General features: G+C 35.8%; 50 protein-coding genes, 1 tRNA gene, 1 pseudogene and 1 other annotated feature (2 of these 53 running past the window's edge). Of the genes and pseudogenes, 17 read left to right on the top strand and 35 right to left on the bottom strand.

Annotated elements, in window-relative coordinates; all coding sequences use genetic code 11:
* The 14 genes from DRZ96_RS04180 to DRZ96_RS04115 form a co-directional block, all read right to left on the bottom strand.
* Nucleotides 1-519: the start of a phosphoribosylformylglycinamidine synthase gene (locus tag DRZ96_RS04180; protein WP_112889691.1), read on the bottom strand. 3,150 nt of this gene lie to the left of the window's left edge; 519 of the gene's 3,669 nt are visible here — the first part of the coding sequence; it begins with the start codon at nucleotides 517-519; its stop codon lies off the left edge, out of view.
* Entirely contained in the window at nucleotides 509-1,870 is a 1,362-nt protein-coding gene (gene purF / locus DRZ96_RS04175; protein ID WP_112889690.1) for an amidophosphoribosyltransferase, read from the bottom strand. Before purF ends, DRZ96_RS04180 begins: the two co-directional genes overlap by 11 nt.
* Before the next feature lie 399 nt (nucleotides 1,871-2,269).
* Nucleotides 2,270-4,921, bottom strand: coding sequence for an S-layer homology domain-containing protein (locus DRZ96_RS04170; RefSeq protein WP_112889689.1), 2,652 nt, complete (start codon nucleotides 4,919-4,921; stop codon nucleotides 2,270-2,272).
* 166 nt (nucleotides 4,922-5,087) lie between these two features.
* On the bottom strand, nucleotides 5,088-6,410 hold the full coding sequence (locus tag DRZ96_RS04165; RefSeq protein WP_112889688.1) for a M18 family aminopeptidase: 1,323 nt from the start codon (nucleotides 6,408-6,410) through the stop codon (nucleotides 5,088-5,090).
* 18 nt (nucleotides 6,411-6,428) lie between these two features.
* Nucleotides 6,429-7,865 (bottom strand): APC family permease, encoded by a 1,437-nt coding sequence (locus tag DRZ96_RS04160; protein ID WP_112889687.1) that lies wholly within the window; start codon nucleotides 7,863-7,865, stop codon nucleotides 6,429-6,431.
* A 751-nt stretch (nucleotides 7,866-8,616) separates the two neighbouring features.
* On the bottom strand, nucleotides 8,617-9,729 hold the full coding sequence (locus DRZ96_RS04155) for a 5-methyltetrahydropteroyltriglutamate--homocysteine S-methyltransferase (protein WP_112889686.1): 1,113 nt from the start codon (nucleotides 9,727-9,729) through the stop codon (nucleotides 8,617-8,619).
* A 70-nt stretch (nucleotides 9,730-9,799) separates the two neighbouring features.
* Nucleotides 9,800-10,022: a binding site (T-box leader), on the bottom strand.
* Nucleotides 10,023-10,068: 46 nt separating this feature from the next.
* The gene (locus DRZ96_RS04150; RefSeq protein WP_112889685.1) at nucleotides 10,069-10,473 is read right to left on the bottom strand and encodes a hypothetical protein; all 405 of its coding nucleotides are present in this window, start codon (nucleotides 10,471-10,473) and stop codon (nucleotides 10,069-10,071) included.
* 22 nt (nucleotides 10,474-10,495) lie between these two features.
* A complete protein-coding gene (locus DRZ96_RS04145; protein ID WP_112889684.1) occupies nucleotides 10,496-12,100 on the bottom strand; it encodes a potassium/proton antiporter in 1,605 nt (534 codons plus the stop codon).
* A gap of 148 nt (nucleotides 12,101-12,248) precedes the next feature.
* Nucleotides 12,249-12,704 (bottom strand): IS200/IS605 family transposase, encoded by a 456-nt coding sequence (gene tnpA, locus DRZ96_RS04140; protein ID WP_112889683.1) that lies wholly within the window; start codon nucleotides 12,702-12,704, stop codon nucleotides 12,249-12,251.
* 214 nt (nucleotides 12,705-12,918) lie between these two features.
* Complete coding sequence (locus tag DRZ96_RS04135) at nucleotides 12,919-13,200, bottom strand: hypothetical protein (protein WP_112889682.1); 282 nt, start codon at nucleotides 13,198-13,200, stop codon at nucleotides 12,919-12,921.
* Nucleotides 13,193-14,389 carry a pyridoxal phosphate-dependent aminotransferase gene (locus DRZ96_RS04130; RefSeq protein WP_112889681.1) on the bottom strand — a complete coding sequence of 399 codons (1,197 nt, stop codon included), beginning with the start codon at nucleotides 14,387-14,389 and terminating at the stop codon, nucleotides 13,193-13,195. Before DRZ96_RS04130 ends, DRZ96_RS04135 begins: the two co-directional genes overlap by 8 nt.
* Nucleotides 14,390-14,414: 25 nt before the next feature.
* Nucleotides 14,415-15,371: an ATP-binding protein gene (locus tag DRZ96_RS04125; RefSeq protein WP_112889680.1), complete on the bottom strand. Its 957-nt coding sequence runs from the start codon at nucleotides 15,369-15,371 to the stop codon at nucleotides 14,415-14,417.
* Nucleotides 15,346-16,359 carry a DnaD domain protein gene (locus tag DRZ96_RS04120; RefSeq protein ID WP_112889679.1) on the bottom strand — a complete coding sequence of 338 codons (1,014 nt, stop codon included), beginning with the start codon at nucleotides 16,357-16,359 and terminating at the stop codon, nucleotides 15,346-15,348. The genes DRZ96_RS04125 and DRZ96_RS04120 overlap by 26 nt, the downstream gene beginning before the upstream one ends.
* 3 nt (nucleotides 16,360-16,362) lie before the next feature.
* Nucleotides 16,363-16,935: a GNAT family N-acetyltransferase gene (locus DRZ96_RS04115; RefSeq protein ID WP_112889678.1), complete on the bottom strand. Its 573-nt coding sequence runs from the start codon at nucleotides 16,933-16,935 to the stop codon at nucleotides 16,363-16,365.
* Between the two features lie 212 nt (nucleotides 16,936-17,147).
* Here DRZ96_RS04115 and DRZ96_RS04110 point away from each other — a divergent pair, with 212 nt between their 5' ends.
* The 8 genes from DRZ96_RS04110 (at nucleotide 17,148) to DRZ96_RS04075 (ending at nucleotide 24,582) form a co-directional block, all read left to right on the top strand.
* The gene (locus DRZ96_RS04110; protein ID WP_070701557.1) at nucleotides 17,148-17,633 is read left to right on the top strand and encodes an Lrp/AsnC family transcriptional regulator; all 486 of its coding nucleotides are present in this window, start codon (nucleotides 17,148-17,150) and stop codon (nucleotides 17,631-17,633) included.
* 22 nt (nucleotides 17,634-17,655) lie between these two features.
* A complete protein-coding gene (locus DRZ96_RS04105) occupies nucleotides 17,656-18,357 on the top strand; it encodes a response regulator transcription factor (RefSeq protein WP_070701555.1) in 702 nt (233 codons plus the stop codon).
* Entirely contained in the window at nucleotides 18,357-20,165 is a 1,809-nt protein-coding gene (locus DRZ96_RS04100) for a HAMP domain-containing sensor histidine kinase (protein ID WP_112889677.1), read from the top strand. Before DRZ96_RS04105 ends, DRZ96_RS04100 begins: the two co-directional genes overlap by 1 nt.
* A complete protein-coding gene (locus DRZ96_RS04095) occupies nucleotides 20,146-21,486 on the top strand; it encodes a hypothetical protein (protein ID WP_112889676.1) in 1,341 nt (446 codons plus the stop codon). The genes DRZ96_RS04100 and DRZ96_RS04095 overlap by 20 nt, the downstream gene beginning before the upstream one ends.
* Before the next feature lies 1 nt (nucleotide 21,487).
* On the top strand, nucleotides 21,488-22,336 hold the full coding sequence (locus tag DRZ96_RS04090; RefSeq protein WP_112889675.1) for a hypothetical protein: 849 nt from the start codon (nucleotides 21,488-21,490) through the stop codon (nucleotides 22,334-22,336).
* Between the two features lie 57 nt (nucleotides 22,337-22,393).
* On the top strand, nucleotides 22,394-23,179 hold the full coding sequence (locus DRZ96_RS04085; protein WP_112889674.1) for an MBL fold metallo-hydrolase: 786 nt from the start codon (nucleotides 22,394-22,396) through the stop codon (nucleotides 23,177-23,179).
* Between the two features lie 16 nt (nucleotides 23,180-23,195).
* Complete coding sequence (surE, locus tag DRZ96_RS04080; protein WP_112889673.1) at nucleotides 23,196-23,942, top strand: 5'/3'-nucleotidase SurE; 747 nt, start codon at nucleotides 23,196-23,198, stop codon at nucleotides 23,940-23,942.
* 160 nt (nucleotides 23,943-24,102) lie between these two features.
* Nucleotides 24,103-24,582 carry a DUF4825 domain-containing protein gene (locus DRZ96_RS04075; RefSeq protein WP_112889672.1) on the top strand — a complete coding sequence of 160 codons (480 nt, stop codon included), beginning with the start codon at nucleotides 24,103-24,105 and terminating at the stop codon, nucleotides 24,580-24,582.
* A gap of 183 nt (nucleotides 24,583-24,765) precedes the next feature.
* On the opposite strand, the gene mgtE is transcribed toward DRZ96_RS04075, so the two are convergent.
* Nucleotides 24,766-26,088: a magnesium transporter gene (gene mgtE, locus DRZ96_RS04070; RefSeq protein WP_112889671.1), complete on the bottom strand. Its 1,323-nt coding sequence runs from the start codon at nucleotides 26,086-26,088 to the stop codon at nucleotides 24,766-24,768.
* A gap of 330 nt (nucleotides 26,089-26,418) precedes the next feature.
* Between mgtE and DRZ96_RS04065 the strand changes: the two genes are divergently transcribed.
* Complete coding sequence (locus tag DRZ96_RS04065; protein WP_112889670.1) at nucleotides 26,419-27,732, top strand: NCS2 family permease; 1,314 nt, start codon at nucleotides 26,419-26,421, stop codon at nucleotides 27,730-27,732.
* Nucleotides 27,733-27,820: 88 nt separating this feature from the next.
* Here the strand turns inward: DRZ96_RS04065 and DRZ96_RS04060 are convergent, their stop codons facing one another.
* The 4 genes and pseudogenes from DRZ96_RS04060 to msrB all read right to left on the bottom strand — a co-directional run bounded on the left by DRZ96_RS04060 (nucleotide 27,821) and on the right by msrB (nucleotide 32,227).
* Nucleotides 27,821-28,402: a helix-turn-helix domain-containing protein gene (locus DRZ96_RS04060; RefSeq protein ID WP_172605458.1), complete on the bottom strand. Its 582-nt coding sequence runs from the start codon at nucleotides 28,400-28,402 to the stop codon at nucleotides 27,821-27,823.
* A 285-nt stretch (nucleotides 28,403-28,687) separates the two neighbouring features.
* A pseudogene (locus DRZ96_RS04055) lies at nucleotides 28,688-30,092 on the bottom strand (alanine/glycine:cation symporter family protein).
* Between the two features lie 11 nt (nucleotides 30,093-30,103).
* The gene (glsA, locus tag DRZ96_RS04050) at nucleotides 30,104-31,027 is read right to left on the bottom strand and encodes a glutaminase A (protein ID WP_112889668.1); all 924 of its coding nucleotides are present in this window, start codon (nucleotides 31,025-31,027) and stop codon (nucleotides 30,104-30,106) included.
* A 258-nt stretch (nucleotides 31,028-31,285) separates the two neighbouring features.
* Nucleotides 31,286-32,227 carry a peptide-methionine (R)-S-oxide reductase MsrB gene (gene msrB, locus DRZ96_RS04045; RefSeq protein ID WP_112889667.1) on the bottom strand — a complete coding sequence of 314 codons (942 nt, stop codon included), beginning with the start codon at nucleotides 32,225-32,227 and terminating at the stop codon, nucleotides 31,286-31,288.
* 393 nt (nucleotides 32,228-32,620) lie between these two features.
* Here msrB and DRZ96_RS04040 point away from each other — a divergent pair, with 393 nt between their 5' ends.
* From DRZ96_RS04040 to DRZ96_RS04020, 5 genes are all read left to right on the top strand, one after another.
* On the top strand, nucleotides 32,621-33,256 hold the full coding sequence (locus DRZ96_RS04040; RefSeq protein ID WP_112889666.1) for a ZinT/AdcA family metal-binding protein: 636 nt from the start codon (nucleotides 32,621-32,623) through the stop codon (nucleotides 33,254-33,256).
* A gap of 66 nt (nucleotides 33,257-33,322) precedes the next feature.
* Nucleotides 33,323-34,618: a metal ABC transporter substrate-binding protein gene (locus tag DRZ96_RS04035; protein WP_112889665.1), complete on the top strand. Its 1,296-nt coding sequence runs from the start codon at nucleotides 33,323-33,325 to the stop codon at nucleotides 34,616-34,618.
* A 3-nt stretch (nucleotides 34,619-34,621) separates the two neighbouring features.
* Nucleotides 34,622-35,296, top strand: coding sequence for a metal ABC transporter ATP-binding protein (locus DRZ96_RS04030; RefSeq protein WP_112889664.1), 675 nt, complete (start codon nucleotides 34,622-34,624; stop codon nucleotides 35,294-35,296).
* Nucleotides 35,283-36,080: a metal ABC transporter permease gene (locus DRZ96_RS04025; protein ID WP_112889663.1), complete on the top strand. Its 798-nt coding sequence runs from the start codon at nucleotides 35,283-35,285 to the stop codon at nucleotides 36,078-36,080. The genes DRZ96_RS04030 and DRZ96_RS04025 overlap by 14 nt, the downstream gene beginning before the upstream one ends.
* Before the next feature lie 188 nt (nucleotides 36,081-36,268).
* On the top strand, nucleotides 36,269-38,272 hold the full coding sequence (locus DRZ96_RS04020) for a C69 family dipeptidase (protein ID WP_112889662.1): 2,004 nt from the start codon (nucleotides 36,269-36,271) through the stop codon (nucleotides 38,270-38,272).
* 106 nt (nucleotides 38,273-38,378) lie between these two features.
* On the opposite strand, the gene DRZ96_RS04015 is transcribed toward DRZ96_RS04020, so the two are convergent.
* The 11 genes from DRZ96_RS04015 to folE form a co-directional block, all read right to left on the bottom strand.
* Nucleotides 38,379-39,335, bottom strand: coding sequence for a glutathione S-transferase family protein (locus DRZ96_RS04015; protein WP_112890570.1), 957 nt, complete (start codon nucleotides 39,333-39,335; stop codon nucleotides 38,379-38,381).
* A 109-nt stretch (nucleotides 39,336-39,444) separates the two neighbouring features.
* Nucleotides 39,445-41,277, bottom strand: coding sequence for an ATP-dependent zinc metalloprotease FtsH (ftsH, locus tag DRZ96_RS04010; RefSeq protein ID WP_112889661.1), 1,833 nt, complete (start codon nucleotides 41,275-41,277; stop codon nucleotides 39,445-39,447).
* Nucleotides 41,278-41,352: 75 nt separating this feature from the next.
* Nucleotides 41,353-42,393 carry a ribonucleotide-diphosphate reductase subunit beta gene (locus DRZ96_RS04005; protein WP_070701517.1) on the bottom strand — a complete coding sequence of 347 codons (1,041 nt, stop codon included), beginning with the start codon at nucleotides 42,391-42,393 and terminating at the stop codon, nucleotides 41,353-41,355.
* Between the two features lie 218 nt (nucleotides 42,394-42,611).
* Nucleotides 42,612-45,140: a ribonucleoside-diphosphate reductase subunit alpha gene (locus DRZ96_RS04000; RefSeq protein ID WP_112889660.1), complete on the bottom strand. Its 2,529-nt coding sequence runs from the start codon at nucleotides 45,138-45,140 to the stop codon at nucleotides 42,612-42,614.
* Between the two features lie 287 nt (nucleotides 45,141-45,427).
* Entirely contained in the window at nucleotides 45,428-47,185 is a 1,758-nt protein-coding gene (locus DRZ96_RS03995) for a copper amine oxidase N-terminal domain-containing protein (RefSeq protein ID WP_112889659.1), read from the bottom strand.
* Nucleotides 47,186-48,404: 1,219 nt separating this feature from the next.
* On the bottom strand, nucleotides 48,405-49,124 hold the full coding sequence (locus tag DRZ96_RS03990; RefSeq protein ID WP_112889658.1) for a hypothetical protein: 720 nt from the start codon (nucleotides 49,122-49,124) through the stop codon (nucleotides 48,405-48,407).
* Nucleotides 49,125-49,139: 15 nt separating this feature from the next.
* Nucleotides 49,140-49,637: a hypothetical protein gene (locus DRZ96_RS10505; RefSeq protein WP_112889657.1), complete on the bottom strand. Its 498-nt coding sequence runs from the start codon at nucleotides 49,635-49,637 to the stop codon at nucleotides 49,140-49,142.
* Complete coding sequence (locus tag DRZ96_RS03980; protein WP_112889656.1) at nucleotides 49,634-50,212, bottom strand: glycoside hydrolase family 73 protein; 579 nt, start codon at nucleotides 50,210-50,212, stop codon at nucleotides 49,634-49,636. The genes DRZ96_RS10505 and DRZ96_RS03980 overlap by 4 nt, the downstream gene beginning before the upstream one ends.
* The gene (gene folK, locus DRZ96_RS03975; RefSeq protein ID WP_112889655.1) at nucleotides 50,202-51,020 is read right to left on the bottom strand and encodes a 2-amino-4-hydroxy-6-hydroxymethyldihydropteridine diphosphokinase; all 819 of its coding nucleotides are present in this window, start codon (nucleotides 51,018-51,020) and stop codon (nucleotides 50,202-50,204) included. The genes DRZ96_RS03980 and folK overlap by 11 nt, the downstream gene beginning before the upstream one ends.
* A 10-nt stretch (nucleotides 51,021-51,030) precedes the next feature.
* Nucleotides 51,031-51,510 carry an HD domain-containing protein gene (locus DRZ96_RS03970; protein WP_112889654.1) on the bottom strand — a complete coding sequence of 160 codons (480 nt, stop codon included), beginning with the start codon at nucleotides 51,508-51,510 and terminating at the stop codon, nucleotides 51,031-51,033.
* A gap of 10 nt (nucleotides 51,511-51,520) precedes the next feature.
* On the bottom strand, nucleotides 51,521-52,075 hold the full coding sequence (gene folE / locus DRZ96_RS03965; RefSeq protein ID WP_070701494.1) for a GTP cyclohydrolase I FolE: 555 nt from the start codon (nucleotides 52,073-52,075) through the stop codon (nucleotides 51,521-51,523).
* A gap of 165 nt (nucleotides 52,076-52,240) precedes the next feature.
* Between folE and DRZ96_RS03960 the strand changes: the two genes are divergently transcribed.
* Both DRZ96_RS03960 and DRZ96_RS03955 read left to right on the top strand, forming a co-directional pair.
* Nucleotides 52,241-53,611 (top strand): D-alanyl-D-alanine carboxypeptidase family protein, encoded by a 1,371-nt coding sequence (locus tag DRZ96_RS03960; RefSeq protein WP_112889653.1) that lies wholly within the window; start codon nucleotides 52,241-52,243, stop codon nucleotides 53,609-53,611.
* A 78-nt stretch (nucleotides 53,612-53,689) separates the two neighbouring features.
* Nucleotides 53,690-53,766, top strand: a tRNA-Arg gene (locus DRZ96_RS03955).
* A 204-nt stretch (nucleotides 53,767-53,970) separates the two neighbouring features.
* Here the strand turns inward: DRZ96_RS03955 and cutA are convergent.
* Nucleotides 53,971-54,300 (bottom strand): divalent cation tolerance protein CutA, encoded by a 330-nt coding sequence (cutA, locus tag DRZ96_RS03950; protein ID WP_070701491.1) that lies wholly within the window; start codon nucleotides 54,298-54,300, stop codon nucleotides 53,971-53,973.
* Between the two features lie 114 nt (nucleotides 54,301-54,414).
* On the opposite strand from cutA, the gene DRZ96_RS03945 reads away from it, so the two are divergent.
* Nucleotides 54,415-54,747, top strand: coding sequence for a phage holin family protein (locus DRZ96_RS03945; protein ID WP_070701489.1), 333 nt, complete (start codon nucleotides 54,415-54,417; stop codon nucleotides 54,745-54,747).
* Between the two features lie 350 nt (nucleotides 54,748-55,097).
* Here DRZ96_RS03945 and DRZ96_RS03940 read toward each other — a convergent pair whose 3' ends face one another.
* The 4 genes in view from DRZ96_RS03940 to DRZ96_RS03925 are tightly spaced (at most 2 nt apart) and all read right to left on the bottom strand, a layout consistent with a single transcriptional unit that may run on beyond the window.
* Nucleotides 55,098-55,514, bottom strand: a complete 417-nt coding sequence (locus tag DRZ96_RS03940) for a hypothetical protein (RefSeq protein ID WP_070701487.1) — start codon at nucleotides 55,512-55,514, stop codon at nucleotides 55,098-55,100.
* A complete protein-coding gene (locus DRZ96_RS03935) occupies nucleotides 55,514-56,404 on the bottom strand; it encodes a PhzF family phenazine biosynthesis protein (RefSeq protein WP_070701485.1) in 891 nt (296 codons plus the stop codon). Before DRZ96_RS03935 ends, DRZ96_RS03940 begins: the two co-directional genes overlap by 1 nt.
* Nucleotides 56,405-56,406: 2 nt before the next feature.
* Complete coding sequence (locus DRZ96_RS03930) at nucleotides 56,407-57,258, bottom strand: ParB/RepB/Spo0J family partition protein (protein WP_112889652.1); 852 nt, start codon at nucleotides 57,256-57,258, stop codon at nucleotides 56,407-56,409.
* Nucleotides 57,251-57,671, bottom strand: partial view of a ParA family protein gene (locus tag DRZ96_RS03925; protein ID WP_070701482.1) — the 3' portion only. It continues 335 nt past the right edge of the window; 421 of the gene's 756 nt are visible here — the last part of the coding sequence; its start codon lies off the right edge, out of view; the stop codon is at nucleotides 57,251-57,253. The genes DRZ96_RS03930 and DRZ96_RS03925 overlap by 8 nt, the downstream gene beginning before the upstream one ends.

The following is a 57,671-nucleotide window of genomic DNA, read 5'->3' as shown; positions in this document are numbered from 1 at the left end:
CTTGTTAAAACCATCATAAACTAGGTTTTCGTGGTTTTCTTGTGCCTCTTCTCTAAGTTCAGTTTCCTTATAAACATCAACTTCTTGAGAGTCAACTGGGTTGATTAAGAAGGCCTTAATCTTTTCAAGGTCAGCCTGGCTCACTCCTCCAATGTCATAAACTTCTGTGACCTTGGCCCTTAGTTTTTCGTCAGTGAAAAGGGCAAGGGTTTGGATAAGTCCGTCTTCCCTGTTGTCAAATTGGCCTGGTTGGTATTGGATTCCAATTGGGTTTTCAAAAGATTCTTCTAACTTTTTGTAGTCTTCATAATAAACTTCTTCTACTGGAGCTTCATAAAAAACACTGGCCAAAGTTTTTTCTAGGCTTTCATCCTTTATGTCTATGTCGTATCTTCTATAAGTTTTTATATAAGTAGCTTCGATTCCAAGAGAATTTTTGATTTCTTCTCTTAGGGCCTTTGATTGGTGGTCAAATTCATTTTTCTTGCAGATATAAATTCTCTTAACATTATTTTTCATCTTCAATTAACTCCTTTGGCTCTACTGCGTAAGATCCATTAAAGCAGGCTTCGCAGAATTTATTTTCTTTCATCAAAGTTGCATCTAGCATTCCCTCCATGGATATGAAGGCAAGGGAATCTGCTCCTATCCTTTCTCTCATTTCTTCCACAGAATAATTTGCGGCAATAAGTTTTTGCCTAGATGGGGTGTTTATTCCATAATAGCAAGGGAATTTTACTGGAGGAGAAACTACCCTCATGTGAACTTCCTTGGCACCAGCCTTTTTCATCCTCTTAATAAGATTTTTGGAAGTTGTTCCCCTTACAACAGAGTCGTCAACAAGAACAATTCTCTTTCCCTTTAAAACTGTTTCAAGAGGATTAAGTTTTAACTTTACAGAAAGTTCTCTTTCTTCAGCAGTTGGCTTGATAAAAGTCCTGCCCATATACCTGTTCTTAACAAGACCTTCTGCAAAAGGAATCCCTGATTCTTGGGCATAACCCATGGCTCCCGGTGTACCAGAGTCTGGAACTGCAATGACAAGGTCAGCATCAACTGGAGCTTCCTTTGATAAAATTTCTCCACATCTTCTCCTAAAATTGTAGGAGTTAACTCCGTCTAAGTTGGCATCAGTTCTTGCAAAGTAAACATATTCAAAGATGCAGTGCTTCTTGTCGTCCTTTTCATAAAAGTCTGAGTGGATTCCATCCTTATCAACAACAATAATTTCTGAAGGCTCAACATTTCTTATGGCGTCAGTTCCAATAATTTCAAGAGGAGCATTTTCAGATGCAATTATAACTTCACCGTTTTTTGCCCTGCCAATTAAAAGTGGTCTAAAACCATTTGGGTCTCTAAAAGCAATAAGCTTATCTTCAAAAAGCATTACAACACTGTAGGCTCCCTTGATCCTTGCCATGGTCTTTTTAACTGCTTCCACAATGTCGCCTTGGTAGTATTTTGCAACTAGTGAAAGGATAACCTCTGTGTCAATGGCAGTTTGAAAAAGCATGCCTTCGTCTTCAAGCTCTTCCCTAATGGACTTGTGGTTAACAAGGTTTCCATTGTGAGCAAGGGCAAACTCCTTGTTCTTTGAGAAGGCAAGTAGGGGTTGAGAGTTGTATCTATAAGATCCCCCTGCTGTTGCATAACGAACGTGTCCAATCCCAACATTTCCCTTTAACTTCAAAAAGCTTTCATCATCAAAATGATCGTAAACAAGTCCCATACCCTTGTCCAGTATCAAGTCCTCCCCATTAAAAACACAAATACCTGATGCTTCTTGTCCCCTGTGTTGAAGGGAATTAAGTCCATAAAATAATTTTTTGCTTACGTCTTTTTGTGAGTAAATGCCTATAACTCCACACATTAGTCTGCCACCTCATTCTTCCAAAAATAAAAATCTTCCATTCTTCCTCCAATTAAAAAAGCCCATCAAAAAGATGAGCTAATAATACCTATAAAAAATTAGTCGCAAATATAGAGTCAATTGGGCCGTGAGCTTTATCTGTAAATTTTCTTGAATACATTAGGCCTAAAAACATAATAACAATCCTCCATAAATGTGATGACTTCATTATAACATATAATTTTTGTAAATTAGAAATTCCTTTTAAATTTTAAAAATTTTATTAATATTGCAATTAGTAGAAGATTTTAGATATTATAATTAATATTTTCCTTTCAATTTATTCATAAATTCTCCAAAGAAAAAAGATGCCTTCTTAAGCATCTTTTTTGGTCTATTTATTAAACTAAGAAAATTAATTTATGAAAGTAAATTTACAATTACTCTCGCAATTTCTCCTCTTGTTATATTTTCTTTAGGGTCAAAGCTTCCATCATCTCTTCCAGTAAATAGACCTCTACTTACTGCCTTCTTTACTTCATTCTTTGCCCAAGAAGATATCTTTGCTTCATCTTTAAAATTAATATCTTCAGCTTCTTTTCTTTCAATTCCAAGTTTTTCCACATATCTATTTAAGATAGCTGCAACTTCTTCTCTTGAAATTTCTCTATTTCCCTTAAATTCTCCATCTTCATATCCATATACTATGCCCTTCTTGCTTGCCCATACAATATAGCCACTTTCTTCTGAATCTTTATTTAAATCCTTATAAATATTTTCAGTGTACTCTTTAGGATTTACATTTTGCATCTTTGCAAGTGCTTTTACAAGTTCAAATCTTGTTGCCTTTCTATCTGGGAAGAATTTCCCATTTATTAAGTCCATAAGATCCTTATCTAAAACTTTTTCTATAAATTCTTTTGCCCAGTGGCCTTCATAATCTGTTACATCAGCTTTTTTGCCTTCTGTTTTCTTGTCTACTTCTTTTTCAAGATTTTTGTTTTCAGAAAATATTGAAGTGCCAACATAGACTGGATAAGTTTTTTCATGATGTTTTCTGTGGGTTAAATTATCATTCCAATTTTCTTCCACATCATTATCAATTACTTGGGCATTATCCTCTATTTCAGTCCAAGGAATTACATTCTTGTCATCTTTTTCAACTTCTCTTGGATATTTTTTTGCAAAATCAAATCTATTGTCGAAGTTTAAATCAAGTACATCGTCATTTCCCTTTCCAAGCATATAATTTACATCAAAGAAAGTTTTTTCAGAATCAGAAAGACTTGCAGCATAAGGTGAATAAGTCTTTAAGAAAATTTTATTTGCATCTTCGTCAAATTCTGCATATTTGAAAAATCCATTTCCACCATTATAGGAAAATTGATAATCAGCTAGAATTGTTATAACTGGTTTATTCTTGTCGTTCATATAAACTTTATTCCCAGCTCCATGATAGTGACCAGACACTGTCATAAATACTTGATCATATTTTTTAATTATATTCCAGATTTCATCTCCAACGCCAGAAAATTGAACTGAAGATGGTTCTGTATCTGAACAGTCAACTATGTTGTGAGCCACAATTATTGTTGGATTTTCTCTGTTTTCTTTTAAAATATTTTCAAACCAATCCTTATCGCGTCCAAGGTCATACCAAGATAGACCCACCATTAAATATTCATAGGAACCTGCCCTTACCTTCATGTAAGATGATCTGCCAGAAGGAGAATCATTTACTACATATGTGGCCTTTTTAGTAAAATCTGAGCCTTTTCCATAATAATCTTTATAAAACATATCAAGAGGATTGTTGTTTGGATTCATGTAAAATTCTTTATCATTATATCCATATCCTTCTTCTGGCCAGTAATCGTGATTACCTGGAATAATCAAGGTTTTTATTTTAGAATCAGCAAGTTTATAAAATGTATTTTTAGAATTTTCAAACTGTGTCTTATCATCAAAGTCTTCAACAATATCTCCAAGATGTGAAACTGCTTTAATGTTGCCTTTGTCTGCATCATTAACTAGACCTCTAATGGCACTGTCCATTACATCTGGTTTGAATTTTACAGTGTTTTGTGTATCTGGTAAAAATACAAAATTGTAATTATTTTTGTTCTCCAAGGCAAATTCCTTATTTGTACCAAAATCTCCTGCTAGACTTTCTGGATTTGGAATTAACCACTCACTTTTAGAAAGTGCTCCCTTAGAAATTCTTATTGTTTCAATATTTCCATTTAAAAACTTATCAAGAGTTTGACTTCCTTCTTTCCACCAAGATGAACCAACTCTAAATCTTCCGTCTGCTGGGTCAGCAAAAATTCCTCTCATAGCTCCACCATCACTTGATTTATAATTCCTAAAAGACTCCGCTCCATTTAAGAAAGACTTTATATTTCCTTGGTTATCACAAGTTATGGCTATGTGATACCATTGACCGCCCTTATCCATGGCAACAGACCATACAGCAGATTTCATAAGATGAGAATCATCTTCGTTCACAGTTAAGTATTGAACTTCTTTACAATTTGAAACTGCAATAGAAGTTGAACCAAGTTCAGGCTCGTCCATTGTCTTTACATTCTTTGTGTCGGCAACTTGTCTTGCAAGCATTCCCATCCATTTATCATTATTAGTCCAGTCCTTTGGCAAATAATACAAGATTTCAATTGTATAGCCATCACTAAATGTTTCTTTGTTTATTGGCGCGTCATTTACTGTTACAAAATCGGCACCCTTATCCTTTGCAAGTCCAGCAAATTCAATTGAGCCCTTTCCATTTATAGATTCACTCGAAAACTTTAGATAATCTTCCCAATTTTCACTAGACTTATCATCAGTTAAATGTCCACCTGTGTAAGTTTGCATTTCCAAGTCATTATTATTTCCACTTGTATCTTTAATCTTTAAAGTTCCATCACCAATGGAACCAGTAGAATTTTCTTTACTAAAATCCCACTCTGCAACTACTTTTGATTGTGCAAATATTCCACTTGGAATAAGTGATACAAACAATGCAACAAGTAAAAATAATGACAAAAAACTTCTTTTCAAATTATTTTTCACTTTTTTAACCTCCTAAATTTTCCTTTGATAAGTATAAAAAAATTTTGTTTAAATTGAGATTATTAAAAGTAAATCCTCTGTAAAAATTTTTATTTCAACAAAAAAAGAGCAGGCCTAAGCCCACCCTAAAAAAGTATTTATTTAAATTTAGAATTTAAATCTTATTTTATTCTTCAACAGAGATTTTTGATGCTCCATCGATTTTTATATTTGTGTTGTAGTATTTTGTAAGGGCCTTAACCATGTAAGCTGGGTCCTTTGCTCCTGCAGTTTCGTAGTTGGAGTGCATTGCTAGTTGAGGTAGTCCAATGTCAACTGCGTGAAGGGACACTTGTGTGTTTGATAAGTTTCCAAGAGTTGAGCCACCTTGCATGTTAGATCTGTTGGCAAAGTGTTGAACTGGTACCTCAGCAAGGGCACAAATCTTTTTGAAAACTGCTTGTGAAAAGGCATCTGATGTGTACTTTTGGTTAGCAGCTTCCTTGATTACAATTCCTTCATTCATGAAAGTTCTGTTTTCGTCATCAGTTAACTCCTTGTGGTTTGGATGAACTGCGTGAGCATTGTCAGCACTTACTAGGAAGGATTTTGCAACAGCCTTGTGGTATTCTTCTTCTTCAAAACCAAGACCTGCGTTAAGTCTCTTTAATGTGTCGTGAAGAAGGGTAGACATAGCACCTTGTTTTGTGTTTGATCCAACTTCTTCGTTGTCGAAGCAGCAGTAAACATTTACTGCCTTGTCGTTTTTACCTTCAATAAAGGCCTTAAGTGAAGTGAAGGCACATTCTAGGTCATCAAGTTTTGGTGATGAAACAAATTCATCCTTGTAGCCCCAGATCTTTCCTTCTTGTCTATTTACTAAGAATAGGTCCTTAGAAATAATTTGGTCTTCACTAACTCCAAGTTCTTCAGCTATCATCTTGTTGTAGTCGCCTTTTTTCATTTCACCATTTGTAAATAGTGGAAGAAGGTCAACTTGTCTATTGTATTCATAACCCTTGTTTACATCCCTGTTCATATGGATGGCAACATTTGGGATAATTAAAATATCCTTGTCAATGTGAAGTAGCTTTGAAACTATGGCGCCATCTTCTTCTACTAGGACTCTTCCTGCAAGAGTAAGTGGCTTGTCGAACCAAACTGAATCAATTGGTCCACCATAAACTTCTACATTTAGTTTTACATAGTCTCCTGGGCCATCTAGCTCTGGCATACTTTTCACCTTGTAAGTTGGTGAGTCAGAGTGAGAAGCCACTAGTTGGTAGTGATAATCTGAAAGGTCACTACCTACCTTAAAGGCAATAATACTTGAGTCGTTTCTTGTAGTGTAATAATTTTTGCCTTTTTCAATAGTCCAGCTTTCGCCTTCCTTTAATTCAATAAAATTTTCCTTGTCAAGATATGTCTTCACAGTGTCAATTGTGTGGAACATACTTGCAGATTTTCTAATAAATTCTAACAATTCCTTTGAAGTTTCTAAATAATTCATACTTCCTCCTTTTAGAATTTAGCTAAGTTTTTGATCTTCCTTTGCCCTAATCATTGGTAAGATTACTCCAAGTGCAACAAGTACAAGTGGTGTAATTATGTTAAGTGCCATTTGCATTGGGTCATCTGAAATCATTCCTAGGATACAGCAAGCAGCTGTAACTACGAAGCACCAGAATCCAAAGAATAGAGCAAGACCTTGCTTACGAGTGAAGTAGAAGTCTCTTTCTACATCGCCCCTGTTCTTTCTCAAGAAGATATATGCCAAGAATACCCATAGGTAACGAAGTGGCATTGTAATTGAGTTAAGCTTTGTTAATTGTCTTAATACAGTTGCGGCACCTGGCACAAGGATTTGTGCAAGGATAATAGAACCTGCAAGAACAATTATAAGTTTAATACCGTTGATGTAAGCTCCATATTTATTTTTCTTAAGAAGCTTTCTTGGTATATATTTATTTGTCTTATCATCATCAAGTAGCATTCTAAGTGGTGCGTCAATACTTACAACAAGTGTAGAGAATTGACCAATAGTGTTACATAAAGCGTAGATGATCATAATAGAATTTCCAAGACCATAGTATTCTCCAACTTTTTGGAAGGCCCAGTAAGCACCGTTAGCTGCATAAGAGTCAAAAGTTGCAGGATCTGAATTAATAATAGCAGGATCAAACATCATACCCATGGCAATAGTACCAAAGATAGCAGAAATAATTACCATTACAGCAGCGAAAATCATTGCCTTAGGGAATTCTTTTGAAGAGTTACCTTCCATGTTGTTTACGTAAGGACTCATCTTTTCAATACCACCAACAGCAAATACAAGAATTGATAAAGAAGTGAAATACTTCATATCAAATGTTGGGATTAAATTATTAAGAGACCAGTCCATAGCTTGGTAACCACCATTAGGGTTGATTTTTGGTGCAGCTAGCATCATTAAGATGTAAAGAATACCCATAACAAACATACTTGAACCTGCAATAGTTGCAAGGTTTTTAAGTGGGTTAAGTCCCCTACTTGCTACCCAGCAGAAAATTAAAAATACTGCTAGAGTTGCGATTTGTACATAAACAGTTGGTAGTGAGTCATAAACTTCTGCGTTTTGGAAGAACATCCAAGACATAGCCTTTAGTCCACCAGAACCCTTAGAAGCAATGTAGGTAATGTGACATGCCCAATAAGTCCAACCTGCGTAATAAGCTAGCTTATCGCTAGAAGTTGATCTTATCCATGATGTAACTCCACCACCCTCGTCCTTGAAGGCTGAACCAAGTTCTCCAACCATTAGAGCGTTTGGAATAAAATAAAGTGCGAACATTAGGATCCATGAAAATATTACTTGGATTCCGTTAAAGAATACGAAACCGTTAACAACATTTCCAAAACCCCATAAAGTGGAGAAGGCCATGAAAGCCAGGGCATTCCACTTAATTTTCTTTTGTGAATCTTGCATATAAAGTCTCCTCTCATAAAAATAATTGCATGATTAAATTAATTATAACCTTAACAAAAATCCTAGTCTAGTGAATTTAATAAATAAGAAAAACATTTTTCCCTCCCCATCTTTGACCTATTCCACTTTAAATTGATTTATAATTAAAGTCTTGACCCTTTACAAATACAAATCTCTATCTCTTTTAAGTAAAATAGAATTTTAGATTTGTAAAAATTTTATCTCAAGACTCTTCCCTAAAAATACAATTTTATAGAGAATTTAAAAATGTATTTTTTCTTTGTTTTCTTATTAAAAATTTTGTTTTATCCAATAAAAAAATCTCCAAAACTGGAGATCTTTTTGTAATATTTTTAATCAATTTAGGAGGAGTTTTCTTTTAGGAAAATATTTTTATAAACTTAATTAAAATACTAGGGTGGTCATAACCCTTAATTTTAATTTAAATAATAAAATCTTTTCTAATTATAAACTTGAAATTTTTGTTACTTTGTTGTTTTTTATAAGTCTGTAATTTTTTATGAGTCTATACTTTTTTACAACTTTATATCTATTTACCAGTCTACATTTCTTTATGATCTTATATTTTTTTATGACTTCCTGCTTTTTTATTAACCTATACTTATTTGCAAGCTTATAGTTTTTTATCAAGTCATAATTTTATGATACTTTGTATTTTTTGGTCAGTTAATATTTCTTTATGACTTCCTAGTCTTTTGTAGTTTATAAAATTTACATAGTTTGCAAAATTTTAAATTAAAACTTCTTCTGCTACTTCTTTTAAAAGAGCTATCTTCTTCCATTGGTCTTCTTCTGTCACTGCGTTGCCTTCTTCTGTTGATGAGAAACCGCATTGGGGTGATATGCAGATATTTTCTAGAGGAATATATCTTGCCGCTTCTTTTATTCTCTTTATTAGTTCTTCTTTATCTTCAAGTTCTGGTCTTTTTGATGTAACTATCCCAAGGACAACTTTCTTGCCTGCTGGAATTTTGGCAAGGGCCTTAAAGTCTCCAGATCTTTCGTCGTCGTATTCTAGATAAAAGGCTGATACATTTTCTCTTGCTAGGACATAATCTGCAACTGCGTCGTAGGCTCCCTTGAAGTGAAAGGATGACTTGTAATTGCCCTTGCAAATATGAGTTGTTATATTTAGTCCTTCTGGTGCTTTTTCTATTGCCTTGTTATTTATTTCTAAGTAAATCTTCTTAAGGTCTTCAATATTCTTTCCATCAGCTTCATAAAGTTTTGTGGCATCATCATCTACTAAGGCACCCCAAGTGCAATCGTCTATTTGCAAGTTTCTGCAACCTAATTCATAAATTTCTTGGAAAAATTCTCCATAAGCCTTGGCTACATCTTCTACAAATTCATTTTCATCTTCATAAATTTTTCCTTCTCCAATTTGTTTATAGACAGTTCTTAGGAGTTGGGCAGGTGATGGAATTGTTTGTTTTGCCACTGTGTTTTCATCTTCAAATCCTTTTACAAACTTGTAGTGGTCTAGGAAGGGGTGGTTTTTACCTCCAATTTTTCCGACAATTTTTACTCCGTCAGGTCTTAGGGTTTCTCCATGGAAGTGAATTAGTTCATCTTCAGCCAAAGTGTACTTTTCTATTCCTTCAAGTCCCCAGAAGAAGTCAAAGTGCCACCAGGATCTTCTAAACTCTCCATCAGATATAATTTTTAGTCCTGCTTCCTTTTGCTTTTTCACTAACTTTTCTATTTCTTTGTCTTCAACTTTTCTAAGTTCTTCTCCTGAAATTTCCCCCTTAGAAAACTTTTCTCTTGCGATTTTTAAATCTCTTGGTCTCAAAAAAGATCCTACAACGTCGAACTTACTTGGTGCTAAAATTTTTGTCATTTTCTTTCTCCTTTTTCTAAAATCTATCTTGAGAATGTATAAAAAAAAGTCCTTACTGTTTATAAAAAACAATAAGGACGAATTATTTCCGCGTTACCACCTATTTTGCATAAGGAATGCCACTCTCAAGTACCAACATACTCTATCTCTATAACGGGAGCTCCCGGAAAAGTCTAATATCGACTAATCCCATCAGAGGCCATGTTCATCCACATCTTCCTTTGACCCTCTCAGCAAAACGGGCTTCTCTGTAAAATTCCAAGATGGATTACTCTTCTCTTCAAATGGTTTAAATTTTCTATAATGTTAGCATCATTAATTTTACCTGTCAAGACTTTTTTAATTAATTTTATTTAGAAGTTCGTCAACCCTGTCAGATAAGTCTTCTAGATTTCCTCTGATTTCTTTTATTTCCCTGTTTACACGAAGGTCTGTAAAGATGTTGTCAAAAATTACATCTACAAAAAAATCATAAGTCGAATCAGAAATTTCATCATCAAGATCAATCCTAATATCATTTAATTCATTTTTTGCCACTAATAATTTTTCTCTCACACGGTCAAGGCCTCTGTTGATATCTTTTATCTTGCCCCTCTTTACCATGCCAACTATTCCAGAGTCTGCAAAAAGGTCAAAGATTCCCCACCTTGATGCACTTTCTGTGAGTTTAATTGTCTTGTCGATTTCATCCTTAAGGTCTAATAAGCTTTCTCTCGCTTCTCTAAGTTCTTTTTCTCGTGACATATTTTCTCCTTTATAAATTCTTTTACTTAGCCGGATCTTCTATTTCATTTATCTCCCTAGAGATTATTGCCCTGTCGCCCGGATTTAGAAGGGTATCTCCCCTTGGGACAATTATCTCTCCACCTGGTCTTTGGACCATAATTATAAGTTCATCTTTTCTTATGTGGAGGTCCTTCACCCTCTTGCCTGCCCAATCATGAGTTTCGGAAATTTTTATCTCAAGAAGGTCTTCTCCTGTGTAGTCAAAGTAAGTTTCTCCTCCAAGGACAAGTATATCTCCATCTCTTAGGTAGGTGTTACCTCTAGGGACTATACTCTTATTGTCTCTTTCTATTTTTGCAATTATGACGTTAAAGGCAAGTTCAATGTCTGATATTTTTTTATTTACCCAAGGCGATATTTTTGTAACCTGGGTCTTGATAAATCCAATATCTGTCTTGTCTGAATAATAATTAAAGGTCCTTAGGACTGAGTCGTCTGGATCATACATGTCCACCTTCTTAGTCGCAAAGGGAAGGGCTGTTCCTTGGATAAGAAGTGAAAAAATACAAATTACAAAAACTATGTGGAAGATGTCTATAGATAAGTTTACCCCACTGTTTACCACCATTATGGCAAAGGCAATGGCAGCTGCTCCCCTTAGTCCTGCCAAGGAAATTATTGTAAGTTGGTTCTTCTTAAGCTTAAAGGGTGCCATAAGTCCAAATACTGAAAGTGGTCTTGCCACTATTAGCATAAAGATTGCAAGTATAAAACCAATAGGAAGGGCCTGGCCAATTAAGTGGATATCTGATAATAGTCCCAATAGGAAGAACATGGCAATTTGAAAAATTGTTGAAAGGCCGTCAAAGAAGAATACAACGTCTCTCTTTTTCTTAAATTCGTGGTTACCAATGTAAATTCCAAGAACGTAAAGGGCCAAGAATCCATTTCCTCCAAGTGTTTGAGTTAGGGCATAAGTCCCTATCATAAGTGTGGCTATAAAAACTGAAAAAAGTCCATCTTCGTCAAGAGATAATTTTTCTATAAGTTTCATAAATACAAAGCCCAATAGGAAACCACCAGCAAGTCCAAAGACAACTTGCTTTAATACCATCATTGGAACTGAAAGGTCGCTGCCAAGTAGCATGGATAAGAAAACCATAGTCATTGTGTAGGCTGTGGGGTCGTTGGATCCACTTTCGATTTCTAATAGGGATGCCGTCTTGTATTTTAAGTTTAGGTTTTTAGATACAAGTATATTTGATACAGATGCGTAGTCTGTTGATGCCACAACTGAACCCAGTAACATGGACTCTAAGAAGCCAAACTTCAAGACATAGTGGCAAAAGACTCCTGTTATAATTGCAGTTGCAAGGACTCCAAGGCTTGCAAGTATAATTGACTCCCTTGCCCTCTCACGTCCCATATTCCAATTGGTACCAAAACCCCCATAAAAAATTATTATCATAAGGGCTATTGTGGCAATATTTTCTGCAATCCTATAATTGTTAAAATCATATCCCAAGGCTGAGAAGATAACTCCCAATGCCAAGAAAAGTAGTAGGGCAGGAAGACCCGACTTGTTGGATATTTTTGTGGCAATCATAGCCAATAAAAGAATCACTGTTATTAATAATAGATTCATAAATTCTCCTCTTTCTAATTTGAAAAATCTATTTTTAATAAAAAATCCACCGGCGTAGCCGGTGGTTTTGCTTTTGCGGTCCAAAGGACCTTTTTTACTAGCTGCGCCTCAAGGACGCTTGTGGTTTACCACTTGCAATCTCTACTTGCTAACCCCTAAAGGGGTCTGTATTGTCCATGGTTATCTGACCACTTAATTCATCTTCTTTAAGTTGGTTGTGAATATACTCTTTTATTGCTTTTGTATTTTTGCCTGCTGTATCTACATAGTATCCTCTGCACCAAAATTGCCTTCCCCTATATTTGTATTTTAAGCTACCCCATTTGTCATATATCATTATGCTGCTTTTCCCTTTTAAAAATCCCATAAAACTAGACACACTCAATTTTGGTGGTATCTCTAGCAACATGTGTACATGATCTGGACAAACTTCTGCTTCTATTATGTTAACACCCTTCCAGTTGCAAAGCTCTCTTAATATTGCACCTATTTCCAATCTTTTACTTCCGTAAAATACTTTCCTTCTATATTTTGGAGCGAACACTACATGGTATTTACAATTCCATTTTGTGTGTGATAAACTATGTGTATGATTTAAATTCATAAAAAACCTCCTGTTATTTTTGTGTTCTGGTAAACCACAAATTTATTTTAACACGGAGGTCTTTTTATTTTTTGTTATTCATCGCTAAAGCTAAATTGAACCCCCGGTCCAACCGGGGGTATTCTAATTACAAAAAGGAACTGCCAAAAGGCAGTCCCCTCTTAATGTGATTATAACATTTTTATCTTGTTAAAGTGAAAAATAATTTCATTTTTTAAATTCTGTTTGCCGATTTAAATATATAGAAGAGGGCTCCAGTCAAAATATAAAATCCAACTAGGACAAAGAAAAGCTTCTTGTTCTTTGTAAGGCCAGCCATAATTAAAGTAAGGATAACTATGGCAATTGATAAAACAATTTGTGCCATCCTAAGCCCATCATTTATGGCTCCCTGACTTACTCTTATATAGTTATTGGCGAGGACAGAAATCATTATAAGGGTAACTAAAAATATTATTATTTTCTCTAAAATCTTTAAAATCTTATCCCTATTCATTTTCCCTCGCATAGGCTTCCATGCCCTCTCTTAAAATTCTCATACTCTTTCTTATGTCGTCTACATTTAGGACAAAGGCAAGTCTAACCATTTGCCTTCCCTCTTCCTTGTTCTTGAAGAAACCTGCAGCCGGTGCAAACATAAGAGTTTCTCCATCAATTTGGAAGTTCTCAATTAGCCAAATTGCAAATTTTTCTGTGTCGTCAACAGGAAGCTTAGGCATAACATAAAAGGCTCCCTTTGGTTTTTCCACAGTTACTCCAGGAATTTTTATAAGCTCTTCGTAGATTACGTCACGTCTTTTTTGGTATTCCTTGTTAACTTCTTCGAAGTAGGATTTGTCTATTCCATATAATTCTGCCGCTGCTCTTTGTTCAAGAGTTGGTGATGCAAGTCTGCAGTTGCAAAGTCTATTTATAGCATCCTTGATTTCATCATTTTTTGTTGCAATGGAACCAATTCTTGCCCCACAAGCTCCAAATCTCTTGGATATGGAGTCAAGTAAAATTAGATTTTCTTCTATTCCACGAACTTCTCCAAAGGACTTATAAGCATTGCCATCGTAAACAAACTCCCTATAAACTTCGTCAGCAACAATATATAGGTCGTGTTTTTTTGCAAGTTCAACTATCCTCATAATCTCTTCTTCAGAGTAAAGAGCTCCCGTTGGGTTAGTTGGGTTTGAAAGCAAAATTGCTACAGTCTTGTTATTAATATGCTTTTCAATTTCTCCAATTTCTGGAAGGGCAAAACCTTCTTTTGGATCAGTCTTAAAGGCTTCAAGTTCAATACCAAGTTGCTCAAAAACTGTCATGTAATTTGTATAGAAAGGGTCAGTTGTTAGGACCTCGTCACCTTCGTCACAAATTGTTTGGAAGGTAAACAAGAGGGCCTCACTAGCACCATTTGTGATGTAGATGTCCTTGGCATCAAAATTTATTCCCCTGTTTTTATAATATTTTGCAGTCGCCTCCCTAAGCTCTACAAGTCCTTGGGCATGGGCATAAGGAAGTGGTCCCTTCTTAACATTTTTAAAGGAATCAAAATAAACATCTGGGACCTCAATGTCTGGCGCCCCAATATTTAATTCGTAAATCTTTATTCCCCTTGCCTTTGCAGCATCTGCATAAGGTGTCAACTTTCTAACTGCTGAATATTCAACATTTTGAATTCTCTTTGATAATTTCATGTTTTCTCCCTTCAATCCATCTATCTCATTGCCATCTTAAGTCTGGCCCAAAAAATTTAATTGGGACAAATTTTTGAAAAACTCTTGAAAATACCCTGTCAGTGTAGGTTTCTGACAATTCCTTTGGTGACAAGTTAGTAGAAATTAATGTCTTCTTGCCACGCAAAAGTCTCGTATTTATAATATTAAAAATCTCTGAGGCTGTAAAAGAATTTACAAACTCAATCCCCAAATCATCCACTATTAAGAGGTCTGCCTCAAAATAAAGATTGTACTTGTCGTCATCAATATTTTTAAACTTCCTGTCCTCTATGGTCTTTAGAATCTCATAGGCTGTCTGATAAATTACAATGACGTCTTTTTTTATAAGTTCAGCCGCAATGCAGTTCAATAAAAAAGTCTTGCCTTGGCCCGTTTGACCCCAAAGAAGTAGGTTTAAATCATTCTTTTCATCGAAGTCCCTAATATATTTTTTAGAAATTGCCAAGATGTTTTTCATGTTTTCTCTTGGCGACATATCATATTTTTCATAAACTTTTTCAGAAAAGACATTTAAGTCAAACTTGTCAAAGTTCTCCCTATCAAGCATATAGGAAATTGAGGACATGTCATAAAGCTCTGAGACAATTAACTTCTTCAAGCAGTGACACTTCTCGTCATCTTCATTTATGCCTGTGTCGTGACAGTCCTTGCAAGAATAAATTTCTTCAAGATAATCCCTTGGATAGCCATTCTTTTCCAAAAAGTCCATCTTTTTTATTTTTAAGTTATATATCTTTTCTGATGCCTCAAGAGACTTGTCTGCATTGGGATTTTTAATCTGGTCCATAGATGCCCTTAGGGCAATGTCCCTTATTAGGCCATCAATTTGCCTAACTTCAGGAATTTTTTTGTAAATTTCCTCTAGTCTTTTCTCATGGATTTCAGAATTTTTTCTCCTCAAGTTTTCATAATAATTACTTATCTTTGCCGTCAGTTCCATAATCAACACCTAGCTTTTTAAAACCCTCTCTTTGCTTTTTCATAGCAACATCAAAGAGGTCGTCTTCTGAATAATTATCTGTTATTTGCTTAAAGTTGTGAAAGGCTGTGGGCTTTCTCTTCCTTTTCTTTTGGTCCTTTTCCTCAACATCTTCTGGAGACTTAATATCTAATTCTTTCCATTTCATAAGGATGGCATCAACATAATTGACATTGGGCTTGGAAATCTTTGAAGTCCTCTTGCAAGCTTCTAAAATCAAGTCCTTTGAGAATTTAAATTCATCAAACCAAGAATTAATAATGTTAAAGTCAACTTGACTAAACTTCTTGTCCACTCCAATGTATCTCATTATTTTTTTGTACCTATAATATTTTATGTCGTGCTCAATGTAAGACTGCTCAACTTCTTCCATGGTCCTAATATTGTCTCTGGACCAGTTTCTCACAACTTGTTCCACATAAGAAATGTTGTAAATCCCCTTGATCTCTGTTGTATAGAAAAAGGCTTCTTCTATTAAGTCGGCTGGCATATTGTAGGCCGTAATCCAATTTATTATGTCAATCTTCTTCATGGGAGCAATAGGCTCTCTCATGAGGAACTCTGCCCTTGTAAGAAGGTTGGCATAGGTTGGGTTTTCAACAACTTCTGAATAACCCTTGTCCTTTTTCTTTTCTTCTGATTTTAAGTTGTAGACATTCTTGATATAAAGTTCCTTTAGGTTTACAAACTTAACCTTGTCATCTTCTATCTCAACTATGCCCATCTTCTTCCAATAGGCCCAGGCCCTATTGACATCGGACTCAAGGATTCCAAGATAGTCGGCAAGATTTTCGCTAGTAATGCCAGTTTTCCCTTCCTTGGCAAACTTGTAACCCAAGAGATAAACTTTTACAAATTCGCCATTGGCTCCTGGCATAAAATCATTTAAAAAGATATTCTCTATGGAAGTCTCTCCAAGGTCGTATTTATTTTTTTCAAGTAAAAACATATTTCACCAATCTCTTTCCAAGTCTATGTCCATCTTTATTGCGTAGTTAAAGGTCCTGTTTAAAATAATCTTAAAGGAAGACTTGTTCTCGTAGAAGTCAGGTATGCTTTCATCATAAGACCCATTGGGAAACTTCATGAGAAAACTGTAAGATTTTTTAAAGCCAAGCTCTTCATAAACTTTTCTTGCCCTCTTGTTGTAGTCTGCAACAAATAAAATTATTTTTTTAAAGCCCCTGTCCTTTAAATAAGTCAAAAAAAGGCCAAGAATCTTTTTGCCAATCCCCTGATTTATGTAGTTGGGGTCTAAGACCACACCAAGCTCTGCCTTCTTCAAAATTTTATTTATATTTTTTAGTGACAAGTAACCAATTATTCTTTCATCACTTTCTATTACAAAATACTCTGAGAGAGGCCTTTTAGTCTTCCATTTAAACCATTTTATTATATCTTCTTCAGACTCTTCTATAAAATTATACTCCAAGAAGAGGGGCGAATCATTGCGGCCCCAATTTCTAAAAGTAAAAACATCTCTTAAGTTCATCTTTCTAAAACTAAGCTTTGGATTATTTTCCATAAGAGCCTCCTTTGATTATTATATACTATTTTAAGAAGTCTATAAAGAAGTATAAGATTTTCACATTTTAATAAAAATTTTTATCTTCTTATCATAAAGATAACTTTTTCTATTTACAATGTTTAAATTTATTTCATTTCTTATGATTTATGTTAAAATAAAATTACACTTAATAAATAAATTTGTACAATTCGTAACAGGGGAGATTTTTTATGAGAAAAAATGACAATTTAGATGAAATTGATGTTGAAATCCTTGAGCTCTTGAGAAAAAATGGACGCATGAGCCACGAAGATATTTCAAAAAAATTAAATCTAACAAGACCTGCTATCCATAGAAGAATATATAAGATGGAAGACGCTGGCTACATCAAGGGCTATAAGGTCCTTGTGGACTGGCAAAAGATTGGCTACAACGTGGACACCTATGTCCTCTGTAAGGTCAACACCAATGATTTCAAGGGACTTATCTCAAAAATTATGGAGATTAAGGACGAGAAATTTAAAATCTTTGAATGCTACAGGGTTACAGGCGAGCACTGTATAATGTTAAGGATTAAAACTATAAATACTTCAGACTTAACAAGGTTTTATGATATGATTTTAAAAATCGATGGAATACTTGATACTAAAACCCTTCTTATCCTTTATTCTGAAAAGGGAAATGATGAAATTTTTACCAGGGTTGATACTGAATAGTTAACAAAGAGGATGATTTTAAATGGAAGAGAAAATACTTGTTGTAGACGACGAATCTGCAATATCTGATATTATTAAATTTAATTTTGAAAAGGAAGGCTATATTGTTGAGACAGGTTGCAATGGAAAAGAAGCCATTGCCCTTGCAGAAGAAAATAATTACGACCTTATAATTCTTGACATAATGATGCCAAAGTTAAACGGATTTGAGGCCCTTAGGGAAATAAGAAAAACATCTGACGTGCCTGTGATTATGCTTACGGCTAGAGAAGATGAAGTTGACAAGGTCTTGGGGCTTGAGCTTGGGGCAGACGACTACGTTGTAAAACCCTTCTCAATGAGGGAGCTCCTTGCAAGAGTTAAGGCAGTATTAAGAAGGTTTGATAGCCCAGACAAGAATGACGATCCTTCAATTTTAAAAGTTATGGATCTTGAAATTGACCTTAGCAAGTACCAAGTCATAAGAGGCGACGAAGTGATTGAGCTTACCCTTCGTGAGTTTGAACTCCTAAAGTTCTTGGCTTCCTACCCTGGCAGGGTCTTCTCAAGAGAAGAGCTTCTTGAAGAAGTTTGGGAGTATGAATACTATGGCGACATAAGAACAGTTGATGTCACTGTTAGAAGACTCCGTGAAAAAATCGAAGATGATAAGAAGGGCTTTAAGTACATCAAGACTAAAAGAGGAGTTGGCTATTTCTTTGCATCAGACAATGGTGAGTCCTAATGAACCACTCTATTAAGTCTAGATTTATTTTGATTTATGTAGTCCTAGTTCTTATTTCCATGTTTATCGCATCTACCTTTATCATCGATAGGCTGGAAAATGTGCAGATAGAAACTGCAACTTCCTCTATGGTTAGGACCATGGACACACTTGCTACAACTACATCGGCATTTTTTAAAGATAATAATTATGAAACACTACCCCAGCTTGACGCAACGCTTAAAGACTGGGGTATTTCCAGTGAAGAATCTGCCTATATTATCTCACCAGATAAGGCTCCAAAGATTCTCGCCAGTACAGAAAATATTTCTCCAAAGGAGTCAGAAGATGCTTACTCAGTAAAATTTATTGAACCAAAACTTGTAATGGACGCAGCTTCTGGCAAGACCAGGGAAAAAATTGTGGAATACGAAAACCAGAAAGACGTGGAAAAACACATTGCAAGACCTATCCTATCTGGCGACGGAAGTATCCTTGCAATTATTTATATGACGAGAAACCTTAACTCAATCTATTCTGTAATAGACGACTCCAAGGTTATTATTACTTATGCAACCTTGATCTCCCTTATCACAACTTCTATACTTGGTTATTTTATCGCCAATTCCATCACTGGACCTATTCGTGCCTTAACTAAGAAAGCCAAGGCCCTTGCCAAGGGTAATTTTAACCAAAGTATTGAGGTCAAGAGCAAGGATGAGATTGGAGAACTTGGTATGATGTTTAACTTCTTAACCAAGGAGCTGCGTGAGTCCATAGAGAAGATGGACCTTGAGAGGTCAAAGCTCGACACAATTTTTAACTACATGGCTGAAGGTGTAATTGCCATTGACAGAAACAACAGGTTAATCCACGCAAACTCCATTGCCAAGAAGATTTTAAATATTTCAGAAAAGGACTTTTATAGGGTTATAAACTTAAAGTCCATTAACCTTAATAATATTGACTACAAAAATGAAGAGAGTCTTAGGGGGGAAGAGCTGACAAAAATTGCCAACTCCTTCTATAAGATCAAGTACGCCCCCTACAAGTCTGATGCCCTTATAAATTCAGGCCTTATTATTGTTTTGCAAGACGTGGACAAGGAGCACATGCTAGATATTATGCGTAAAGAATTTGTTGCCAATGTATCTCATGAGTTAAAGACTCCTATTACAACTATTAAGTCCTACACAGAAACCCTCCTTGACAGCGACCTTGACAAGGATTCACAAAGAAACTTTTTAAAGGTTATTGACAGGGAAAACTCCAGGATGTCTAGGATTGTGACAGACCTCTTATATCTTTCTAACATCGACTACAACAAGGACAATGTTAGCCTGGAATCTATTGACACTTATGAGTTTATTGCTGAAGCAATTGAGTCTCAATCAATCTTAATAGTTCAAAAAAATCACAAGATTGAATTAAATATTGATATGGATATAAAGGACATTTACGCCGAAAGAAATGGCGCTGACCAAATCCTTACAAATATTATTTCCAATGCCTGCAAGTACACTCCTGAAAATGGAAAAATTGTAATTGATGCTACAAACGTGGGTGACCTTGTGGAAATCAAGGTGGAAGACAATGGAATTGGTATCCCTAAGGAAGACCTGCCAAGGATATCCGAAAGATTTTACAGGGTTGAAAAGGGCAGGAGCAGGCAAATGGGTGGAACAGGTCTTGGCCTTTCCATTGCCAGCGAGATGATAAAATCCTTTGGTGGAAGCCTAAAGATTGATTCTGTATTTGGCGAGGGAACTATTGTTACCCTCCTCTTTAAGGCAAGTGAAGGTGATGACAATGATGAAGAAATTGCCTAAGCCAACATCTACCTTCATCTTAATAGGCCTAGTGATCCTCTTGGTCTTCCAGTCCAAGAACCTCTGGCTCTCCTTTGACACAAAGTCCGAAGACCAGGCGAAGATTGGTGAAGTAGATGAGTTCTTGCAAGAGATTCTTACTCCTCAAAGATTAATTGCAAACTTTGGGGACAGGGACCACTACATGACAACAGATCTTGGACCCTATTGGAAGATGACGGGAGAAAATATTTCTGAGAAGCTTCAAAAGGCAAATTCAGAAAACTTAAAACTCATTGATACAGAAGAATATTTAAACCTCCAAAGGCAGGAGTCCCTAGTTTTTAAATTTAATTCTCCCCTTTCAGGTTCTGTTTTTGTGAACCTAATTGGAGACAAAAGAAACTCCAACGACATCAACCTAAGTGTGGACTCCATTTACATTTCAAATCTTGGAGAAATCTATATTTCTGGCAGCAAAAACTTTTACAAGCTTGTGGATATAAAGGTGGACTTTGATATAGGAGAAATCTTAAAGGAAGTCAAATCCAAGGGCATAAGGGCTGTCAACTTTTACGAGGCCTACGGGATAAAAAAGGATATTTACATTCCCGACGAAGACTACATCTCCCTACAGAAGGTTGCCTATGTCTCTGGTCTAAGCAACTTGGAAGAGAGCATGAAGTCCAACTTGGCCGAAAGATTTTTGGGGATCCCCATTGACTACATCAGGGAAATGTCTGTAGATGGTAAGAATACCTATGTCTATGAAAATGAATACTTGTCTTTATCAAGTGACGGGATTATTGAATACTCCCTAGAGTCTCTCTTTGATGTCAAGTCTCGTGATCTCAACAAGTCTCTCGATAGGGCCGTGGAATTTATCGCCCAAAAGACTGGGATAAGCTCTGGGATTTATCTCGAGAAGATCGAGCCCTGCGACTACAACGACAATTTGGGTTACAGGTTCTTCTTCAACTTAAAAGACGGGCAAATTCCCCTAGTCCTTCCATCTAAGGACCACAGCTTTATAGAGATTGACGTCTACTCTGAGTTTGTAAAAAATTATAGGGAATACTACATCCGTAAGGACGACAACCCAATTTATAAAAAGGAAAAAATTAACATAGAGGGAATCCATAAGATTTTAAAAAAGAACAAGGAGACTTTTGACTACAAACCTGTAATGGACATCTTATCTTCCATAGATAACCTAAGTCTTGTCTATTTAATTTCCAGTAGTTCTCAGGCAGAGGAACCTAGCCTTGTTTATGAAATGTCCTACATGGGCAGCGTCTACTATTTTGATGTTGAAGACGGAAGTTTGATGATGGTGAGATAGTATGGATTGGAAAAAAATTAAAAAAATCTTAATAATCGCCCTTATAGTTGCCAATGTGGGCCTCTTTGGCTATAGCAACTACAAAAATTTTAAGATGAGGGACGAGTCCACAAGAATTGACTTTGTAAAAGAGGTCACTGGTCTTTTAAAAGAAAAAAATATTATCTTAGATACAAAAATACCAAGAAGGAGAAAAAAACTTCCCTCAGTCTTGGTTTCCTTTGAGACATCATCAGAAGAAGACATAAAGAACAGGTACTTTGACGGCAAGGGCACAGTTGAAAGGCCAAGCACAGACCTAGCAGAGATCTCACTCAATGACGAGTATATAAACCTTGTCAATGGTCGCAGGGTCTACTACGAAAACAGAAAAGAAGATAAGAAATACAATATTAAAAACCTAGATGAGGCACAAAAAATTGCTACTAAGTTTTTATTGGACAAGAAGTACGACACAAGAGACATCTACCTAAGTTATTACAAAGAGCAAGATGGCAAGTACTTTTTAAACTACACCAAGATCTTTGAAAATATTCCAGTTGAGTCCTCCTACACCAACTTCATTATTGACGAGAGGGGAGTAATGTCTATGGATAGGCTTTGGCTCAATGTCCTTGACAAGTCAGACCAAAAGATATTTTTATCTCCTGCTCCTAGGGCCCTTCTCTCTCTATTAAATAAGACAGAGTACTACAACAAGACAATCGAAAAAATCATCCCCTGCTTCTACTTCAACCCAGAAGACCAGGGCTATATCGAAGACATAACTCGTGCAGTAAATGGTCGTGCCATACCTGGTTGGAAGGTCAAGTTTTCTGACGGGGAATACACAGTTCTATCAAACTACTAAAGACTCCTAAGCTTAACAATTTCAAATCCCTATGTTAGAATATGTGTGGAGGTTTTTATGAAATTTTGCTCTTTGGCAAGTGGCTCAAGTGGCAACTGCCAATACATTGAATATAAAGATACAAAAATTATTATAGATGCCGGACTTTCTGGCAAAAAAATTGAAGAGAACTTAGAAAAGATAGGCGTAAATCCATCAGAGCTTGACGCAGTCTTCGTGACTCATGAACACATAGACCACGTCAAAGGAGTTGGAGTCCTATCGAGAAGACACAACCTAAAGGTCTTCTCCAACATGATGACCCTTGATGCCATGCTTCCCACTGTTAAGAAGCTAGACCCAAAGAATACTTTTATCTTTGAGAATGGCAAGGGCTTCAGCTTTAAGGACCTAGACATCCTGCCCATATCCACCTTCCACGACTGTGCAAGTGGCTGTGGCTTTGTAGTTAAGGGAGATAAGAAACTTTCCCTCTTGACAGATACAGGTTGGGTCAATCAAGATGCCATGGAAAAAATGGATGGGTCAGACTTAATTTACCTAGAGTCCAACCACGACGTCGACATGCTAATAAATGGGACTTACCCCTATCCAACTAAGCAGAGGATCCTTTCTACCAAGGGCCACCTCTCAAATGAAAATGCAGGCGAAGTTCTTGCAATGATTTTAAAAAAGAAACAAGAACAAGTTATCCTAGGTCACTTGTCTTCTGACAACAATCTGCCAGACCTGGCCCTAAGGACAATAAATGACTTGCTTGCATCAGAACACAAAAAAGAAAACACAGACTACACTATCGATGTGGCTCCAAGGTCAGACCCATCAAAAGTCTTTGAACTTTAAATAAGGGAGGAATAATTTGAACATATTACTTACAAATGATGACGGAATAAATGCAGAAGGCATAGAAGTCCTTGCCAAGGCCCTAATAAAGGAAGGCCACAAGGTTACTATCGCTGCGCCAAATGTTGAAAACTCTGGCAAATCACACGCCATTACCTTTAAGAGCCCACTAATGGTTCAAGAAACAAAACTAGAAGGCCTTGGAGATGTGAAGAGCCTTTGCGTATATGGGACACCAGCTGACTGTGTGAGAGCAGCAGTCCACCTACTAGATGAAAAGTTTGACTTCTGCTTCTCAGGTATAAACTCCGGCTTTAACGCAGCGACAAATGTCCTCTATTCAGGCACAGTTTCAGCAGCAATTGAAGCAAACTTATTTAACATACCTGCCATTGCAGTTTCATCTCAATGGGTAAAGGGCCACTCAAAGTTCGAAACAGCAGCAAGAGTTGCAGTAGAAGTCTTTAACAAACTTGACGACCTAAAGAGACTTCAAGTCCTAAATATAAACGTACCTTACCTTGACTACGAAGAACTAAAGGGAGTAGAAGTTTGCAAGGTTGGAGCCGACGTAATGTCAATCTACGACATTTCAGAAGAAGGAGAAGGCTACAACATGAGGCTTAAAGGCTTCCCAAAGGACAACAACGAAAAGGATTCAGACATCCACTTCTTGGGCCAAGGCTATGCAACAGTAAGCCCGCTTTTATACGATGTAACTAACCTAACTCTCATCAATGAGTTAAGCCAAATGCTAAAATAAAGTCACGAAAGGAAAAATAGTGAACTACAAATTTACCTTATTATTTTTAATCTTTTTGATTTTTGGAATATTTTTTAGAACAATAATGTAAATAAAAGAATTTAAAAAGTCCTAGTGACTTTTTATTTTTTTGATATAATCTATGAAAGAGGTGATGTGTTTGAAAAAACTTTATATATTCTTGGGCCTAGTACTTGTCCTTTGCGGCTGCCAAAATAGAAGGATAGATAGTCTATACAATTACAAGACAGACTTCGTTGGCGACAACTCAAGTGTCTCACAAATTGTGTCGAGACAAGACTACCCAAAGGGCTTCGAGGTGGGCGCTATTGAAATACTTTCAAGCAAGTCACCCTACGGGCTTAAAATTTTTGTAAAGGACACATCTAACATAAATAGAGAAGACCTTTTTATAAATGCCATAGAGACTTTCGCCCTTATAAAAAACCTAGATAGGATTTATTATGTAGAAAGTGGCAGGGACTTTGAAGAAGAAAAAAATAAGGAGCTGAAGGATAAAATCTTCATCTTCTACAGAAAAGAAATAGAAGAAATCTTAGAAGAAAAAAATACAAGCATAGAAGAAATATCCAAGGACAGAGAAAGCTTTGAGGACTTTGTAAATAATTGGAATAAATAAAAGAGAAGGCTTTGTGGTAACTGCACAAGACCTTCTCCTTTTTTATAATTTTTTTCAACTATTTATAATTTTCATCTCCAAGCTCAATCTTACTAAGGGAAAAAATAGAATTATTTTCTATTTAGAAACCTAAAATCAAGCAAAAAAAGAAGAAGCCTGTGCTTCTTCAAATTTTCTATTAAATTAAACCCCAATTAAAAGTGTTGCCACTTCGAAATATACAAATAATACCAAAGTATCTACTATTGTTGTGATAAGTGGTCCCGCCATTATTGTTGGGTCCACCTTTATTTTTTCTGCAATTAGAGGAAGGATACCACCAATCATTTTTGATAGGACTATTGTTGTAAGAAGTGTGACTGAAACTGTTAGGGTTACTCCAATGCTAACACTGTCGAGGATAGACATCCTAACTATATTTACTGCCACAAGGACAGCTCCAACTATTAATCCAATGCGGAGTTCCTTAAACATAACTTGTACAAATTCTTTGAATTCAATTTCTCCTGTGTAGATTCCACGGATTACTGTTGTTGATGATTGTGTACCTGCGTTTCCACCTGAGTCCATTAGCATTGGGATATAGGCTGCAAGAGCAACTGATGATGCCAAGAGGGTCTCATATCTTTTTATTATAAAACTTGTAAAAGTTGCTGTAACAAGACAAATTATAAGCCACATTGTCCTGTCTTTGGCAAGTCTTAGGACTGACTTGTCCCAATAGTGCTCTGGTGATGACTCGCTAATACCGTGGATGTTACCCAAGTCTTCTTCATACTCTTCGTGCATAACGTCGATGGCCCATTCTGCTGGGACGATACCCACAAGTCTACCTTCAGAATCTGTTACAGGAATTTCTGATAAGTCGTACTTGAAGGCTAACTTAGCAACAACTTCTTGGTCATCTGTTGCATAGACGCTGGCATTGATTTGGTGCATAAATTCTTCGATTTTTTTGTCCCTATTACGAAGAAGGTCGGCTAGGTTTACATAACCTATCAGAAGTAAGGATTCGTTTGTAACCCAAACTTGTTCTAGCCTGTCTGCATCTAGGTCTGAGTGGATAATTTTCTCTAGAGCCTGTGTTGGCGTAGCTGTTGATTTAACAAAGATAAAACCAACGGACATAATGGAACCAACGGACTCCTTAGGAAAGCCTAGAAGTTCGTTTATAATTGGTCTTCTATCCTCTTCGATGTATTGGTACATGAGCTTTCTCACCATATTGGCAGGAAGCTCTTGCAAGGTATCTACTACCTCGTCTTCTTCAAGTTCCTTCATAAGACTCATAATCCTGTCTTCAGAAAGGGAACCTATCATTTCAATCTTCTTATCTCTTGGCAAGAGAGAAAAGGCGTCTGCCAAAAGGTCCTTTTTTAGGAGTTTTATCCAAATTGCCACATCTTCTTTGGATAGTTCTTCTAAGTTCTCTGCTATATCAACAGGGTCCATCCTGTTGATCTTTTCTTGCAAGTTCTTTAATTTTTCTCTATCTAAGTTGTTCATAAATCCTCCTATTTTTTGCAAACAAATAAATTTTGCATAAAAATTCGCTGCCTAGCGATAAAGATTTATGAAAACTAAATTATCTAGCTATTACTCACAAGATTTTCTTTATCGCTTAGGCATGTACATATTTTCCAGGGTCGACTGGTATCCATGTAAACACCTCCATGATTCATATTTTAACATATAAAGAGCTTCAGGACTATTTTTTATTTCCCAAAAATGCTCTTCAGTATTTTAGAATATTAATGAGTCTTTAACAGAGAGGACACGTCTGATATAATTTAATTTATATAGTTTATTGTGATTATCTGGTAAAGGAGGTTTGTTATGTCTAAATATGATACAAATTTAGATAGTTATTTTAAATTAAGAGAGAATTCAACGGATTTCAAAACAGAACTACTAGCCGGCCTTACTACTTTCGCTACAATGTCATACGTTTTAGCTACAATACCAAATTTGTTATCTGGAGCTGGCCTTAATCCGGCACCATTATTAACAGTGTTGATTTTATTTATAATTATTTGTAGTGTGGCCATGGCATTGTACACTAATAGACCTTTTGCTCTTGCACCTGGTATGAGTAGTGTTGTAATTATCGGTACAACTCTTTCTGAAACTGACATGCCCGTTGAAGTGGCTTTTGGTCTAGTATTTTTAAGTGGTTTAATATTTGTAATTATATCTTTCGTTGGATTAAGAGAAATTGTTGTCAAGGCAATTCCAGCTAGTGTTAAAATTTCCATCAGTGCAGGAATTGGTTTATTCATTGCCCTTATCGGATTTAAGAGTAGTGGAGTAATTGTTGCAAACGCTCAATCAAATACTCTTACTTTTGGAGATTTAACATCCATCAACGTTTTATTATTTTTAATAGGATTTATTTTAATACTTATTTTCGAAGCAAGAAAAATCAGAGGCAGTATGATTCTATCTATACTAATTGTAACTTTAATAGGTATTCCTTTAGGAGTAACAACTGTTCCTGATAGACTAATACAAATTCCTCAGTTCTCTTCTGAAACAATATTTAGAATAGATATACTTGGCGCTTTAAAGCCAGAATACTTACCATGGATTTTTACATTCTTTGTTCCTGACTTTTTCGGGACAATGGGAATTATCTTAGGTATAGCAAATAGAGCAAATTGGTTAGACGAAAACGGAAATATGCCTGAAATAGAAAAATGTTTTAAAGTAGATTCATTATCTACTCTAATCGGCAGCTTCTTCTGTATGCCAGTAATGACAACTTATCTTGAATCTGCCAGTGGTGTTGAAGAAGGTGGACGAACAGGTTTAACAGCAATATTTACATCTGTATTTTTCGCACTAACACTTTTATTAACTCCAATTGCTTTAATGATTCCAGCTGTTGCAACTGGTCCTGTTTTAGCTATGATTGGAATTCAAATGTTGAGTTCAATGAAAAACATTAATTATGATGATCCAACAGAATCAATTCCTGCATTTTTAGCAGTTGCGATGACTATATTCACATATAACATTGCAAGTGGTTTATCAATATCTGTTTTATCTTATATAATATTAAAAGTTGCTGCAGGAAAAGCTAAGGAAATTCATGTTTCTATGTATGGACTTAGCATTGTTTTACTTTATTATCTATACACATTAATTTAATTAAAATCATCAATAAACTATATATCAAGAGATTAAGATTGTTCTTAATCTCTTTTTTCAAGCAAAAAGTCCACCGGCTTTGGTGGACTTAATTTTTCTTTTTTATTATATAATGTGCGACTATAATGGGCGAAATAATGTAAACAACTGGAAGGACTACTTTCGAGAATAGGTTGTATTCCAAGTCATCTAATTTTTCTTCCACAAATTTATAGGCTTGGGGAAAGGATATCACTGCCACTATCATGTAGACAGTTAGGATCAAGTAGGGTATCTGACTTGGGTCTTTCCCCAAAAGTCTTTCCATGAATAGATAATAATAGACTGAGTAAAAGAAAATCCCTATGATACAAAGACAGGCATAGATAAAGATGTCCCAAAGTCCCCTACCAATTATTCTTTTCTTGCTTAATTTCTCTTCCTTTTGTTCTTCAACTTCATCTTTTTCTTCTTTATTGTCTACTTTCTTTTCGCCATTAGCTTGGCCAATAAAATAAGCCATGTCCACTCCAAAGACTTCAGAAAGTTCCCTCAGGTTAGTCATCGTTGGTGTGGCCTTGTCATTTTCCCACTTGGATATGGCCTGTCTTGTCACAAAAAGTTTATTGGCAAGATCTTCTTGGGAAAGATTTAATTCTCTCCTCTTAGTTTTTATTTTTTCTCCATACATAATTTTCACTCGCTTTTTATATCTGTAAATTCATTTATGTATGAAATAATAACAAAAATATCCTTGTCTAACAAGCAAATGGACCGCAACTTTTGGTTGCATAGGTGGTTTTTGTGGGATTTTTAATGTTTTACACATCTTCAAATCCTTATAACCTTTCACAAAAAAATAAAAGACTTTTAAACATCAATCAAAATAAATTCCAATAATAAAAAAACCTTATAATTAGAAAAATGGACCTAAGCTAACTTAGATCCATTAATAAATTATTCTATTATTCTTTTATTATTTCCAGTAGTCTAATTTTGAAGTGTTGATACCAACTGCATCTGCCTTGAATACTGGGTTCTTACCTTCTGCTCTTTGTTTCTTGTAGTCGTCAAGAGCCTTAAGTGCTGTTCCGCCAAGTATAATAATTGATGGAATGTTGATTAAGCACATAACTCCCATTAAGAAGTCAGCGATGTCCCATGCAAGTGACATTTCAATTCCTGCTCCAACAAAGATTAGGATGATTGCTATAATTCTGTAGCAAAGCATAAATGTCTTTGAAGGAATCTTCTTGTTAAGATATGTTAAACAAGAGTCAACATAGTATAGGTTACCAAGAAGTGTTGTAAAGGCAAATAGGGCAAGTGAAATTGTGATAAATAAATTACCATATTTTCCAAATACTGTTGAAAGTGATGCTTGAACAAATGGAGCTCCTGCTAATTCTTCTGTTGGAGCAATGCCTGATGCAAGTGACATAAATGCTGTTGCTGAACAGATAACAATTGTATCAAGAAATACAGAAATCATTTGTACTAAACCTTGTTTAACAGGGTGAGAAACTGATGCTGATGCTGCTGCGTTTGGAGCAGAACCCATACCAGCTTCGTTGGAATAAAGTCCTCTCTTAATACCTTGTACTAGGGCTGAACCTGCAACTCCACCAAATATTGCCTTAAAGTTAAAAGCATCTTCAAAAATCATACCAAACATTGCTGGAACATTTTTGATATTAATAATGATCATTACAAGAGCCATAACTACAAAGATAACACCCATTACTGGAACTAGTAAAGATGTGTATTTTATAATTCTCTTTCCACCACCAAGAATACAATAACCTGCTACTATGGCAAGAACTGCACCTATAATCCAAGAAGTTTTTCCTGGTACGTAGAAATCATAAACTCTAAAGGAGTCTTGAAGGTTAAAGGATGCAAGCATGTTAAATCCAACTGCATAAGTTGCAATAAGTGCTATTGCAAATAGAACTCCAAGTCCTCTTGATCCAATGGCATTTTCTATGTAGTAAGAAGGTCCACCATAGGATACTCCGTCATCACCACGTTTTTTTATAAATTTGTGCAAGTGTTGATTCGATAAAGGCCGAAGCACTACCAATTAGTGCTATGATCCACATCCAAAATACTGCACCAGGTCCACCAAGGCAAATTGCATTGGCAACACCAACTATATTACCTGTACCAACTCTTGATGCTGTTGATACCATAAGTGCTTGGAAGGAAGATACATCGTCTTCTCCTTCTGGTTTTTCTGAAATAACTCTAAAAGCTTCTCCAAATAATGAAAATTGTACAAATTTTGTTCTAAATGTGAAATAAAATCCACAGGCAAGTAATACTATAATTAATATTGGATAATATAAGACGCCGTTGACGGCTGATAATAATTCTCTCATTTTTTACTCCTCTAATAAATCGATAAGTCTAGTTCTTTTGATAAATATTCTAACATCCTAACTCCAGAGTAGGAGTTACCATGAGTGTCAAGTCTTGGAGCATAGACTGCAAGGCCTGTTTTGTTTTTGGAAGCAGTTACAATTCCGCCACCAACTCCTGATTTGGCAGGGAGTCCAACTCTTATGGCGAAGTCACCTGAGTAGTCATAGGTACCACAAGTTGCCATTAGAGATCTTAGTACTCTTGCTTCATTTGGAGTTATCACTTCTTTTCCTTCTAGGTCCACGCCATCATTTGAGATAACATAGGACATGTGAGCCAAGTTTTCTGTGTTTACAAGAATTGAACAGGCTTTAAAATATGTATCCAATACCTCTTCAACTTTTGTGTCACTTGGCAGAATTCCCTTAGCTAACATCAAGTAGATTAGGGTCCTATTTGTAAAGGAAGATTCCTTTTCTGACTGGGCAATTTCCCTGCTGTAATCAACTTCTTCACCTAAAAATTCGCTAGCCTTTTCAAGTATTACATCAAAGGTTTTTTCTCTATAAACATTATATAAAATAGCTACTATAATAATTGCGCCAGCATTGATAAAGGGATTGACTGGTATCTTCTTTTCCGAAAGCTCAAGCTCGATTACAGAGTTAAAAGGTTTAGCTGATGGCCTAACGCCTACATATTTCTTAAGTTCTGAGACCTTGTAGTTTTCCATGGCAAGTGCATAAAGGATAACCTTTATAATTGACTGGATAGAAAACCTAACCTTAGAATCTCCGACACTTAAGATATTCCCATCTTCTATTGTAGAAATAGCAACTTTATTTGCATCTACCCTAGCAAGCTCTGGAATGTAATCTGCAACAGCCCCTTCGTGTAGGTATTTTCTACCAAGTCTTAAGGCTTTTTCCAAAACTTCTTCTGAATAAAACATCTTTTCCACCTCCTTTTTTATATTTGGAATTGTTTTCCTATTAATTAGATTATCACAATAAATTATCTTTTTCAATTACTATTTTAATAGATTGAAGTGCTGATATTTTAAGCTTGTTGTTGGGAAATCATTTTTTCTGTTTCATCCTATTTCTTATAAGTCTTCTGATTTTTCTATTAATTAAAAATTGTTTATACAATAAAAGGGACCCAAACTTAAATTAGGTCCTCAAATTTTATTTTTATTAAATTATAAATTTTATTTTACAAAAATCTTGTAGTCGGAGTAGCCTTCCTTATCCATGTCTTCATAGGGAATGAAGTCCAAAGCTGCACCGTTGATGCAATACCTAAGTCCACCCATGTCAGCTGGTCCGTCGGGAAAGACGTGGCCAAGGTGGGAGTCTGATGACTTGGATCTCACTTCCGTCCTCACCATCCCATAGGAAGTGTCCACTTTTTCGTCAAGATAGTTTGAGACTATAGGTCTTGAGAAGGACGGCCAGCCGCAACCTGCATCAAACTTGTCTGAGGAAACAAAGAGGGGTTTTCTTGAAAGCTTGTCAACGTAGATTCCCTTCCTGTATTCATCATTTAAATCACTTGTGAAGGGTCTTTCAGTTCCAGAATTGGCCATGACATCATAAGAAATGTCGTCAAGCTCTTCTCTCTTGCTCTTATTTAAAAATTCCCTGTCATCATCAATTATTGGATCTTCTGCCAAACTCAAGTTGACGTGGCAATAGCCCATAGGATTCTTGTCGAGATAGTCTTGGTGGTAGTCCTCTGCCTTTACAAAGTTTTTTAGGACAGAAGCTTCCACTGCTAACTTGCCAAGTTTTTCTTCTTCATAGGCCATGAAGTCTCTTACTATTTCTTCTGACTCACTGTCGCCTTCTTCCCAATAAATCCCCGTCCTATACTGTCTTCCAATATCATTGCCCTGCCTGTTAATGGACTTTGGATCAATAATCCTAAAATAGTGGAGGAGGATTTCTGTAAGAGAAATGCGAGAGAAATCATAATAAATTTTTACAGTCTCTGCGTGGTCAGTCCTTGCCACAGATTCATAATTTGTTTCATCACTAAGTCCATTGGCGTAACCAACAATTGTTTTCTTTATTCCACTTAATCTCTTGAAGTAGCCTTCAGTTCCCCAAAAGCATCCACCTGCAAGATAAATAACCTTAATATTTTTCATATTATCACCTAGCTTACATTTACCCAAAAATTAACAAATAAATTGAAAGCCTTCATCAACTCTATTCAAGGAAGAAACTTATGGTTCAAATTCTTTTATTTTCTATGACTTCCATGGGCTTGCTTTGATTTTAAATTAGTTTTATAAGCAAATTTAATAAATTTTATAATAAAATTTTTAGTTTCTAAACAATAATCTTTCGCATTTATTAAATATATTTAAATAAATTCTTTAAAATAAAAATCTTATGCTTGTTATACTAGTTTTATAAAATGATAATACAAATCATTTACATGTTGCGAATATTTTGTAATCCTTCCATAGAATAAAACTCTTTACTAATTTCTTTAAATTCTTCACAAAATATTACACAACTTATATTAAGGAGGAATTATGAATAAAAAATTTAGACTGTCACTTGGCGTATTAGCCCTATCTGCAACTCTTCTTGTTGCTTGTAACAAAGAAGATACAAAGGAAGAGCCTGTGGAAAATAAGGCTAAGGTTGAACAAAATGTAGAAACTAAGAATGAAGACAAGGCTGCTGATGAAGTTGCTCTTGCTGACTGGGACGGAGAATGGAATAACATCGCCAACTATCTTGATGATCCTGGTCTAAAGGGAGCTTACGAAGAAGTTGCCAAGAGAGACAATATTACTGAAGATCAAGCTAAAAAGAATTTTGCCGACCACGTTGCAGTTGACTTTGGAGCCCTAAAGGTTGATGGAGATAGCATAACTTTTTTAACTGGACCTGAAGGAGACGAAATTGACAAGGCTGACTACAAACTTGTAGACAAACACCCAATGGAACACGGTGGAAAAACTCTTTATTGGTACGAGTTTTCTTCTAATGGAAAATATCCAACAATTTTATTAATGCCAGTCCACGGCGAAGATCACATGCCACACTTCCACCTAAGAGTTGGTGCAAGTGCTGAAGAAATGTTGGCAAAAGATGACTGGTACCCAACCTTTGTTAGTCCAACAGTAACTATTGATCAAGTTTATGAAGAAGTTGCTGAATAATATTTCTATTTTTCCTATCCTCGATGTTTCATCGGGGATAAATTTTTTTAAGAGAAAGGAGACTTTATGTCAAAAATAATAAAAATTATGACTGTATTTCTCTTGGCTTTTTCTCTAGTTGCCTGTAAGGCAGAAAAAAAGGAGGAGGCAAAACCTGTGGTCTACACTTCCTTTTATCCTGTCTACAGCTTAACTAGAAGCGTAGTTGGCGACACTGTTGATTTGAGAATCCTAATGCCAAAAAACCAGGACCCCCACCTCTGGGAGCCTACCCCAAGAAGTATAAGGGACCTGTCAAATTCTGACTTGTTAATTATAAATGGAGCAAACTTGGAACACTGGTCAGACTCTATTGCAAGTACCCTTCCAAATTTGGACATTCTAAATCTTGCCAGCGGTGTAAACTTAATTTCCTACAAGGGGGCTGCTGCCATTGGAGACTTCCAATATATGGTGGCTGGCGACTTTGACAAGAAAACCTACTCTTTTGACTTTGGTCACACCCACGAAGACAACATGAGGGTTGCCTTCCTCTATTGCGACAAGGACTACTCTGAAAAGGACCTTGTTAAGATGGGACGAAAGATCATGGAAGACCCTGGCCAAGATGTTCCGCAAAAATCTTTAATTAAGGTTGAGGACAGGAAGACTTACAAGCTTGAGATGGGCCACGAGCATGGAGAAATTTATTACAAACTTCCTAAGAAGGGAAGGTGGATTATGTTTAGCGACAGAATTTCCACAGACCTCCTTTCATATAAGATGCTTGATGCCCATGGCGACCCCATGAAGCTCCATGTCCTTCGTGATACCTCAACTACTAGCGAGGACAAGATTACCTACGATCCTCACTCTTGGATGAGTATTAGAAATGCCAAGAGGTATGTAAATGATATTGAATACAAGATGTCCAAACTCTATCCAGAAAATAAAAACCTCTACAGGAAGAATGCTTCCAAGACCTTGAGAAAGCTAACTGAACTTGACTACAAGTACAGGGACCTCTTTAAGGAAACTGAGAGGAAGGAATTTATTGTGAGTCACTTTGCCTTTGCCTACCTAGCTAAGGACTTTGACCTCATCCAATATCCTCTCCAAGGTCTCACAAGTACAGATTCTCCAAGTATAAAGAAGATTACCAGAGCCATAGACGACGCAAGAGATAGGAATATCAACACAATTTTTTATGAATATGGGATGCCAAAAAACGGATCTGACATAATTGCAGAAGAAATTGACGCTGACCTAAGGGGCCTAATATCCATGGAATACATTAACAGGGATATTGAAAAAGATATTGGAGAAGATTTTATAGATATGATGGAATACAACTTGAAAAATATATACGAATCATTGAGGTGACTTATGAAGGCTATTGAAATAAAAAATGCCAACTTTGCCTACGATAGGGATCCGGTCCTTAGGGACTTAAACCTGACCCTGATGAACAAGGAGAAAATAACTATAATTGGTGGCAATGGAGTTGGCAAGACAACTTTAATAAAAGTAATTATTGGAGAACTTAAATTAAAATCTGGCCAAATAAAAATTTTTGAAGAAGACTTAAATATTAATTCACTTAAAAAAATTGGCTACGTTCCCCAATCACAAAAGGAAAATTTATATACCTTCCCAATTTCTGTAAAGGAACTTGTAACTCTACAACTCTATGAAAGTATGGGAATGATAAAGATTCCAAGAAAGATCCACTACGATAAAACTATGGAACTTTTAAAGAAGATGAACCTTGAAAAATACGCAGACTATCCCCTAAGAGACCTGTCTGGTGGATTGAGACAAAGGGTTGTAATTACAAGGGCCCTTATGAATAATCCAGAAATTTTAATTTTTGACGAGCCAACATCTGGTGTGGACGAAAATTCAAAGAGGCAATTTGCTAAAACTATTGAAGACTTAAACACAAACTTTGACGTTTCCATAATTTTAATAACCCACGAACTAGATTGGGTGAAAAACAATTTGCAAATGGATAGGTTTTACGAATTAAAGAAAGGAGGTCTTGAACTTGTTACAGTATAGCTTTATGATTAGGACTCTCTTAGTTTCCCTTATGATTTCTATAATTATTCCCTTAATTGGAATTGTCATAGTAAATCGTGGGACTTCTATGATGGGGGATGCCCTATCTCACGTTTCACTGGCTGGAGTTGCCCTAGGGCTAATCCTCTCCATTAATCCACTAATTGGTGCAATCTTTGCCTGTGTAATTGGGGCCTTCTCCATTGAAAAAATTAGGAAGAAGTTCCCCCAATTTGGAGACATGGCAACTGCCATAATAACATCAATGGGGCTGGGACTTGCCGCCCTCTTGTCAGACTTTTCGCCAGGAGGAAGCAGCTTTGATGCCTATCTCTTTGGGAGTATTGCATCAGTATCAAGGGCCGACCTTATAATAGTCCTAATAACCTTTATACTTGTTGTGGCAATCTCATTGATTTACTATTTTGGTCTCCTCTCCATTGCAGTTGATCCTCAACTTGCTAAGATGAGCGGGGTCAATGTAAGAAGAATTAATTCAATATTCACACTTTTATCTGCTCTTACAATTGCCCTTTCAGCCAAAATAATTGGGGCCCTCATGGTAACATCACTTATAGTTTTGCCTGTGGCATCATCCCTCTTAATAAGTAAATCCTACAAGGCAACCTTCCTTAATACTCTGGTTCTTGGAGTCCTTTACACCCTAAGTGGCGTCATCCTCTCCTACTACTTTGACCTAAAACCAGGTGGAGCAATAGTGGTTATTGCCTCCCTAGGCATGCTAGTATGCCTCTTGATTTCAAAATTAAAAAGTAAAAAATAAGTTAAGTCTGCAAGATATCTTGCAGATTTTTCTTTGTTGCTTTTAAGTGTTATATCAAAAAATTTTAGTACAAAATTAAAACATTGACAGGATATATTGTAAGATGTTAATTTATATTTATAAAAACGCTCTCATTATTCATTTATAGAGAAAGCAAACATTTTACTAATGAGGGCAGGGAGGTAATTATGAAAAATAGCAAGAAGAGATTATTGATTGCAGGCCTTGCATCTAGCATGGTTTTATCCATGGCTGTTCCAACTTTTGCCTGCACTGGTATTATTGTCGGCAAGGACCTAACTACTGATGGTTCTTTTATCTTTGGAAGGACTGAAGACTACGAAAGAAATAGGACTATGAGACTTGTAACTCACCCACGTGGAGAAATTAAAAAGGGCGACAAGTTAGTTGACGTCAACAATGGTTTTACCTACATCCACAAGGAAGACTCCTTGAAGTTCTTCTCAACTCCAGACTCATCCAAGAAGCCTAAAGAAATGGAACAAGGTGTCTATGATGCAGCAGGTTACAACGAAGCGGGCGTAGGAATTTTCTGTACAGTTTCTGCTGACCCATCAGAAGAAGTTTTAAAGGCTGATCCTTTTGTAAAAGATGGTGTCAACGAAGCCAGCATGACAACTTTCTTACTTGCTCACGCAAAATCAGCTAGGGGTGCAATTGAACTTCTTGCACAAACTATTGATGAACAAGGTGCATCCATGGGCGACATTGTTGCCTTTGGCGACCAAGACGAAGTTTGGTACATGGAAATTTACACTGGCCACCAATATGTTGCCATTAAATATCCTGCTGACAAGTTTAGTATCTTCCCTAACGATTATTGGCTAGGTGGAGTTGACCTTAATGACAAGGAAAATGTAATTGCATCTAAGGACATTGTTGAAGTTGCAAAGAAGGCAAAGACTTATAAGGAAACTGCTGACGGCCTTATGGACATGGCAGGATCTTATGGTCCAAAAGAAATTGCAGACTCATCACGTTCAAGAGTTTGGTCTGGTATCCACGACCTTGACCCTAACTCAAAAGTTCCTTACGATGCAGAAAGATTTGACTTGTTAAATGACTTGTCAGAAGGCAGTGAAAAAATTGACATCACTCACGCTCTAAATGTATTTAGAAATAGGTTTGAAGGAAGTGACTACATTGCATCAGACAATAGGGCTGAAAGAAAGGCAGACCCTAATAAATACAAGAGAGCCATTGGATCTATTAACACAATGCAAGCCCACATCTTCCAAATCAAGGAAGGCTATCCAAAGGAAGCTCCAGGTCTTATGTGGATGACTCTAGGAAGCCCACTTAATATTCCTTGGGTTCCAATTTTCCCTGACATCAACGACTCTACTCCTGAAGCAAAAAATGATTCTCCAGTTTACGATCCAAACTCTTATTACTGGGTTGGCTCATCTGTAAATGATTTAGTTTCTGGCAACAGGGAAGCCCTTGGCGAATCAACAAGAAAGACTGTTACAGACTTTGAAGCTAAGATCATGAAAGACCTTCCTCAAGTTGAAAAGGAATGGATTGAACTTTACTCTAAGGATAAGGCTAAGGCAGCAGAATTCTCTACTGCTAAGACAATGGAATGGGAAAAAGAAGTCTTTGACCTAGAAAAGGGACTACAAAAAGAACTTTCACAAGTTTCTAAGGCTGACTTAATTGACCACTGGGCAAGAAAACCTATTATTGATGCCATCAGCAAGAAGTTAATGGTTGGCACATCTGACCTTAAGTTCTCTCCAAATGAAAAAATCACTAGAGGAGAATTTATCACTATCTTAGGCAGACTTGGAAAAGTTGACACAAAGAAATACGCTGAAGTTAAGGACAAGAACATCGAAGCAGGCAAGTTCTACACAGAATACATGAATTGGGCTGTGGAAAATAAACTTCTTCCTAAGACATCTAAGCCTGTGGCTAAGGAAAACATAACTCGTGAAGAGATGGCCTACATTTTGGGATCTTATCTAAAACTAATGGGCGATGATGTTACAACTCTACAATTAATTGTCTTTGACGACGAAAAGGAAATCTCTGACTGGGCCTTTGGCGAAGTTGAATTCCTAGCTAACAAGGGAATCCTAAGTGGAACATCTAACAACAAGTTCTCACCTAAGGCAAACTTAACAAGGGCAGAAGTGGCACAAATAATTTCAAAACTTGATAAATAAGTTAATAATACTTGGTAAATAGAAAAATCCTAGGCATAAAAAACCTAGGATTATTTTTTTTTATTATATTCTTAAATTTGCAATAGTTCTAAATTTTTAGTTCTCTTTAAAGTGAGAAGTCTATCTCTGGACCCACTGGCACTATCTTGTTTGGATTTATCAAGTCGTGTGACATATAGTAGTGGGTCTTGATGTGGTCTAAGTCCACTGTCTCTGCCAGACCCTCCATGTTGTAAATCTCCCTTGTGTATCTCCAAATATTTTCATAAGAAGTTAGGGGTCTGATGTTGCACTTAAAGTGACCAAAATAAACTGGGTCAAAACGTACTAGGGTTGTGAAGAGTCTTATGTCTGCTTCTGTAAACCTGTCCCCAAGTAAATATTTATTCTTTGATAAGATTTCCTCGATTTTATCTAGGGCATCAAATACATTTTTCACTTCTTCTTGGTAAACTTCTTGCTTAGTTGCAAAGCCTGCCTTGTAAACTCCGTTGTTGATCCTGTCATAGACAAAGTCGTTTATCTCATCTATCTCATCTTTAAGGTCTTCTGGATAAAAGTCGCCTTCCTTTGCCCCCAAATCGTCAAAGGCATGGTTGAAGATTCTAATTATTTCAGAAGATTCATTGTTTACGATTTTCTCTTCTTTAGTATCATATAAAACTGGCACAGTTACCCTGCCTGTGTAGTCGGGCTTCACATGAGTGTAAAGTTCATGAAGGCACTTAAAGCCATGGACCTTGTCCTCTGTTGCACCTGGATAGTCTCCAAAGGTCCAACCCTTATCGTACATAAGAGGGCTCACAATTGATAGACCAACTATGTCTTCTAGTCCCTTGAGTTTCCTAACCATTAGGTTTCTTGCTGCCCATGGACAAGCTAGTGAAACATAAAGGTGGTATCTTCCCTTTTCTGCTGGGTAGGCCTTCCTGTCCTCGTCATCTATTTTTCCGTCCTTTGTTATCCAGTCCCTAAAGGATGAGTCCTTTCTCACAAACTTTCCTCCAGTTGACTCTGTGTCATACCACTGATCAACCCATTTACCTTCTACTAATAATCCCATATTCATCTCCTTTTCTTTCTCTAAATTTTTTCTAACTATAATTAGTTTTACCCTTGAAAAATTTATGAAAACAAAAAAAGGCGGCTCCAAGCCACCTTCTTATATAATCTTATTCTTCATCAAAGTTCTTGTACTTTGATAGGATTTCCATAAACTGCTTGCCAGTTATTGTTTCCTCTTCTAACAAGAATTCAGAAAGTTCCTTCATGGCATCCCTGTTGTCTGCAATTAATTTTCTTGCATTGTCTTGGGCAGATTTAACAATCTTCACCATGAGGTCATCAATTTCTTTCCTAGTTTCTTCAGAACAGTTCATGTTTCCATTGTCGCCCATGTATCTTGAGCCAGAGTCTTGGAACTTAACCATGCCAAACTCATCAGCCATACCATATTGGGTAATCATGGACCTTGCAGTCTCTGTTGCCTTTTCAATGTCGTTGGCAGCGCCAGTTGAAACTTCGTTAAAGATAACTTCTTCTGCTGCACGTCCACCACAAAGAGTTGTGATGTGGTTGATTAAATCTTCTCTTGTGTAGAGATTCTTTTCATCCTTTGGCACCTGCATTGTGTAGCCAAGAGCTCCTGAAGTCCTTGGGATAATTGTAATTTTTTCCACAGGTTCAGACCCAGTTTGTAGGGCTGCAACAAGGGCGTGACCAATTTCGTGGTAGGCCACCCTCTTCTTTTCTTCTGGAGAAAGTATATCTTGCTTTCTTTGAGCACCTGCAATTACAACTTCTATGGACTCTTGGATGTCCTCTTGACGAACCTTGTCTTGGCCCATCCTAACTGCACGAAGGGCAGCTTCGTTTAAGATATTTGCAAGTTGGGCACCTGAGGCACCAGCAGTTGACCTTGCAATAAGTGAATAGTCAATGTCTTCTTCCATCTTGTAGGACCTTGCGTGAACCTTTAGGATTGCAATTCTGTCCTTTAGACTTGGAAGCTCAACTCTTATTTGCCTGTCAAACCTTCCCGGTCTTAAAAGTGCCGGGTCAAGGATCTCTGGCCTATTAGTTGCAGCAAGCATTACAATACCAATGTTGCCGTCAAAGCCGTCCATCTCAGTCAAGAGTTGGTTAAGAGTTTGTTCTCTTTCGTCGTTGCCAGAAAATCCACCTGCATCTCTCTTCTTACCAATTGTGTCAATTTCATCAATAAAAATTATACATGGGGCATTCTTCTTTGCCTCTTCAAAGAGTTCCCTAACCTTTGCTGCTCCACGACCTGCAAACATCTCCACAAATTCAGAACCTGCTATGGAGAAGAAGGGAACGTGACTTTCTCCAGCTACAGCCCTGGCAAGTAGGGTCTTACCAGTTCCTGGAGGGCCAACTAATAGAGCTCCCTTAGGACACTTGGCCCCAATGTCTGTGTATTTTTTTGGATTTTTTAAGTAGTCCACAATTTCCACCAGGGACTCTTCCGCTTCCTCTTGGCCTGCAACATCATCGAAGTCTACAGTTTCGCCACTTGGTTCATACTTTTTAATTTTCTTTCCGCCACCAAGGATTCCGCCACCGCTAAGGTTTTGCATCCTCTTAGTCATTGCCCTTTGTAGCAAGAAGAATAGTAGGATTGGGAATCCCCAAGTCATAACAAAGTTCATAAATAGACTTGGCTTTTCTGGTATTTCAGAAGAATACTCAACACCCTTTTCTTCAAGGTCCTTAACTATTTCTGGATCTTCCATCTTCCCAGTCTTGTAGATTTTTTTGTCGTCCTTAAGCTTGTAGAGGATTTGATCTTGCTTAAAGCTTACCTCTTCGATTTTATTCTGGCTCAAGTTATTCCTAAAGTCTGAATAAGAAGAAGTCTCCATTCTATTTTGTGTCACCATTGGCAAAATTAGCCAGTTTAGGGCAAAGACTGCCAAGATTGATATTAAGTAGTACCTAAGTAAATTATACTTGGGTCTCTTGTTGTTGTCCTTGTCTTCCATCTTATAAACCTCCTTAAGGGATGAATTTTTTAAAAATAAAAACCGGATAAAAATCCGGCTTAAATCTCTTTCTTATTAAAGGTCGTCTTCAATTACAGAAGATTTTGAATATGCAGATGGTCTTGCTTCAAAGAAGTCTGTCTTAATTTGGTTAGGATCAGAGTATTCGCTAACCCACTTCATTGATTCTGGCTCGTCGATATTTTCATCAAATAGGTTGCCAAAACCCAGATTTCTAGAACGCAAGTTGCCAAGGTACATGATGTAATCTTCAATCATTTTTTCATTGAGACCCTTAATTTCATCGCCTATGACATACTTACCCCAAGCAATCTCTTCCTCAACACCCTTTTTAAGCATTTCTTTATAATTCTTTATATTCTCATCTGTAAATATCTCTGGATGTTCCTTTTTCATCTCAAGTATAATACTCCTGAAGAGCCAAAGGTGGGTGTTTTCGTCCCTATTGATGTATCTTATTTCAGAAACTGTGCCAGGCATCTTGCCCATCCTTCCAAGATTGTAGAAGAAGGAGAAGCCTGAGTAGAAATAGATTCCTTCAAGAATATAGTTGGCAATTAGGGCCTTCATAAAGTTGTCCAAGTTCTCATCTTCGTAGAAGTCTTGGTATTGGTCCCCAATAAATTTGTTCCTCTTTAAGAGGACTTCGTCGTCCTTGTATTGGTAGAGGATTTCTTCCCTCTCTTCTGGCGAACAAATTGTATCCAAGATGTAGGAATAGGACTGAGAGTGGATGGACTCTTGGTAACCCTGGATGGAAAGGCAAAGGTTGATTTCATTTGCCGTTACATAGGATTGTAGCTTTGGAATTTGAGCAGTTTGCAACGAATCAAGATAAATCAAAAAAGATAAGATCTTGTCGTAGGCAGTCTTCTCATGTTTATCAAGTTCCCTGTAGTCCTTCACATCTTGGGAAAGATTAATTTCTTCTGGTATCCAAAAGTTGTTCATGGCTTGACGGTACCAGTCACTTGTCCAGCTGTACTTCAAGTTGTTGAAGTCATTTAGGTTTGTGGTGTTTCCGTTGATGACCCTCCTCTTGGAAGTTTCAATGTCTCCCTTTTCATTAAAGAGACCTCTTTTTGAAAGTTGCATATTTCCTCCTTTAATAATTTTTACGATTTTAGAATAATTTATGACTTTATAAAATTTTATGACTTTTTAAAAAATCATGACCTTGCAAAAAATTAGGACTTTGCAAAAATCTATGACTTTATAAATATTTATCACTTAACAAAAATCTGTGACCTCACAAAAAATCACGACTTTATAAATATTTGTGACTTCATAAAAATTTGTGACATATCAATATTTTATGATGCACAATAGTCGCAATCTTCAACCTCTAAAGACTTACTTCTCACATAATAAACTGACTTTAACTTTTCCTTGGCTGCCTTGATATAAAGGTTTAGGATCTTTCTCATTGTGAAGTCCGTTGTTATATAGAAGTTAATGGACTGAGCCTGGTCAATGTGCCTTTGCCTAATGGCAGCAGCTTCAATTACAAAATTTTGGTCAAGTTCATGGGCATTTTCATATAGCCAGAAAGTTTGTGGAGTTAGGTCTGGTGCCACCCTAGGAAGGATTGATCCCTTCTTCTCTTCTAGGAAGTACCTATTCATAACTGGGTCGACTCCTGCACTTGTTGCGGCAATAATCGAAGTTGAACCTGTAGGGGCAATGGCCATTATATAGCCATTTCTAAGTCCATTTGCCTTCACATCTTCTCTAAGTTTGTTCCACTTTTCATCCTTGTAGTCACGAAGGTCGAAGTAGTTTCCATTTTCCCAATCAGAGCCTTCAAAGAATTCATAAGATCCCTTCTCCTTGGCAATTTCCATAGAAGCAGTAACTGCGTGGAAGTTGATCCTTTCATAAAGGTCGTCTGCCCACTTCAAGTGCTCATCTATGTCAGAAAAGGCCATGCCAGCCTTAACAAGGGCGTGGTGGTAGCCAGAAGTTCCAAGACCTATGGACCTGTACTTCCTGTTTGTCACCTTGGCATAAGGGATTGGGTAGTAGTTTAGGTCGATAACATTGTCAAGAGCCCTTACTGTAGTTGCAACAATATCCTTTAGCTCCTTGTCATCTTCAAGGTCAATATTTCCAAGCACAAGAGAAGCAAGGTTACAAACAACAAAGTCACCTGGCTTAGTCTTTGTCACAATAACTTCGTCCCCATCTTCAGTTTCTATTGTAGTTTCTAGAGTTTCAATGGCAGACATATTTTGCATTATTTCTGTACAAAGGTTTGAAGAATAAATCATGCCAACGTGCTTGTTAGGGTTCATCTCGTTTACATTGTCCCTGTAGAAGGCAAAAGGCGTTCCAGTTTCTGTAAGTGACTTGATAATAAGTCTAACTAGGTCCTTGACAGACATCTCACGACGGGAGATAGACTCATCTTCAATACATTCCCTGTATTTTTCTTCCCATTCTTTGCCGTAAAAGTCCTCAAGAGCATAACCCTTCTTTGCAAGGACTTCGTGAGGGTCAAACATATACCAAGTTGCATTGATGTCCTTCTCTGCCAATTCAAAGAATAAATTTGGATAGGAAATAGCAGGGAAGATGTCGTGGGCCTTCATCCTGTCGTCACCATTATTGGTACGAAGTTGTAAAAATTCTGGGACGTCCTTTTGCCAAACATCAAGATAGCAAGCAACAGAACCTTGACGAACTCCCAATTGGTCAACAGCAACAGCAGTGTCATTGGCAAGCTTTATCCATCTTATAACGCCACCAGCAACTCCCTTGAAACCCCTGATGTCAGAACCAGTGGCACGAACCTTGCCGAAGTAAAGCCCCATTCCACCACCGTGCTTAGAAATTTGGGCAAAGTTATCAATAGAACGATAAATTCCCTTTAAAGTGTCTGGTACTGTGTCAATAAAGCAGGAAGAAAGCTGATTGTAAGGCTTTCTAGCATTGGACATAGTTGGCGTGGCAACAGTGACCTTTAGGCTAGAATAAATGTCGTAGAACTTCTTGGCCCAGTAAATCCTGTTTTCCTCAGGTATAGCAAGGTGCATGGCAATCCCCATAAACATCTCTTGGATAGATTCCACAAACCTGCCGTCGTGGCTCCTTATAACATATCTCTTTATTAGAAGGTCAAGACCAGAATAATTTAAGAGATGGTTTCTTGAATTATCAATATATTCTTCCAGTTCAAGGATCTCTTCCTTAGAATAATTTTCTAAAATATATTCGCCGTAAAGACCCTTTTCAGTTAAGAAGACAATCTTTTCGTAGAAATTATTGATCTTAAACTCTTCTAGATTGGCCTTGATTTTCTTTTCAAGGTCGTAATTCAAGAAGAGGGCTGCAATAAATTCCCACCTAGGAGCATCTTTGTCAGTAAGTTCACTTGCCGCCTTAATAATTTCAGAAAGGTAGGCGTCTTGACTTTGGTCCTTCTTCACAAAGGATTCAAACTTCTTGTAAAGTTTTTCAAGCTCGTAAACCTTTGGGTCGTAGTTCTTTCTCACAAACTTCAAAATCTTTAGGACCTTGTCGTCAGTGATATAGTTGGCGAACTTGTCCAAGATTTGTCTCTCTTCAGAGTGTCTATTCCTGTAAAGGATGTAGGCCTTTACAACTTCAATTTCCTTTTCATCAATTAGCTTTAGCTCAACTAGGTCCTGAATCTCTTCAACAGTTGGAGGATTCTTTGGATCATAGTTTTTTAGTAAGCTTTCCTTGATATCAAGGGCATAGGCGCCTATTACAGAATCAACATAATCTTTTCCCACAGAGTCAAAGGCCTTTTCGATGGCATTTTTTATCTTTAAATGGTCGAAATCAACCTCTCTCTTATCTCTTTTTAATATTTTCATAAATCCTCCATATAGTAGAATTTTTATTTATAATTTTTCAAATACTACTATATATTATCATAAACAAAATTTTATAAATAGCTTTAAAGTGGAGAAAAAATAATCTTAATAATTTGTTTTTTATTATAAAGCTGTGACTTTTTTTATTTTACAACCTATCTTATATAAAAACTCACTTCAAGCTAGACTCATAAAAAAAGAAGCCTGACTTGGCTTCCTTGTTAAAATTAATATGTGTTTTGAATACAAAAAATCCCAAGAGGCTTGCTCTTGGGATAATTTTTAACTTATTTTACAACTGAGAAAAGAACTTTTGCTACTTTTTCAGCAGATTTTTCTGTCTTTTCAGCTACTTTTTCTTCTTTAACTTCTTTATTTTCTTTCTTGTCAGCTTCTTTAACTTCTTCCTTGTCTTCTCCTAAAATTTCTTCCAATTCTTTTTTGTTTTCTTCTTGGTATTTCTTTAGAAGTTCAGGGTTCTTGTCAAGTTCAGCCTTAGCTGCAAGGATTTTTTCTAATTCTTCGCCTTCATAAAGTTCTTTTAAAGTTTCAACAATTTCTTCATCTTTTTGGCCAGTTGACTTCATTGAAGCAATCATCTTGTAGTTATCTTCTTTTTCGATTTCTGCAAGCTTAGCTTCTAATTCTTTTTCAGTCATGTTAAAGATGTCAACTATTGGCATTCCTTCGTTCTTGTCGTATTTAACCTTATAACCAAAGGCTTCAGATACGAATCTAACTGGGATATAAGTCTTGTCCTTGACAATAACTGCTGGAGAGTCAAGTGCAACTTCTTTTCCATTTACAAGGGCCTTGTTAGAGTCAATTTTTAAAACAATCTTATCATTATCTTTTGTAACTGTTACAGTTCTGTCTTTTCCATTCCAATCAACTTTTGCGCCAATTTTTTCATAGAAAGCACGAGCTGCTAGCATAGTTCTGTCATTCATAATCTTTGGAAGAGCTTCAGGATCTTCAAAAGTGATGTCTTCGCCATTTACTCTTACTGTTACAAGACTTACTTCTGGCATAATTAACTTCATGTATTCTTCTGTAGTTAATTTTTTAACTGAAGTTGGGAAGTTAATTTTTACATTTTCATCTTTTACAGTGTCCATTTTTCCCTTAACAGAAACTTTTACGAAGTCTGCAACATTAACTTGCATTGCTAGGTCTTGGACAAGTTTGTTTTCTTCAAAAGTTGTCTTTTGAGAAATTTTTGATCCCTTGATCATTTCTTTTATGCCCTTAGCTGCTTCTTTAAGGTCTTCTGCCTTGTATTCCTTGTTAAGTTCTTTGAAGTCTTTTCTTTCTTCTTCATCCATTGGAAGGCCAGCCTTGTCAATGATTGCTAGGGCAGATGTTGAAACTGCGTCCCAGTTTTTCATAACGCCATCAGCTGACTTTATGAATTCATCAATTATAGCGTCACTGCTTGCATCTAATGTGTAAGTGTTGCCTTCAACCTTGAAGTCAATTTCTTGTTTTATGTCCTTTGTTGCAAGGTTCATTAGATTGATTAGGTCAGTCTTAAATTCTTCTGAATTAAAGTATTGGGCAGCCTTTGGTGAAAGACCATTTTCTTCATCTGCAATTGAGATGTAGTCTTCCTTGATGTCCTTGAAGGAGTCGTTTCCAAGTGCAAAGATGTCCTTTGAAAAGATAACTTCATTGCCCTTTACATAAAGGTCCATCTTGATAACATCAGGCACGTCCTTGTTAAGGCCAGCAATTTCTTCTTGGTTATCTGACATTTTTGCAATTTCTTTTTTGAACTTTGAGAAGTCCATATTCATTACAACGTGGGCCTTGTCTTTTCCCACTTGTTCGCCCTTTAGACTTACAGGGAAGTTAATCTTCATTACTTCTTGAGTTTCAGGATTTTTTACTTCAACATTGTATTCAAGTTGTCCAGAAACTTTTGAGCCCTTCCAGTCTGCTACCTTTTGGGATGCGTCTAGATAGGCTGTTGTGTTTGCACTACAAGCACCAAGTGTTATGGCTGCAATAAGTACAAGAAAAATAGTTAAAATTTTCTTTTTCATAATATACCTCCTATTTGTCCTTTATTGTATTATAAAAGAAAAATCATTTCAACTAAAAGACTATTACAAAATGGCTTACTTGCATGGATTACGAAGTGTCAATATAAGAATATATTATTCTTAATCTGACTTATTATTGTATTTTGCCTTTTATTTTGTGTTTTTCTTTAATAATCTATTTTATAAAAAAGATCTTTGTCTAAATTATTTAAATTTTTATAATTTTTTTAATTATATCTCTATATAAATGTCTTTAGAGTCTTTATGATTAAAAATTTCATATAAAACTTAATTAATAATATTTCATCTTTTTTAATCTATAGTGTATATACCTTATATTTACACTATAGCCCCGTAAAATTATTTTGTCAAGTTTTTTATAAATTTTTTATAGACTTTCTTTATAAAATTATTTTACTTCGGTTTTTTCTTAAATTATTACTAGATTAGCTATTTTTTTAAGTTAATTTTTGTTTTTTATCCACAATTTTTCTTATCTTATCTACATTTGTTGACTAGGGAAGTTAATTATAATCAACAAGTCTATTTTTAAAATTTTATTTTATCCTTATCCTTTTTATAAACTAGAGATTTATATTTATCGACGTTTTTATTATTAAGTCACTTTTTTATATAGCTTTTGAAATTTTATAAGACTTATAAAATTTTATAAGACTTAAAATAAAAGTAACATCTAGCTTCAATATAACAAAAAAGTATGAACCCAACAAGCAAATAGGCCGCAACTTTTGGTTGCATCAAGCTTTATTACTAATTTTGTTAATTTTTTAATTAAAAATAATTTTAGTTTTATTTTATCTTGCCAAAAGATATTCCACTAATAAAAAATTTTCTAGTAATCTATAAAATATTAAATCTAATTTTTAATAGTAAATAAATTTTATTTTAATTTTCATAGAAAGTTTTAAAAGACCAAACTTCTCAATAATTTAAAAATTAAGTAAAACAAAAAAGAGACCCACTTGGATCTCTTGATTTTAAAATTTTCAATTGTTATGTAACTATAGCTCTATACCTCTTAAATTAAGCATTCAACCTTTAGCACTAAGCTACTTTCAAATGAGGTACTTTGCTACCTTTCCCTTGCGGGATAAAATAAAACTTGTCATTGGAATCACCTTTTCTTAGTTACCAATTTGTTTTCTCTAGCTAGCTTACTTATAGTATAGAGGACTAAAGTTAATTTGTCAATGTTTTCCTAAAAGTTTTTTATCTTTTTTAAATTTATTTTATTCTCGTCAATTTTCCCTTCATTTAAGGCCTTATTAATTTCAATAATTGCCTGATTTGCAGAGTTTAGCGACCCAATATTAACTATATAGTTCTTTGAGCCTTCCTTACCCTTTATTACGATTTCATTATTTTTTGACTTGGAAATAGATTTCATGTCTTCATAAGGGAAGTGGTGGTTACCAATTACAAGGCCCTTGCCATAGGATCCCACAACTGTTCCAAGCCTGTCCTTTCCATCTCTAAAAGATGATTTAGAGGGAATATTGTAGATTATTGTGTCCTTGTCTTCTCTATTTGGGAACTTACCATTTTGTAGGTTGTATATAAATAGTAAAAATAGTCCAATTAAGAATAATGGGTTTGCCAAGAAATTAATGACCTTGTTGTCTCTCACATACATTTGTTGGAAAAAGTATATGTTTACAAAAATCAAAAATCCTATGTAGACAAAGATATTTAAGTTGTAAGTCTTCTTTCTTATATTTAGGTCCTCAAGCTTTAGGATTCCCTTGTACTTTGATATGAAGTCCACTGCTGTCATCATAAATAGGTAGTTTACAATGGCCCACATTATTGAATAAATAACAGAACCATTGCCCAGTTCTGATTCTAGACCAGAGAACTGGAGTCCAAAGGGAATTATTGCTGATATTATGAGGACTATGTTAGATGTTTTTTTGTTCAATTTTTCTCCTCTTTCTTATTTTTTCTTCTTTTTCTTTTTATTGCCTTTTATCTTTTTCATGTTTTTATTGGCTTCTTCTTTTTCTGCTTCAATTTCTTCGGCAACCTTGTCGTTCTTACTTAACATTAGCATAGTTCCAAAGAAAGCAAACATGTAGATTCCAAGGTTTATAAACATTTTCTTTAGGTCATTTTCTATGATTAAAAGATCATCCTGGCTAAGTCCTGTAAGATTTTTATACCTAAAATAGGATATAGCAGAAAATAAAATCATTAAAATCACCATATAAATGAAAACTGATTTTGTGTCCTTGTATCTTTTTTCATCTACAAAAAAGAAGACAACCAGGGTTGATAGAGACACTATCCCCAGTAGGATTGCCAGAGTTTTAAAATTAAAAACCTGGATAAAACTTCCTGTATCTAACTTGTTGTACTTAAATACAAGAAAAACTAGGGAGAGAATAATGATTATTATACTGGTTTTTAGCCATTCTTTCTTATCTTTTGTCAATTGGTCACCTCGTCATACTTATCCAGCCCATATTTTTCTATGACTGATATTATTTTTTCTGCGTAGGAAGGGTCTGTTGCGTAGCCGCCTTCTTTTATATACTTGGCTGCTTCCTTGTAGTCCTTGGCAGTCTTTACCTTTTCATACCTCTTGGCTGTTGTAAGGAGCTTGGCATAATGTTCAAAGGACTCTTTCTTGGAGGAGTACTTCTTGAAGTTCTCCATGTATCTTCCACTTTGTCCCTCAACATATTCTTCAGTTTCAAAGACTATGCCTTGGTCCCTTTTTACTGCCTTTATGCCAAAGTAATTGTTGTATTCTTGGGAAAGCTCAGACCTTCCCCAGTTGGACTCAAGGATAGACTGGGCCATCATTACAGATGGGAAAAGGCCATGTTTTTTAGCCATCCTTGTGGCCAATTTTTCTGTATCCTCAATATAGGCTTGTCTGTAATTCATCTCTTCTTGGGCTCTTTTTTCTGAAGTTGATTTTATTAAGAGTCCCATAAAAAAGATAATTCCCAAAAATGCCAGGATAATCATAAGGCAGCCGCAACCTGCCCTCTTATTTTTCATCTTTCACTTCTTCATAAAGCTTACTTATTTTTTTATTTAAAATAGGGTGAAAGTAGTTTGGCATAAGTTCATTTAAGGATTCTAAGACAAACTCCCTCTCTGCGATATAGGGATGAGGTACTATCAACTCATCTGTGTAGTGGATTTCCCTATCTATAAAGAGGATATCCAAATCAATTGTCCTTGCTCCCCATTTTTCATGTCTAACCCTGTCTAGGTCAATTTCAATTTTTTGTAAAATGTGAAGAAGGTCGTGGGGATCTTCATAGGAAGACACCTTTACAACTGTATTTAAAAAGTCTCCTTGGTCAGTCTTGCCCCAAGCCTTGGTTTCTATAATAGAAGCTTTTTCCAGGACCTTAAGGCCTGCTACTTCCATTTTTTCTAGGGCAGACTTAATATAGCCTTCCCTATCTCCAAGATTTGTCCCAATCCCAATATAGTAGTCCCTTCTCTTCTTCTTGCAGCGAACCGATGCTGTATCTAGGGGAAGGTTAATTGGGGCCCAGGGTTTTTTTATTGTGAGGTCAACAGTTTCTGCCATTTCATAGTTATCAAAGATGAATTTTGTCATCTTATAGGCAAGAGTCTCAATTAAATCTTCAGTTTCATTTTTAAAAAGATCATAAAGTTCATGGGACAACTTTCCATAGTCAATGGACCTGTCTAGGTTTTTTTCTATGGCACAGTCCCTAAAACTCATCCCAATTTCTGCACTAATTAAAAATTTTTGGCCAAGTTTATTTTCTTCTTCAAAAAGTCCATGGTTGGCATAGACTTCTAGGTCTTTTATCTTGATAAAATCCATAATACTCCCATCAATAAATTATTGTGTGATTTTTCTTGTTAAAGCTCCAATTGCATTCCTTGTAGGCAGGACACCTAAAGCAGGGCCTCGAAAGTTTGTCTGCCCTGTAAAAGATATTGAAAAATTCATCTTCTGCCAGGTCCTTGCTCCTGTGGGCTCCTATGCAATTTAGGATTCTTTCCTTTTCTTCATCTGAAAAATCTGTTAGCTTTAAAATTTCTCTAGCAAGATCAACTGAGGCAATGGCGTGATTTATCCCTTCTTTTATTTCAATTACCCTCCCCAAGTCGTGGAGGAGGGCTGTTGAATAAATCATATCCTTGTCTACATCTACATCTTCTTCTAGCTTAAGGATGTAACAAATCCTTGCAACTGACACAAAGTGTTCGTAGTTGTGCCTGCAAAAGAACCTGTCCCTTTCAAGATATTCAAGTTCATTTAAATATTCATTATAAATCTTGCTCTTGAGAATAAGGTCTGTATTTTTCATTAAAATCTAATTAAAATTCAATTAGTCTAAAGGCTTCTTGTTTTTGCTTTTCGTCTGTTTCAAGAATTCCTCTAGCTACTGATGTTACAGTCTTTGAGCCAGGCTTTTTAACCCCTCTCATGTTCATGCACATGTGCTCTGCTTCTATAACTACAAGAACTCCCTTTGGTTCAAGATACTTCATCATGGCATCTGCAACTTCTATGCTAAGTCTTTCTTGTAGTTGTGGTTTTTTTGCATAAGTTTCTACAGTTCTTGCAAGTTTTGAAAGACCTGCTACCTTTTCATTTGGGATATAGGCAATGTGAGCCTTTCCGTAAAATGGTAAGAAGTGGTGTTCACACATTGAGTAGAATTCAATGTCCTTTACAACAACAATGTTGTCTTCTGTTATTTCAAAAGTTTTGGATAGATGCTTTTCAGCAGTTTGTCCAAGTCCTGCAAAAACTTCTTCATACATTCTCGCAACTCTTGCTGGAGTTTCTAAGAGACCTTCTCTATTTTTGTCTTCTCCAATTGCTTCAATTATCATTTCAACAGCTTTTTCTATTTTTTGTTTATCCATATATAGTCTCCTCATAGATTATTTTAAAATTTACAAATTTCATTATATCATATTGCCCTTACAATGATAATAATTACCCATAAGTTAGAAGTTTATCCAGGCCTATAAAGTCTACTTAATTTACAATTTATTTATAATTTGATACAATATTTCCCGAGGTGCATGATGAAGAAATTACTTCTATATTTATCTCTTGGACTTGTGATTTTTTCTGCTCCTATAAATGTTTTGGCAGAAGAAACAAAAGCACCAATTGATAATATAAAGGCAACTAGTGAAAATACAACAGATGCCACAGATACAAATGCTGAAGAAAAAGAAATTGATCCAAATACAATTAGAAACCAAAATATTTTAGTCCCTACAAAGGAAGGTGTCCAAAAGGCCAACCTTTATGAGGCTGAAAAAATAAAAAAATTAGAAGAGGTCCCTCTAGAAGGCCTCACTAAGTCTTACTTATTGGGAGATTATAAGTCTGGTGAAATCTTAGAAGGTCATAACCTAGATGAGATTCGTGCCATGGCATCAACTTCCAAACTTGTTTCAATATTTGTAGTCTTAGATAAAATCCAAGAAGGATCCATATCCCTTAATGACGAAGTTGAAATAGATAAGGAGGCCGCAGTCCTAACAGGATCTTCCTTTAAGTTAAAAGAAGGCGACAAGGTCACAGTGGAAAAGCTAATTGAAGCTTCCATGGTTGTATCAGGTAACGATGCAATCACAGCTTTAGGTAAGCATGTGGCAGGTTCTACAGATGCCTTTGTCAAGATGATGAACGACAAGTGTCAAGACTTAGGACTTAAAAATGCCCTAATGGTAAACCCAACAGGACTCACAAATTATGAAATCCTTGACTATAACAAGATGACAACTAGGGAAATGTTTAAGCTTGCATCAGAACTTATAAAATTTCATCCAGAGATTTTAAAATACACTTCTATAACTAAGTTAGAAGAGCCTGAAAGGAATTTTATAGAATACAACACCAACCCAGTCCTTGGCATTATCCCTGAAGTTGATGGTCTAAAGACAGGTTACACCAATGCAGCGGGCAGGTGTGTAATCTTAACTGGACTTGAAAAGGGTGTTGACGACGAGTCAAAGGACATGAGGCTTATTGGAATAACTACAGGTTCCAACTCTGACTTTGAGAGATTCGTTGCCTGCAAAAGACTTATGACAAAAGGCTTCGAAGACTACGGCTACAATGCCATTGGTGACACAGAAAAGGAAGTAAGGACCATAGAAGTCCTCCACTCTCAAGATGAAAATATCCCAATTTATCAAAAGGAAACTGGCTACATACTTTCTAAGTCAGGAGATAAGTACAGGGAAATGGTTGAGATAAATGAAGACCTTAAGGCACCAATCGAGGCAGGTTCCTCAGTTGGTAAGATATCCTTTTATAAGGGTGACAAGCTAGTCTTTGAAAGTGACTTAATAGTTAAGGACAAGGTCTATGAAAATGGAATAATCAATAAATTTAAGAGGGTCTTTGAAGAAATTTTTGTAAATATTGAGAAGGCTGCTTAAGTTAATAAACTAAGATTTAAAAAGAAGTGTCATAAAATATTGACACTTCTTCATTATTTATATACAATAATTTTATAGGTCTACGTAGCTCAGTTGGATAGAGCACACGCCTCCTAAGCGTGGGGCCGGAGGTTCGACTCCTCTCGTGGACGCCACAAATCACTTGCATTAGCAGGTGATTTTTTTATGGAAGTTTTTTTCCTATTTCAAATTTCTTTAGATTTCAATTTTTTGATCATAATAAATTGGCTCTAGCTTTATATTTTTTATAAATTTTAAATTCACCAAGTAGAATTAGTCACAAAATATTTTTTGTTTGATTTTCAATTTCTTTGTCTATATTTTTATTAATTCTACTTTTATATCTCCAAATTCAAATCTATTAATTCAATTATATTTATCACTGGAACTTCATAGGGATGATTTTCCCTTATAATTTTCATAGCTTCCTCTAAATCTTCTCTTCTTATCCTAAATTCTAACTTAGATTCCTCTACTTCTTCAACTTTATTTAGGCTTCCTATATAGGGGTTTGCCCCTTCAATTGGCCTAAAATGACCTTTAACATATGTTTCTGCATAACAATAGTCATAATTTTCTTCTTTTAAGAAACCTTTTTCGTTAATTTTATCAATTAATTTTATGCTGTCTTCTCTTGGGATAAATACTTCTATTTTCACGTGTTTCATGGTCTACCTCCTCTTATTTTTATACCACAAATTGTCTTGGATAGATATAAATTTAAATATAAATTGTTTAATTTCCATTTCCTTGGTTATATATTAAGTAGGGAGGAATCATTTATGATTAGTTTAATTATTAAAGTTTTAGTAAGTGGATTAGCTGTTTTACTAACTTCTGCACTTTCCATTGGAATTCAAACAGACGGTTATTCTACAGCTATTATGGCAGCTATTGTAATAGGAATTTTGGACTGGGCAATCAATAAGTTCACAGGAGTTGACGCTTCACCATTTGGTAGAGGTGCAGTAGGATTTGTTGTTGCAGCAATAATTTTATTCATCACAGGTCAAATTGTTGATGGATTTACAGTATCAGTTCTTGGTGCTGTTGTTGGTGCTCTTATCCTTGGTATTGTGGATTCATTCCTACCAGTTGACAAAAAAACTATGTAATATAAAAAAGACTCGACCTAAGTCGGGTCTTTTTTATTAAAAATATAGTCTAAGAAAGGGAGTAATTCTTATCTTAGACTATATTTTTATGAAATTTATAAAGAAAAGAGTTTTTTTAAGTTATTTCTGTGGATAAGTGCCCTTCCCTTAGTTTTTTACTTAATTTTCAAGCTTTTTTATCCACAATTTCCTCTTCTTATCTACAAATGTTGATTATAATTCGCAATTTTCTCTAAAAATAAGAAATTGTTAATAGTTTTTAGATTTTTATTTTTTATCAACAAGCACTTAATATAAATTTATCCACAAATTTTTTACAATAAAAAACCAGTGAGCATAAGCCACCAGGTTTATCTTCCATATTTTTCTATTATTTCGTCAATCATCTTAGAGTTTCTTGAACTTACATTGTAATAAATATTGTTAACCCTAATAGTTAGTCCAGTCTTAACAAAGGAAATCTTGTTGCCACTTGTGAAATAAACATTGATGTAATTTGCAATTTCGCCATTGGTATCCTTGTTGGCTTGTTTACCCCTTAGGCTGTTTAAGTCCTTACATATCTTAGTAACTATTTTTCTATCCTTAATTGTCTTCATATTGCCAGTTTTAAAGCCTATTATCTCGATATAATCAACGTCTCTTGGGTTTATATCTACTATCTTATTTCTAGAAGATACTAGGCTACCTCCAAAAAAAACTAGGATGGCAAAGAATATTACAAGGACTAACCTTGATCTATTTGATTTTTTCTGTCTTCTTCCCATTATAAATTTATAACTCCATTCATAAATACGTAGGCCCTTCCACCGACCCTTATTTTCTTATCATTTTTTCCCAGGCTAGTTATAACCTTTGAAACTCTTCCAATATAATCTCCTTGAGTTGCTAAAATAGAGTCGCTCTTTGCAAGGTCATTTGCCTTTAGGTAGTGCATTGTGGCTGCAGTTGATGTTCCACTGCCAAATTCTTCGTCAGCACCTATAATTGGTGAGAAGGTTCTTTGTTTAATTTCTTTTCCATCTTGTGTTGTAAAAGCATGGATGGAAATTATCTTTTCTTCTCTAGAAATTTTTATTGCTTCATCTCTACTTAGGCTAATAGACGATAAAATCTCTTCATTTTTTACTGGAACAAGGATATCACAGGTTCCTGTGGATATTTTCTCCATATTTAAGCTTTCTTTAATTTCTAGACCTATATCATTAGGACCTAAATTTAAAGCTCTTAAAACGCCTTCTGGGGCCTCGTATTTTTCCCTCAATTCAACATTTAAATTCATATAGACATTTTGTATCTTAGAATTTTTGTAATCAAGCTCTACTGGAATCTTTCCAATCTTTGTATGTTGGATAATATTTTTTACCCCATCTTCCTTGGACATGATGTATTCATTTTCTGCAAGGGCATAAAAAGTTGCAATAGTTGCGTGACCACAAAGGTTGATTTCTCCATCTGGTGTGAAAAATCTTGTGAGATATCTATCCCTATCTAGTTGTCTAACAAAAACTACAACAGATTGATTTATATCCATTGCTATGTTTTTCATCTCTAGGTCTGTGAGTCTTCCATCATCTATGACAACGCCTGTAGAATTTCCCATAAATGGCCTGTCTGAAAAGGCTGATACTAGGTATATTGTGTAAAATCTCTTCATATTTAATCCAACTCTCTAGCCAAAATTAGATCAAGAATCCTAGATAGGTCTTCTTCTCCATAATATTCTATTTCGATTTTTCCAACCTTACCTCTTTTTTTGAAATTAACCTTTGTTCCAAGAGACCTTTCCACTTGGCTTCTCATGTCTTCTAAGAATATGTCTTCTTTTTCTTGAACCCTTGGTTTTTTTACACTTTTCTTGTTGTTATTTACAGGTAGAGAGTCTTTTATAATCCTCATGGCTTCTTTATATTGCTTATCTCCATCCTTAATAGAAAGAAGTTTTTTACCATGGGATACAGATATTTTTTCTTCTTCAAGAAGTTTTAAGACTCTTGGGTCAAGATTTAATAATCTAATAGTGTTACCTATATATTGTCTAGATTTGCCTATTTCTTCTGCAAGTTCCTTTTGTGTGAGATCTTGTGAATCTAGTAGGTGCCTGTAACTCATGGCTTCTTCAACAGGGTTTAAGTCCTTTCTTTGAATGTTTTCTATTATAGCAATCCTTGAAGATTCATGGTCAGTAATATCTTTTACAATTGCTGGGACTTTTTCTAAACTTGCAAGTTTTGCAGCCCTAAATCTTCTTTCTCCAGCTATAATCTCATACTTATCTTCTTTTTTCTTCAATAAAAGTGGTTGGATTATACCGTATTTTTCAATCGAAGCTGCTAGGTCTTTTAGGTCTTCTTCATTAAAGTTCTTCCTAGGTTGTCCCTCGTTTGCAACAATATCAGAAGTGCTAATTTCCATAAGTTTGGAGCGTTCTTCTTCTATAACTTCTCTTATTTTTTCACTGGAATTTAGAAAGTTTCCAATTCCTCTTCCTAGACCCTTTTTCTTAGTCATTTATCTCACCTATAACTTCCTTGGCAAGGTCTGTGTAAGCCTTAGCCCCCTTAGAACTGCTGTCATAGTCGTATATGTTCATTCCATAGCTTGGAGCTTCAGCCAATCTTACATTTCTTGGTATAAAAGTTTTAAATACCTTGTTGTCAAAGTGCTTTTGAACTTCTTCAACTACCTGGTTAGATAAGTTTGTCCTTCCATCGAACATACACATTACAACACCTAGTAGGCTCAAGCTTGGATTAAAGTTATCCCTTACAAGGGTCATAGTGTCCATAAGTTGAGATACTCCTTCAAGTGCATAATATTCACATTGGACTGGCACTAAAATCTTATCACTTGCCACAAGTGACATCATTGATAGGATTCCAAGAGAAGGTGGTGAATCTATAATTACAAAATCATAATTGTCC

The sequence above is a fragment of the Peptoniphilus harei genome (genome assembly GCF_900454685.1).
Classification (GTDB): Bacteria; Bacillota; Clostridia; order Tissierellales; family Peptoniphilaceae; genus Peptoniphilus_A; species Peptoniphilus_A harei.
This window is presented reverse-complemented; position numbering and strand designations above follow the sequence as displayed.

Excerpts from the sequence above, each read along its gene's own strand:
- DRZ96_RS04030 (WP_112889664.1), top strand. The coding sequence starts at position 34,622 with ATGAAGGCTATTGAAATAAAAAATGCCAACTTTGCCTACGATAGGGAT.
- DRZ96_RS04160 (WP_112889687.1), bottom strand. The coding sequence starts at position 7,865 with ATGCAAGATTCACAAAAGAAAATTAAGTGGAATGCCCTGGCTTTCATG.
- msrB (WP_112889667.1), bottom strand. The coding sequence starts at position 32,227 with ATGAAAAATATTAAGGTTATTTATCTTGCAGGTGGATGCTTTTGGGGA.
- DRZ96_RS04020 (WP_112889662.1), top strand. The coding sequence starts at position 36,269 with ATGAAAAATAGCAAGAAGAGATTATTGATTGCAGGCCTTGCATCTAGC.
- DRZ96_RS04040 (WP_112889666.1), top strand. The coding sequence starts at position 32,621 with ATGAATAAAAAATTTAGACTGTCACTTGGCGTATTAGCCCTATCTGCA.
- DRZ96_RS04085 (WP_112889674.1), top strand. The coding sequence starts at position 22,394 with ATGAAATTTTGCTCTTTGGCAAGTGGCTCAAGTGGCAACTGCCAATAC.
- DRZ96_RS04125 (WP_112889680.1), bottom strand. The coding sequence starts at position 15,371 with ATGGAACTGACGGCAAAGATAAGTAATTATTATGAAAACTTGAGGAGA.
- DRZ96_RS03935 (WP_070701485.1), bottom strand. The coding sequence starts at position 56,404 with ATGAAGAGATTTTACACAATATACCTAGTATCAGCCTTTTCAGACAGG.
- DRZ96_RS04095 (WP_112889676.1), top strand. The coding sequence starts at position 20,146 with ATGATGAAGAAATTGCCTAAGCCAACATCTACCTTCATCTTAATAGGC.
- DRZ96_RS04065 (WP_112889670.1), top strand. The coding sequence starts at position 26,419 with ATGTCTAAATATGATACAAATTTAGATAGTTATTTTAAATTAAGAGAG.
- DRZ96_RS04090 (WP_112889675.1), top strand. The coding sequence starts at position 21,488 with ATGGATTGGAAAAAAATTAAAAAAATCTTAATAATCGCCCTTATAGTT.
- DRZ96_RS04120 (WP_112889679.1), bottom strand. The coding sequence starts at position 16,359 with ATGTTTTTACTTGAAAAAAATAAATACGACCTTGGAGAGACTTCCATA.
- folK (WP_112889655.1), bottom strand. The coding sequence starts at position 51,020 with ATGGATTTTATCAAGATAAAAGACCTAGAAGTCTATGCCAACCATGGA.
- DRZ96_RS03980 (WP_112889656.1), bottom strand. The coding sequence starts at position 50,212 with ATGAAAAATAAGAGGGCAGGTTGCGGCTGCCTTATGATTATCCTGGCA.
- purF (WP_112889690.1), bottom strand. The coding sequence starts at position 1,870 with ATGTGTGGAGTTATAGGCATTTACTCACAAAAAGACGTAAGCAAAAAA.
- DRZ96_RS03995 (WP_112889659.1), bottom strand. The coding sequence starts at position 47,185 with ATGAAAAAGAAAATTTTAACTATTTTTCTTGTACTTATTGCAGCCATA.
- DRZ96_RS04155 (WP_112889686.1), bottom strand. The coding sequence starts at position 9,729 with ATGACAAAAATTTTAGCACCAAGTAAGTTCGACGTTGTAGGATCTTTT.
- mgtE (WP_112889671.1), bottom strand. The coding sequence starts at position 26,088 with ATGAACAACTTAGATAGAGAAAAATTAAAGAACTTGCAAGAAAAGATC.
- DRZ96_RS04105 (WP_070701555.1), top strand. The coding sequence starts at position 17,656 with ATGGAAGAGAAAATACTTGTTGTAGACGACGAATCTGCAATATCTGAT.
- DRZ96_RS04135 (WP_112889682.1), bottom strand. The coding sequence starts at position 13,200 with ATGAATAGGGATAAGATTTTAAAGATTTTAGAGAAAATAATAATATTT.
- DRZ96_RS04015 (WP_112890570.1), bottom strand. The coding sequence starts at position 39,335 with ATGGGATTATTAGTAGAAGGTAAATGGGTTGATCAGTGGTATGACACA.
- DRZ96_RS04060 (WP_172605458.1), bottom strand. The coding sequence starts at position 28,402 with ATGTATGGAGAAAAAATAAAAACTAAGAGGAGAGAATTAAATCTTTCC.
- DRZ96_RS04035 (WP_112889665.1), top strand. The coding sequence starts at position 33,323 with ATGTCAAAAATAATAAAAATTATGACTGTATTTCTCTTGGCTTTTTCT.
- DRZ96_RS03930 (WP_112889652.1), bottom strand. The coding sequence starts at position 57,258 with ATGACTAAGAAAAAGGGTCTAGGAAGAGGAATTGGAAACTTTCTAAAT.
- DRZ96_RS03960 (WP_112889653.1), top strand. The coding sequence starts at position 52,241 with ATGAAGAAATTACTTCTATATTTATCTCTTGGACTTGTGATTTTTTCT.
- DRZ96_RS04110 (WP_070701557.1), top strand. The coding sequence starts at position 17,148 with ATGAGAAAAAATGACAATTTAGATGAAATTGATGTTGAAATCCTTGAG.
- cutA (WP_070701491.1), bottom strand. The coding sequence starts at position 54,300 with ATGAAACACGTGAAAATAGAAGTATTTATCCCAAGAGAAGACAGCATA.
- DRZ96_RS04100 (WP_112889677.1), top strand. The coding sequence starts at position 18,357 with ATGAACCACTCTATTAAGTCTAGATTTATTTTGATTTATGTAGTCCTA.
- DRZ96_RS04130 (WP_112889681.1), bottom strand. The coding sequence starts at position 14,389 with ATGAAATTATCAAAGAGAATTCAAAATGTTGAATATTCAGCAGTTAGA.
- ftsH (WP_112889661.1), bottom strand. The coding sequence starts at position 41,277 with ATGGAAGACAAGGACAACAACAAGAGACCCAAGTATAATTTACTTAGG.
- DRZ96_RS03970 (WP_112889654.1), bottom strand. The coding sequence starts at position 51,510 with ATGAAAAATACAGACCTTATTCTCAAGAGCAAGATTTATAATGAATAT.
- folE (WP_070701494.1), bottom strand. The coding sequence starts at position 52,075 with ATGGATAAACAAAAAATAGAAAAAGCTGTTGAAATGATAATTGAAGCA.
- DRZ96_RS04165 (WP_112889688.1), bottom strand. The coding sequence starts at position 6,410 with ATGAATTATTTAGAAACTTCAAAGGAATTGTTAGAATTTATTAGAAAA.
- DRZ96_RS04145 (WP_112889684.1), bottom strand. The coding sequence starts at position 12,100 with ATGAATCTATTATTAATAACAGTGATTCTTTTATTGGCTATGATTGCC.
- DRZ96_RS03945 (WP_070701489.1), top strand. The coding sequence starts at position 54,415 with ATGATTAGTTTAATTATTAAAGTTTTAGTAAGTGGATTAGCTGTTTTA.
- DRZ96_RS04115 (WP_112889678.1), bottom strand. The coding sequence starts at position 16,935 with ATGGAAAATAATCCAAAGCTTAGTTTTAGAAAGATGAACTTAAGAGAT.
- glsA (WP_112889668.1), bottom strand. The coding sequence starts at position 31,027 with ATGTTTTATTCAGAAGAAGTTTTGGAAAAAGCCTTAAGACTTGGTAGA.
- DRZ96_RS04005 (WP_070701517.1), bottom strand. The coding sequence starts at position 42,393 with ATGCAACTTTCAAAAAGAGGTCTCTTTAATGAAAAGGGAGACATTGAA.
- tnpA (WP_112889683.1), bottom strand. The coding sequence starts at position 12,704 with ATGAATTTAAATCATACACATAGTTTATCACACACAAAATGGAATTGT.
- DRZ96_RS03940 (WP_070701487.1), bottom strand. The coding sequence starts at position 55,514 with ATGGGAAGAAGACAGAAAAAATCAAATAGATCAAGGTTAGTCCTTGTA.
- DRZ96_RS04150 (WP_112889685.1), bottom strand. The coding sequence starts at position 10,473 with ATGTCACGAGAAAAAGAACTTAGAGAAGCGAGAGAAAGCTTATTAGAC.
- DRZ96_RS04000 (WP_112889660.1), bottom strand. The coding sequence starts at position 45,140 with ATGAAAATATTAAAAAGAGATAAGAGAGAGGTTGATTTCGACCATTTA.